Here is a 57,671-nt window from a genome sequence, read left to right as displayed (position 1 = left end):
CGTAAGATGACGGACAGGTAATGTAATTACCTGTACTCTTCATGACAGCGGACAATACAGGCGCATGTGGAGAACATAGACGGGTCTGTACCGTATATTCTTACCGTATGACGCTGCATATATCGATGTACCAGGCAGGCGCAACAAATGCCGGAAAAAGGACTGCACCATGATATCGGATAACAGGAACAGAAATAATTCCGATCCCCGGCCGCCTCACGGCGGAGAACCGGTTGAGGAGGCGGCGGTACGCCTGAAAGAAACGATCTTCCGGTGCTGGGAGACGGACAAAGACCGTGCACTCGGATATTATGAGGAGCTTTTACGGATGTATCCGGCTGATCATATCATTGAACGTAACGACAGCGTCGATAACGATCATGTTGTCAACCTGGCGGAAAAAATCGTGAATGAACCCGGTTTTTTTTCAAAAGAAATCGAGGACGCCGATACGGCCGCCGGTATTGTCGCTTACCTTAAGGAACGCGTCGATTCATTCAGATGGAAGGACATCGCTGCGTCGATCGACTACGCAAAGGCGATCATCAGGATCGGTGAAAAACGGCATGACAAGGACCAGGAAGCGCTCGGTCTCATGGCAATGGGCGATTCGATCGCGATAAGCGGAGACCGGCTTGAAGAAGCCTGGGACCTTCAGACACGGAGCGCGCGGCTTTTTCTCAAAAACGGCAATGTCCTGGGCTGGGCCCGTACCACAATCGGCAGGACGGGAATATGCATCGAACGGCATTGCGTGGATGAAACCCTCGACGAAGCCGAAACCGCCCTCGACATCTTCAAGCGCTACGATCAAACGGATTTTTACGTCCGTCTTTCGATTAATATGATGCGGCTGTTGAATGAAATCGGTAAATTCGACAGAGTCATAACCCTTTTTCAACAAGCCCTTCCAGCCGCAAAAAAGCTTGGGGAAAAAGGGAAGCAGCATATCCTGCTTCTCCACAACAATATCGGTATTACCCACTGGCAGCGGGGTGAGTTTCACCTCACCCTGGAAAACCTCTTCAAGGCGAAAGCGGTGGCCGAGGAACTTGGGAAAAAGGAAAGCGTCAACATCATCCTCGGCAATATCGCCTATCTGGAAAACTTTCGCGGTAATTACAAGGAGGCGTTGCGGCTTGCCGGCGAATGTCTTTCCGGTATGGACAATAAAAACACGCTTTACGGTTTGAGGACGAAACGAATAATGGCCGAATGTTATGTGAACCTCAACAGGGACAAGGAAGCCGCCCGGCTGGCGAAAGAGATTATTAACGATCTCGAAGATCCCGGAAAACGGAACAATATCGATCTGGCACACGCGCTTCTCACCAGGGGAACGGCTGAAACGAAGATAGGATTACTCAATGAAGCAATGACAAGCTTCACCGAGGCAAAGGATTGCTTTCTGGGGCTGCAGAGCGAGACATGGGCATTGTACACCGATCTGCTCAGGGGCAAGGTAATGATCATGCAGGGAGATTACCGCGGTGCCCACGGCATCGCAAAAGAATCGTCTTCCTTTTTCAGGAAGCACTCGCAACGGATCAACCTTGCCAGGTCCCTACTCCTTGAAGCGGAAAGCCTTCTGGGGATGAAGCGTTACGGGGAAAGCCTTTCTGTGGGGAAAGAACTTCTCGAATCGCTCCATCCTTCCGATATCTTCAGTATCTATTATAATACCAATCTTCTCATGGCCCGCGCGGAAGAGGGACTCGGTCATATCGCCAAAAGCGAACGTTATTACGAAAACGCGATAGAAACAATCGAGAACCTTCAACAGCACCTGACAATAACGATACGGCCCGAGTTTCTTGAAGACAAATGCGAAGGCATCCACGCCCTGCTGCGGCTGCTTCTCCAAAAAAACGATATAAAAAAGGCTTTTGAAACGGTCGAACGGCTAAAAACAATGACAATTCTGGGGTACCTTTCGAACCGGGAACGGTTGTACTGGTCCGATTCGGACCGGCAATCCAGGGAACTTGTCGCCGGACTCACCTCACTTCGACATGATTACCTCTGTCTTTACCGGCTTTATCACGAGCGTCCCTTTTCTGAAAAAGACGATCCGTCACCGGATATCGGGCTTCTTGAAACGAGAATACGCTCATGTGAACGGGACATGCATTCGATCATAGAAAAGCTTTACCTCCTTAACGCGGGAAAAAACAGGTATATCCCCGGTTCCCGGCCGGATCCGGAAATCATCGGAAACGCCCTGCCCGATAACGCCACACTGATCGAATATTACACCGACGGGGAGACCCTGTGGGCGTTTACGATTCGGCGCCGCGCCCGCCGGGTACATCGTCTGGACCGATCACTCTCCGGGGTTGCCGCATTACTCGAAAGCTATTATGACAATATCAATTTTGCCCTTCAGGAAGGTCCCCGCTCACCCTCGATACCCGGACTCACTCATCCGGCCGTTAAACTCGGGAAAGAGCTTTTTGAAGCACTGATCGCACCCATTGTCGGTTCAGGTGAAACCGGCAGCCGGCTCCTGATCGTTCCATTCGGATTGCTTCATTATGTTCCTTATAATACCCTGCATGACGGCGAACGTTTCCTGATCGAAACACATGAAATATCGCTTCTCCCTTCCGCGGGAATGCTCACACGGCCCGTTTTCTCCAAAAAACCGGGCGCCGTCATACTGGCGCACACGGATGCCGGAACCCTCCCCGGCACGCTTATCGAAGCCGAAGAAATTACGAAGATAATCCCCGGGAAGGTGTATTCCGAAAAAGATGCAACGAAAGACCGCCTCGAATCTGCATCGGTACAAATCCTGCACATAGCGGCACACGGTCGTCATCGCATCGATGAACCCGGACTTTCATATATACGGCTGGAAGACGGGCATCTCTATACGGAAGATATGCTCCAGAAAGATCTGGATTATGAACTTGTGACACTCAGCGCCTGTGAGACAGGGAAAGCGGTAGTAAAAAAAAGCGAAGAAATGATCGGCCTGATACGGGGTGTATTGTTTGCGGGCGCCCAATCGATTGTGGTAAGCATGTGGCGCATTAGCGATGAGATGACGATTCCGCTGATGAGGTCATTTTACCGTTCGCTTGCGGACGGCCATTCCAAGACTTCGGCATTAAGCCGCGCCCAGCGGGAGTTGATTGCATCCCGGCCCGGCCTTCATCCCGCATTCTGGGGCGCATTCCACCTCATCGGTCATACCGGCCCCCTTACCCGGTAAAAAGAAAGGCGTTCGGAAAGCGGTCTATCGATTGAAATCAAGCTTAAACGATAAAAGCGTCCCCCCCTGATGAGAAACACGGATCAGACCGGGCGCCAACTCCCTGAGAACGCATCTGAATGCACAGAGATTGTCTATCCGGACGACCGTCTTTATTTTCTTGTTTTGCCATACCTCGATCAAACCATCCGCGACGACCGGCATCAAGGATTCGGGTACGATAAATTGTCCGTTGATTATATAAAAGGAATTTTCTTTTCGGATCCGGTACAAGAGTTCCACTTTGACGGTATCGGTACAGGCAATAGAAACCTTTCTATACCGGGAAGGGTATTCCGTAGTTCCCCGTACAGCCGAGACCCCGTCTTCATCCATATACGTTACCGCGTTCCTTTCAAACGGAATAATGTTGCCCGCTTCTCCGTGTTTTTGTATATTTCCCTTTTCTTTCTGAAAATCCAGCTGAAAATCAATTTCACAAAACTCTTCCAGATATTGAAGCTCTTCACGGCAATGGGGGCACGAACGCAGGTGGGCATCAATCTCTTTTTTTCGTTCATCCGATACAAACCCCAGCCGGTAATCGCCGAGCTCAAACGAACCGGGACAATCAAAACGGTAAAGACTCGCAGTCAATTTCTTTTGAACGTCATTAATACCGTCCGAATCTGCCATTATACGTTTCCCTTTGCTTTTCCATTAATAATAAATGATACCATCATACTGTTTGTCACACCCTCCTCCTCAATTGTTAATCGCTTCAAGCAACTGCAGGAGTTGTTCATCTTTTTGTAGTTGCCGCTTTATTCGCTGTTGATTCACCCGCACATCGTCGGGGACTTTCCATTTTTCGGGATACTCCCTGGCGATGTGTCGCGGTTTCATATTATAGACGAAAATAAGCCGGGAAAGGAGTATATCGTCCGGATTGCATAAAACCGTCCTTACCCGCGCCCAGATATCCTTTGCGATGACCTGCCGTTCATAATCGGTTTCCCCACTCAACGAGGACACATCCTCGATGTTCATCGCCGAACGTTTGTTTTTCCTCCAATACGACATAATGACCGTGTGGATACACTTGCGCCAGTATGAGAGAAGCGCGCCGATTGACGTAAAATTGGTAAAGGGATACCGGCGCAGCGAGAAAATGAAATTACTCATACTGTCAAAAACAACTTCATCCTTATCCATGAAATTCTCATCGAAATACTTGTGTTTCTTTACCCAATGACTTATCAGGGGTCTGTAAATCGCGTAGACGGCCGCAATCGCTTCATCACAATTTTCCTCAAAAAAACGGCGGAATAATTCAAAACAAAAACGGGTCGTATGTTCCTCTCCCTTGTGGAATTTTCGCGTCTGTTCCCCACATTTTTTCTTTAGTTCTGTAATGCTTATTTCATTTTGAAGATTCATGTGTTGTCAATCTACCGGAAATTTATTCTTGATTATACGAACACCACACTTTCATGGTTTTGTCAAGCAGGCATTCACCTGTTTCATCTGTCTTGATCGCAAATAATTGTGATACATTTTCAAAATCATCGGATACACCGCCGTGAATAACGGCGGTGTATCCGCCTCACCGGTTTATATTCCCTGCTTTACCGGAACGACATAATATCCTGTCGATGTGTCGCAGGAAATCCTGACCGTATTCCTGGCGTCCGATATCGTCATACCGCCGGAGAGTAGCGATGCCATTACCCCGGAAACAATACCGGTGGCAAACGAACTTCCCGCCCACAGCGCCCATCCGGAATCATTTGAAACGGAAGACCCGGTATACGGATTAGTTATATAGATGCCGAGGGGGCCGTCTTTTGTTTTTCCCGTTGAAACGTCGACTTCACCGCCAAACGCCAGGAAGCCGTCCGGACCGGGATCGTTCGAGAAATCGGAAATAATGCCGCTTCCGGTCGCGGAACCGACACTCATGACGCCGGGAAACCTTGCCGGATATCCGGCCTCATAATGACACCATCCCTCACTGTCGTTTCCTGCGGCCGATATAATGACTCCGTTTACGCGTCCGATCAACGCGACAAAGCGGGAAAGCAGAACGAGATACAACTCCGGATCGGGACACGCACGGATCATATCCACGACCCTGTCGTCACCAGGTTCATACTTCTCACTCTTTCCACCGGGAAACCGCACCTTTGTCGTCAGACTCGTATTGACGATAAAGGGTTTGTCCCCTTTCCTGTTTCCGGCGACTTCCGAAAGGCCCCAGATAAGGGAATCGAGGGTTCCTGTTCCATACCCGTTCATGACCTCAATGATGTGGAGGTTTGCCCCGGAAGAAAGAAGGCCGACGAGACCCGCGATAAAAATGCCATGATCCGAGAGGTTTTTGTTTCCGTACTTCTCATTCCGGTAGGAACCAAAATCCGGATCACCGTTATTGTAGTACCGGATCGAGTGCTTTGTTCCCATCGCATCCATCATATTCGTGAAAACGGGATTCGTTGATTCGTACCGTCCGTACGCCTTGTTGAGTTGACGTGAGGAGGGAACAGTGTCGAGGATATAGACATCGACAGATTGCCCGATCTCCGGTTTTTCCACCGCGATACGTTCCGTAACGACACCCGGAAAGGCTTCCCGCTGATAATACGTTTCTTTACCGTATGACGAATACATCGAATAATCATGTTCCTCCACTGACGTGCCGGGCTCGACGGGAAGCCCTCCCGGTCCGCCGGTGATCATGCCCATCATGTTCTGAGTCACCATTATCCAGTTGACCGACAACGCATCGAGTTTATACACACGACGGGATTCCGTCACCACTTCATACGGACCGCCGCATGTCATCCCCGCGGCCAAGACCATCAAACCCGTATCGAGTAAAACACCGCCGATATCGGTCTGTGATGAATCGACAGAGATGGCGGCGAATGATGTATAGCCGTCCCCGTTTCCGATTGTATAAAACTGCTCGGCGGTGACGGTCAACCGGCAGAATAATTCTTTCCTGTATCGATCGAGCAATTCGATCGATTTTGCTATATCATTTCCGAGTCCCGGGTTGTCGTCTTTTCGAATTATCCTGTCAAGGTAGCGGTATAATGTCCTGTAATCATAGGCGAGAAAAAATGTTCTCAAAGCCCCGGAAAGCTCTGCCAGATCTTCACCGTTTTTAACATCCACATCATCATCGTGGGTCAATTCGACGAGAATATCCTCCGTAAAACAGCGGACACCGACATCGGATTGTCCGATATCGATAACGTCCGGTTTCACGTTCGGTACGGATTGGCCGAAGGCCGCCGTCATGCCGAGTATGAAAAGCAGAATGATTCCCGGGAACAATATTCCGTTTTTAAATGGTCTGCGTTTCATGGTTACCTCCTCTTTACGTTAAATAATGATAATTAATACGCACGGATTAATTATTTTCATCTTGTTACAATGAATGTCACGACAGCAGGTATTGTCACATTGCCGTTTATCGCCGGACACACCATTCGCCCCCTTCCCGCCGGTACGGGTTTCGTGAGGTGAAAGGCGTTCTCGATGCGCCGAGAAACGGATAATATTACATTTGATTTTTAATACATCACGATATTCTTTTTTATTATACCATCATACCCGATATATATCGAACTGCCATGCTTGTTGTATTATATATCCCACACCGACTTATTAATCCATTTTTTTCATTATTTTTTTTACGACAGGCGGGTTTCGAATGCCGAGTGTTCGAGGAAAACAAATTGTTACACGCCCCGATATCCGGCTTATCCGGAAAGATAGAAAAGTATGTCTATGCCGTATCGAAGCGGCCGTATTATTACCGGTATCGATCGATAAAAAACTTCATCACTTCGACATGAACCGCGATCCTGTGCCTGAACTGCTTGTATAACGATGTCTCCATCGTAAAACTGTGTGCCGTTCCGTTCATGTTGAAATAACGGGCGATCGTCGAGCGGTTTCTCCATCTCGTGGGCGTCATACTCGTGAATCCGGATGGAATACTGACCACGCCGCCGGGTATGTACCGCGTACCGCTTCTTATTTGTTCAGCGACCGCATAACCGTCTTCTTTCAGGTACCTCATCAGTTCCCGTGATGTCTCCGAATCCTCATATCCGTAGGCGTAGATAAATGCCCCGCCTGCATGCGCTTCATGGTGATCGATAACAAGTTCATATTCGTGCCGTGCGCCGAATTCACTCACAATACGCGCCTCTTTGGTGAGAAAATTGACAAAATCTCTGTTGATATCATATCCGTTGGCGTTCTGACGGATATTATGCACCCAGCCCCAGGGGTTGACCATGGGAATGGCATATATGGCGATATCCTCAAAGAGTTCGGGATGAGTTCCAATATAGCCAAAAAATGAAATGATCGCCTCCGGGCCGGCCGTTTCGTTTCCATGGGCCCCGCTGATAAAAAGTACGTATTTTTCAGGTGTTCTTTCTGGCGTATGGATGAGTGCCATTACCCGATACTCGACGCCGTCATAGGTAACACTCCCTATCTGTTCCTTCGAGATACTGCTGCCCTTGATCGAGTGTACCCTCTTTAAAAAATCCTGATAATTTCTCTGTTGCTTGAACGCGGCGCTGCCCTTCCATCCGTCCACACGGTAGGATGCATCGCTTTGCCCCCACAACGGGGCAACGACTATCATAAGGGAAAGAAGAAGTATCGTTTTTTTCATATCTGTTTACTCCTTCCTCATCATTGACGATGAATGCAGCCGAAATGTTCACTTCACCGGAAATCAAGTGTTTTCGGCAATGCTCTCTATAACTAATATAATAAAGGAAGTAAAACTGGACAACCTGCCGTCTCCATGCCTGTCCGGCATCCGTCTTGTCGATCGCCCGGAACCACCGGGAAGGCCCGGCATCCATAACAGCGAGATCGGGAATACCGGCGGCCGCCACGTTTCCCGGATTGCTTTTCAAAGAGACCGCTATGGTGTATATTGTATCAATGCATGGAGACCGGAATCCGGGCCTGCCGAAATAACAGGAAGCCGGCGGTTATCGGAGAAGTAAGTGGAACGGAAAGAGGATAACATCTTTTACCGATGCGGCCGTCACTACTTGTTATAGGAGAAGAAATTGGAACAAAAAGCCCTGGAAGATTGTGTGACGGAAACAATAACCTTCACGTTTTCCCGTTCGGGCGGCCCTGGTGGACAGAATGTCAATAAACTGAATACCCGGGTAACCTCCCGTCTTAAAATAGGAGAACTTTCGATACTATCGGAAACCGAAAAGGAACGAATCCGCCGCCGTCTGAAAAACCGTATCACACGGGACGATTGCCTCGTCATTCATGTGCAGGAGCAGAGAAGTCAGGCGCAGAACAGGGAACGGGCAATACAAAGGATGATCGTCCTTATTACGAATGCATTGAAAAAGAAAAGAAACAGGATTGCCACACAGCCGACCGCGGAATCGAGAAAAAAAAGGCTGTACGGTAAAAAGAAGAGAGGGATGATAAAAAAACAGCGAAAAATCGTGCTCAACGAGGAGAGGGAGATATGACATCGGTTTTGTTATTAATAATTTACTTGGATTTTCTTGATGACTATGATATAATGGATTCATCAAGGGAAACAGAAGAAACGTAATACAAGGGAATTAAAAATGAAAACGCCAAGTCAACCGGTGATGAAAATATGTGAAAAAGATCCGTCAATTACCATTATAGAGACTGTCGAAGATCTTGATCTCTATTCTGCCGTAAAATTGAAAGAATACTTCACTAATTTATGTTCTTCCGGATGGTCAAGGTTTATCATCGATCTTTCAAATACAAAATATGTCGATTCGAGCGGTCTCGGCGCCCTGATCCATATGTATACGAGTACGAAAAACGACAATAAATTCGTCATTCAGTTTACGAATATTTCAGAATCAATCTACAAAGTTATCAAACTGACACGGCTTGAAGGCATGTTTCACATTTCATCCGATGTGGAAACCGCCGTCAAGGAAATTCATAAATTACAGCCCGGTAAACATCTCATGCCGCCGCATTCAGGCGCCCAGACGCCAGCCGGCAAAGTCAGTGATGTCGAAGAGGTCGGCGATATAAAGATAGTGCCGAGTGAAAAAGAAAAAGAACAAATAAAGGATGAAGAGAGGAAAAGTGACACAAAAAAGGAAGATGGCCGGACAAAAGAAATAAAAAGAAAAGATCAGCTTATTATCAATGAACACCACAGCCTCTTCAATAAGGAAGGACTCAAATACATGTTCATCCAGCTTCTCAACCTGGAAAAAATACGAAAAGCGAGTGCGACCATCGTTCTTGAAGCGCGTGGAGAGATACCTGAAATAAATATGCTGGAATACCAGATATACCAGATTCTTTATAACGCATATAAACATGGAAATAAAGGGAAAATGTGGAAATCAATAAAGGTCTGGCATTATATTTCTCCGGTGTACGCCCATCTGATCGTTCAGGATGAAGGAAAAGGGTTTAAAAAACTCGAAGAATGGAATGAATATTACCGGCAAAGGATGTCGTGTATAAAAAACAAGGATTTTTCCAAATTAAAGAAATACCTCTCGTTTAAAACCGATAAAAGCACGATCGGCGATAAAGGCGTTTCCCTGTTGTCCGCCATTGAATACTGGAACGGCGGTATCGTCTTCAATAACAAAAGAAACACGGTTGCCGTGAAACGTATTTTCCCGTCATTATAAAATAAAAAGACGGTTTTCCCCTCCGTGCGGTCTTCCCACAGACAATCACTTTAATCAACCTCGGGTGTTATAAATAAATACAATTGTCGTACATCGCCAATGGAGTGAATCGGAAGGAGGCAACGTTCACTCCCGGATGGTGTACCCGGAAGTACTCAAAAAAAAGCCGCCCGAAAAATCCGGGCGGCCAATCATACTCGTTATAAACGTAAGGCATTCATGCCTTAGCGTACTTCAAAGTGAGCCCAGCTGTAACTTGCTCTGTAATAGATATAGTAATTGCCGTTTATTTTTGCAGGAAGATTGGAAGCACCGGCATATTTATTGGTGAACGCGACACCATTGACTTCAAGAAGATCGAGGTTCCATGAGTTGATGTAATTGCCGACTGAACTCGTTATCCAGCAGAATTCGCCTGCCCCGTTTTGAGTAAAAGGAACCGATATAGTCGTTCCATTGCTGCATGTTGCGCCGCTTCCGCCGCCGCTGCTCGGAGGATTCGTTGCCGTACTGCCGCCGGTTGAGGTGGTCGATGTCGAACTTCCGCCACCGCCGCCGGATACCGTCTGTCCTGCGCTCCGGCATGTGCTTTCCGCGATACAGCTCATATTGCTTTCCCAGCCCCAGCCGCTCGACGTATTACAGCAGATCGGGTATTCCCTGCCGTACCAGTTACAGGTTCCGCAGCCGAGCGCACCGCCGCTTCCGCCGGATGAAGGCGGATTCGTCTGGGCCGGAGGCGATGTCGGATTCGGGGTCGGTGCCGCCGTCGCGACGGAAGATGTCGTGCCGCCGCCGCCGGATACCGTCTGTCCCGCTCCTTCACACGCGGCTCTGGAAATACAACTCATATTGCTTTCCCAGCCCCAGCCGCTCGATGTATTGCAGCAAAGCGGATATTCGGTGCCGTACCAGATACAGGTACCGCAGCCGAGTGCGCCTCCGCTTCCGCCGGATGAAGGCGGATTCGTCTGGGCCGGAGGATTCGTCTGTGCCGGCGGGTTCGTCGCTGCCGTTGAGGTCGTACTCGAGCTGCTGCCGCCGCCGCTGCCGACGGTGACATCGGCGCTTCCGCTGCTGCCGCCCCACCCTTCGACCGCTACCACCTGGTAGTTCTGGCTGCCGATCGTCTGACCCAGACTTCTCCAGCCTTCAAGATGCTGGCCGAAATTGACGCTGTTTCCGCCGCCGCCCGAGCAAAAGTACTGTGTAAAGGTCGCGGTACCCTCGATTGAAGGCTGGTTTACCCGTTGTGCCGTATTCAGGGTGTATGTGGTTCCGTCCGCCGAATATGTGCCGACTCTGGAACCCCCGCTTCTGGGGATGTAATATTCGACGAGCGGGTTCTGCATCCACCCGTAGACGCCGAAATACTGTGAACCGCTTGCGCTGCCCGACCACGTTATCGTTCTCGTGGATCCGGTACTCCAGCCTTTACCGACGACGAAATTCCCGCAATTACTCCAGGTTACCTTGAAATGGCCTCCTCCCAGCAATTGCATGGATACCGACCCGCCGCCATCGGTCCAGAAGGTATACCACATACCGTCGGTGCCGGTTTGATTCGAGGTAATCGTCGTCTGGGCGGTCGCCGTAAATACGGTCAAGCACAGCAACGTTACCATAACAAAAAACGTATTTAGTTTCATATAATACTCCTTTCAGTTTTTTTTTTACCTTAAAAATGTTAAAATACTTTTTGTAATAATGCTTTTTTTTTATTCACCTCCTCTTTCTTGATATTGACTAAAATTGAGTAAAACCTTTCTCTGCCGTTAACAACAACTCAAAAAAAGGTTCGCGATATCTTATAACATTGTTTCGAAGTACCTTCTATTGCCGGTATCCCGGGCAACAATCCTATCACTTTTTCTATTTACTCGTCTTTTTATGTATCCCAATCATAATTGCTAACGGAAAAGAATAAAATAATTATATCTCCTTAATCTGATATAGGCCATATGTCCTAGGTTATTTTAATTCCGCACTATGGACCGTCCCCCAAATATGCCATTAACACCAGCATACGATACCGTGGAAAACCTGTCTGAAAAAGAGATGAGTTTCTATATGGAATGAAATGTACGGCTGTTTAATGTATAACGGCGGCCGGTCCGGTGATGTTTTTTTTAAGCTAAAACAAAAAGGCTGCCCGGAATCGATCCGGACAGCCATCAATGACTTCACAAAGATACGTGCTGTTACTTTGCCTCAAAATGGCTCCAGGAATAATCACCCTTGTAGACAATGTAGTAATTACCATCAATCTTTGCCGGCAAACTGGAACCGCTGGCCCATTTGTTCTTGAAATCAACACCGTTGACCGTAAGCGTGGTCATGTTCCATGAACTGATGTAGTTGATGTTCGATGACGTCGAGAAGCAGAAATTACCCGCGCCGTCCTGAGTAAAAGGAACCGATTTCGAAGTAGCCGGACTGCATGAGCTGCCGCTGCTCGAAGAAGTCGAGGTCGTCGTTGTCGTATTCGGGGGGTTCGTTACCGTCGGAGGATTCGTCACTGTCGGGGGATTTGTCGGGTCGGGAGTTGTTGAACTATTGTTGTTGAATTCGATATACCCGTTACAGTGGAGCCACTCGCTGTTCGAACCGCCGCATGAACCGTTCTGGTAAACACCGGTATTGGTGCTCTGATTTTCCGCCTGATACGTCGTGCCGTTAACCGTGATATAGTCGACCTGGATATCGAGATCGCCGCTGTCATTGGTAAAAGCGACCTGTACCGTTCCCGTGCCGTTCGCACCGTAATTCTGGTAACTCGTTGAGACGGTATACGTGGCGACAGTGCTGCCGTTCACCCTGATTTCCATTCTCTCGGATCCGACCACACCCCTGGCGCGAACGATGATGTTCCCGCTGGCGGTTGATGTCGTCGTGTTCGGGGCCGGAGTTGTAGAGGTCGACGTCGTGGTGGTGGAAGAGCTCCCGCTTCCGACCGTAACATCGGCGCTACCGCTGCTGCCGCCCCATCCTTCGACCGCCACTACCTGGTAGTTTTGGCTGCCGACTCCCATTCCGAGGCTTCTCCATCCGGCACAGTGCTGGCCGAAATTGACGCTTCGTCCGCCGCCGCCTGAGCAAAAGTACTGTTCAAAGGTTCTGTCACCTTCAATTGAAGGACAGTTTGTACGCGTATTGGTATACAAGGTGTATGTGGTCCCGTCAGCGGAATATGTGCCCCTGTTGGTGCCGCCGCTTCTCGGGATATAATATTCAACGAGTGGGTTCTGCATCCAGCCGTAGACGCCAAAATACTGGGCGCCGCTTGCGCTGCCCGACCAGGTGATCGTTCTGCTTTCCGAGCCGGTACTCCAGCCTTTACCGACGACGAAATTTCCACAATTGCTCCAGTTCACCTTGAAATGGCCTCCGCCGAGTAACTGCATGGATACCGACCCGCCGCCATCGGTCCAGAATGTATACCACATTCCGTCGGTGCCGGTTGAATTAGAGGTAATCGTCGTTTGGGCCGTTGCCGTAAACACTCCGGTGAAACACAAAATCATTCCCAAAACCAACATCGTATTTAATTTCTTTGAAAATAAATTAATCATATTATTCTCCTTCATTTGGTTTATCTTTTACTTTATTGGTTTAACTGGCTTTTTATAATAATGATTAATTCGTCCGCCACCTCCTTTTTTCTCAAAAATAAAAAGACACTCTATGGCCTTTCCCTGCCATTGACAACGGCTCCGGAAAGGTTCCTTAGATTTCTCAAAGAAATCGTTTTCACCCACCTTCGTTCACCATTACCCGTCGCAATTAAATTTTTACTTTATTTATTACTTTATGGCGTGTTTCTATATATAAGATACTAGCTCATGATTAAAAATGGTATAAATTTTTTCATAAATTTATGCCTTTTGTCAAATAAACGCCGCCGCAGAACGCGGCGGCGCATTTTGTTCGGTGTCAATTCGTCAACCGTGATGCAGCGGATTACTCCGCGGGACGGCCGGCCCATTGCCGTATTACAGGCCGAGCGCCTGGATCATCGCCTGTGCGTAGCGTTTACCGAATTCGACCTGCGAATCATGTCCGAAGTGGAGCTGCCACTGCGTATCCGAGGGGTCCACGACGAGACCGCTCGCCGAAATCACCTTGCAGTTCGTAATAATGTTGGGAAGCTGATTGATGAGGGTATTATGCCCGGAACAGCTTCCGCTGTAGAGAAGCTCGCCCGCCAGGAACGGAATATTTCCCAACCCCAGGTCCGCTTTGAGGTCATCAACGAGTTGTTTCACCTTGTTTGGCCAATCACTCTGGCCGTTATTCGACTCGCCCTGGTGGAAGAGGATACCGTCGATGGTCGCTCCCGCCTGCTGTGCCGCCTTCGCGCGATTGATGATCCAGCTGTATTTGGAGCCGCCGTTCTTCATAAAGGTCTCGATCTTCTCTCCGCTGATGGCGCACGGGACGAGTCTGATGGTATCGTTCGACGGATACCTGCTTATAATGGTCTTCGAGAACCAGTCACCAGGGCCTATCGCTCCCTGATAGCACTCGTGGAGGGGCGGAACGGCTACCCGCCAGACGCCTTCCTGGCTGCCGGTCGCCGAGCAGCTGTCGTATCCAAGCACAAGAATACGTGAATTCTGCTGTTTATCCGACGCCTGAGCCGTTGGATATCCCGCCATATTGGATTGACCGAGCAGGAGGAATGCATGGGAATTCCCGCCGCCGCTCGAGGAGGTCGTCGTCGTGCTTCCCGGCGGATTCGTCGGAACCGGCGTCCCTCCGCTGGTATTGAATTCGATATATCCGTCACAGTGAAGCCATTCGCTGTATGATCCGCCGCAGGCGCCATCCACATAAACGGCGGTATTGGTCGCCTGGTCTTCAGCCTGATATGTCGTCCCATTGATAACGACATAGTCGACCTGAATATCCATCCCGTTTTCAAGCTGATCGTCATTCGTAAACGCGACCCTGACCGTTCCCGTGCCATTTGCGCTGTAGTCAGCGTAACTCGTCGACATGGTGTATGAGGCGACGGTCGTTCCGTTTACCAGGATTTCAAGGTTTTCACCGCCCATCGTCCCTCGCGCCCGGACCGTGATAGTGCCTCCTGTGACGCTTGTCGTTGTCGTTGTTCCCGGGACCGGCGTACTCGAGCACGGAAAGCTCGATATAAGGCCCACATAATACTGCGCGATTAAGAGCGCGTCCACGACATTTACGCCATCGGTACAGTTCACGTCCGCCTCACCCGCGTAATAATTCGAAGGGTTCAATCCAACATACGCCTGAGCGACGAGGAGGGCGTCGACAATGTCGATACCGCCGCTATGGTTCGTGTCGCCCAGCGAATAAGACTGGCCGAACACCGCGCACGGTGCGAGGATCACCATCAAAACCAATAAACTTTTTTCCATAATTGCATCCTTTCTCCTTAGATTATATTTTTTATATATTTCCATTCCCGCCCGAGACAAAAAGCAATAAAAACAACCGGTAAAAGCCGTTCTCCGAATACGGCGGTATGTATTTTATACGGTATATATTACCATCATCTACTTCCTGTTCCTATAAATACATAGTAAAACAATCATAATATGTATTACTTGCAAAATTGAGCATAAAAAATTATAATTCCGGAACAAGTGAAAACCGTTTTCTTTATGCAAGCATCCCGTGCCCGTCATTACGCATGAGAAAGCCGGTCAAATATTATACATTCGCTCATTTTTCTTACATTTATGATAAGCCATTTATCTTAAGGGAAAATGACGGCCGTCACTTTTATATGTTTCCGTATGGATATACAAAAAAAGCCGCCCGGATGTCCTCCGGACGGCTTTTTTTCGTTACTGGAAACCTGTCGTCACTATCTAAGGTTTATAGTGAAAACGGTTCATGGTGTTTACCACCACGACCATCCGCCCCAGCCGCCCCAGCTCCAGTTGCTTGTGGTGGTGCTGTTATAGTTACTCGTGGTTGTGTTGGATGAACCGCCGCCGCCGGGAGTGTCGCCGAAGCCGATGACGCCGTTACAATGCATCCATTCGCTGTTGGAACCGCCGCAGCTGCCGTTCTGGTAGACCGCCGTGTTGTAGCTCTGGTTTTCCGCCTGGCGGTAATCGCCATTAACGGAGAGATAATCGATCTGGACGTCTCTGTTGTCCGCGTCATTAAAGAATTCGACATTGATGCCGCCCGTATTGTAGCTCGATGCCGTATAATCACCCATACTGGTACCTAACGTGAATGTGGCAATGGTGTTGTTGCCGATTCTCAGGTTGACCCTTCCCTGGCCGTCCGTACTGCGGGCCCGTAATCTGTAGTTGATATTTCCGCCGCCGCTTGAAGAGGATGTCGATGTCGTCGTCGAGCCCGGTGCCGGAGTCGAAGAACTGGTCGACGTTGTCGTCGATGAGCCGCCGCCGCTGCTGCTGCCGACCGTGCAGCTTGCGCTTCCGCTGCTTCCGCCCCATCCTTCTATCGCCACTACCTGGTAGTTCTGGCTTCCGACGCCCTGTCCCAGGCTTCTCCATCCGGAACAATGCTGGCCGAAGTTTATTGGGCTTCCGCCGCCTGAGCAAAAGTACTGGGTAAATGTTTTGGTTCCTTCAATGGAAGGCTGGTTGACGCGCTGCGCCGTATTCAGGGTCCATGTGCGTCCGTCAGCCTGATAGGTCCCTACTCTGGAACCTCCGCTTCTCGGGATGTAATATTCGACGAGGGGATTCTGCATCCACCCATAGAGGCCCATATATTGAGAGTTGCCGGCGTTGCCCGACCAGGATATCGTTCTGCTTTCGGAACCGGTGCTCCAGCCTTTTCCGCAGACAAAATTGCCGCAGTTGCTCCACTGAACGCTGAATTGGCCTCCGGACCCCAACGTCATTGATACCGAGCCTCCGCCGTCGGTCCAGAAGGTGTACCAGTAACCACCCTGGCTACCGGTCGAATTCGAGGTAATCGTCTGTGCGGTTGCTGTAAACACGGTAAGACACAAGACAATTACTAAAACCAAGATCCTATTTAATTTCATTTTGTACTCCTTTCGGTTTTTCTTTAATTTCCCAATTTTACTGATCTTTTAATAATTAGCTGTATGTTTTTTCACCTCCTTTTTTCTATTAAATAAAATGATATCGCAAAACCTTCCCAACCATTAACAACAGCTCCGGAAAGGTTTCCGGGATTTCAAAAAGAAATTGTTACGTATCGCTTTCTTTTGCCAATACCCGGAGCATCTCCCTTTTTCTTCTTTAGCCTTTCTTTTCCTCTCTTTGGATATTACAATCATACGGCAAAAAATGTAATAATTTACTTGCCTTATTTTGGTATAGGACATACGTATTAAGGGATATCAACAGGTATTAATATGAACTATTCTCCATTATAGTTGCCAATTTCAGTATCCCGGCGCGTCTGTATATATTATCAGTGTCTCTTCGGGTCAATCAAGCAATTTTTTCCTGAAAAACCTTGCGTCAAACTCCAACTTTGGTTATCTTTTCATCATTAAAACCAAAAAAGGAGCGGAAACCATGAAAGGCAAAATAAAATATATTGTCGGATTGCTGGTGTTTATACTCGCAGGTATCGGTATCTATATCATTGTTCAACAAATGGGAAAGGGCCGCATAGTGAGTGACAAGGACAACCTTCTTGCCACGTTACCCCCGGAGGTTAGAGAAGAAGATATCAACGATCATGTCTTCAGTCCCGACGGGAGAAGTGTCGCATATATTCTCAAAAAAGGCGAAAAAGCGGCAATAGTCGTAAACCATTCGGCGGGTCCGGAGTATGATGACGTCGGCGCTCCCCACTTCAGCTCCGACGGTAAGATCCTGGCATACAAAGCCAAAGAAGGTGACAAATGGTTTATCGTTACGGGAAACAAAAAAATGGAGAAGTTCGATGAAATAGGGTACCCTCTTCTGAGCCCCGACGGTCAAAGGCTCGCTTATGGGGCAAAGGAAGAAGATAAATGGCTGGTTGTCGTCGACGGAAAAAAGGGCGATCGATACGACAAAGTCGAGGCACTTTGCTTCAGTCCCGACGGTAAAAGGGTCGCGTATCGCGGTAATCTCGAGGCGGAAAAAAAATCACTCGTCGTTGTCGACGACAAAAAAGATGGAAAATTCGACTGGGTCACCGATCCGATTTTCAGTCCCGACAGTGAAAGCGTCGCTTATTCCGCGAAGGAAGGCGATACATGGTTTATGGTTGTCGACGGTAAAAAGAGTGAAGGATATATCGCGATCGGGGTACCGGTTTTCAGTCCGGACGGCAAACGGTTCGCTTACGGCGCGAGAAAAGGCGATGCGTCGTTTATCGTGGTCGACGGTGAAAAAGGTGAAGAATATGAAGGGTTGAGGGATCCTTCCTTCAGTCCCGACGGTAAAAGAATCGCTCACGCAGTAAAGGAAGGCGATACATGGTTTATGGTTGTCGACGGTAAAAAAAGTGAAACATATGACGAAGTCGGTGAGCCCCGCTTCAGTCACGACGGGAAACGGTTCGGGTATTGGGCAAAGGAAGGCGATAAAATGTTTACGGTCATCGATAATGTAAAAAGTGAAAAATATGATGACGTCAGTATTCCCTACTTCAGTCCCGACGGTACGATGGCCGCTTACGGCGTAAAGGAAGGCGATAAATGGTTTATGGTTATCGATGAAAAAAAATACGACGCCCTTAACGGTATTATTCCTGAAAAGATTCCGATATATCAATTTCAGACAAGATACGGCCAACCGGGTTTTTACGTTACCAGAGAAAATGTTATCGTTTTCAGTACGGGTCTGGGAAAGACAGCGTATATCTGCCTGAAAGATAAAGGATATTATGTTGCGGTAAACGGCAACATCGGTGAGAAATTCGATTTTATCGGAGGTGCGGTCGTGAGTAACGGACTCGGGATGGCCCTGCCGATCCAGGCGGCGGAAGGGAATCTGACGGTCGCTGAAAAATTCTTTGGCGCCAGCACCTTCACTCTCGGAATCGAATACTCCGGCACACCGTATCTCCACCTCAGTCCCGACGGGAAAAAGGTTTCGTTTGGGGCAAGGAAGGGAAGAGAGTTGTGGTGGAAGGAGATACATCTGGAATAGATAAGAAAAATAATTGCCCGGGACTGGATTTGAACCAGCACAGCCGTGAAGCCACCAGACCCTGAACCTGGCGTGTCTACCAATTTCACCACCCGGGCTCAATGGAGAAAGAGTAAATTATTCGGGATTTTTTGTCAACTAGCCCGGACTTTGTGCGCAGGGTATTAATTATCCAGGCGAACCCGATATGCATACATCAAGCGGTAATATACAATTCATAACACGGGGTATGGCGTTTTCCTTTCCCCCGCGTTCCTTTTCCCCTTGCCTATTGTGGCCAAATAATTGTATTGTTGTTACATCGGTTTTATAACCGCATCAAGCAACTGTACCTTAATAAAGACAAGGAGTAAGCGGTCTGAAAATTCTTTTCATCGGAGAAATTGTCGGAAAAACAGGAGTCTTTACCGTAAAACGGCTTCTTCCGCAAATTAGAAAAGATAGCGGCATCGATTTCGTAATAGCAAACGGAGAAGGGGCGACCGCCGGGTTTGGTATCGGCAGAAATCACGCAGTCTATCTGCATAAACTCGGGATCGATATCATTACAACCGGCGAGCGGGCATATTATAAAAAGGATATGGTGGATCATTTCAAAAAGGTCTCCTACATGCTGCGTCCCGCGAATTACCCCTATTCCAATCCCGGGCGGGGCTGGACAATAGCGAACAGGGACGGTTTTTCACTGGGCGTCATTATCGTGATGGGCCAGGCGGGATTTCCCCGTGTTCATCTGAGGAATCCATTTGTTCTGCTCCCCGAACTGATCAAAAAGATCTCGGAAACGACTCCCAACATCATCATCGAATATCACGCGGAAACCACCGCAGAGAAAAACAGCCTGTTTCAGTATCTGGACGGCCAGGTCTCGGCGATCATCGGCACCCACACAAGGGCGTTGAGTGCCGATGAACGACTCATGCCCGCCGGGACCGCCGTCATTACCGACGCGGGGAGGACCGGGAGTATTAATTCCGTCGGGGGAATGGATTCTGAAATAGAAATCAGAAAATATATTTCCCAGATTCCCGAATATTCAAAAGCGGCGTTCGACTCACTCGAACTGCAGGGAGTCCTCATCGACATCGATCAAACATGCGGCAAAGCCCGGTCGATTGCCAGGTTGAGGATCCCGTGCAAGGACACCATCAATGCTTGAGCATGCGGTTGTCTGTTCCCTCGAGGGCAATACAATTGAAGTTGTCATCGACAGAGATTGCGGGGAGCATTGTCTTCATTGCAGCCGGGATAAACGGAAACACAGGATACGTGTGTCGAACTCGAAGAATCTGGACGTCACGACTGGCGACCGCGTGGAAATCTATCTCGCTCCATCAAAGGCCATATTGGCCGGTTTTTTTGTGTTCATTTTACCTCTTCTGCTTTTTGTTCTCTTTTATTGGACCGCCCGGACAGGGTTCAGGTCCGACAATGAAGCTATTCCCGCCGCCGCCGGTTTGTGCGGGATAGTCGCGGGATTCATCATCAACGTTCTCATTAAAAAACTGCGGAAAAAGGAAGTGCTTCCGGACATCGTCTCTGTGGTATCGGAAAAACATCGCGATGAAGGAAACGACACCTGTAACGGTATAAGTTGAAGAAAGGCTCGTTGCTTTAAAACCGTCACATGATTTTATGTGGCACGTAAGGACACACTATGAAAAGAAATACCATTATTGTTTCTCTTATGAATCTGCGGTCCATATTGATTCTCGCATGGCTGGTTTTGAGTACCCTTGTCTATGGAATCGTCTGTCTCATTGTGAGGATTTTATCCGAGAGGATTTCGAGATATATTGCGGTTTTATGGTGCAGACATCTCGGGTGGTTAAGCGGCGTCAAAGTAGTCTCCCGGGGGCTTGAAAGACTCGACAGGAAAAAGAATTACGTATTTATCGCCAATCATCAAAGCTACTTCGATATTGTCGTCCTCTATTATGCCCTTCCTTACGCCTTGAGTTTCATCGCGAGGAAAAACCTCTTTTATATACCTGTCTGGGGCTGGAGTATCTGGGCGATCGGTCATATACCGGTGGATAGAAGCAACCCTCGAAAAGCGAAAAAAACCTTCGAAAAAGCGGTTAAAACGATAAAAAGAAAACACCGGTCGATTTTTGGCTTTCCCGAAGGGACGAGAAGCAGAACGGGAGAGGTCGGCGAGTTCAAACTCGGTCTTTTCAGTCTGGCGTTGAAAGCGGGTATCGATATTGTTCCCATCGCGATACATGGCGCACGCGATATCCTGCCAAGGGGGTCCTTCATGATCCGTCCGGGAACCGTTTATTTTACCGTTGACGATCCCATCGAAATTTCGGCATACGATCATTCCATGAAATTCACCCTTGCAGAAGATGTAAGAAAAAGGATCATTCGGCTTGTCGAAGAAGAAAAGAAAAGACCGATACAGGCCGGGTAACCCGTCGGTTTCGACCGGACAACCGCCCATCCTGCCCTTTTCCCGTCATTTACGCGTCTGAAAATAACGGGGCTTTCGTCATCGTGTTGATTGTTTCCGCCATCCTGTCAAGGGTGACGACATAGCGGATATATCCCTTTTCAATTGCCGCCCTCGGCATTCCCGGAACGATACAACTCGCTTCATCCTGAGAAACGGTAATTCCCCCCTGCCTGAAGATGTCTCCTATTTTTGCGACCCCGTCCTTGCCCATGCCGGTCATAATAATCGCCATACAATTATGATGATAGACATCCAGCACCGAAGAAAAAAGCACATCGACGGAAGGCCGGTGTCCGTTTACCGGTTCGTCTTCCGAAAGTCTGACAATAGTGGCGAATTGTCTTTTCTCCACTTCGAGGTGCCTGTCCCCGGGGGCGATCAGTATCCTTCCCTTTTTTATGATATCACCGTCAGCGGCTTCTTTCACCTCGAGCGGGCATATCTTGTCCAGACTTTTCGCGAACTCGAAGGTAAACCCCTTTGGCATATGCTGAACGACAAGGAGCGGAACCGGGATATCTTTGTCGATATCAGGCAATATTTTTCTGAGGGCGTTCGGCCCTCCGGTTGAAATACCGATCGCGATGACTTCGATGTTTCCGGGTATTCGCGGAAAGACCGGCGGTTCCTTCACGGTAACTTTCGGAGCCTCTGTCTCTGTCACGGGCTTTTCAATCGGAACATCGGGCGGTTGTTTGAAACAATACCGTTTCCCGTAGATTTTCACGAGCTGGACGAGTTCCATCTCCACTTCATGGATATCGTGCGACACCGCGCCGGAAGGTTTGAGTATAAAATCCGCTGCCCCAAGTGAAAGCGCTTCCATGGTAATCCTGGCCCCCCGCTTTGCGACAGAGGAGAGGATAATCACTGGAATGCCGATGTGCCGTTTTCTTTTTTCGATTAAAAACTCAATGCCGTTCATGACCGGCATTTCAAGATCCAGAACAATGACATCGGGCCGGTATCGTTCGATTTTCTCGAGTCCGAACATCCCGTTCATTGCCGTCGCGACGACAGTGATTTCCGGATCGCCGTTCAGGATTTTACTGATGATGTTTCTCATGAGCGCGGAATCGTCGATAATCAGAACTTTCAACGGCTGCATCATGCCTTACTTACTCCGGACCAACGGTGTTCTTTTTATAAAACGTGGCCCACTGGGTTTTGACGAACTCAAACCGTGTGTTCATTCCAAAAAGGGATTCGGAATGGCCGATAAAGAGATACGAGTAATCGTTCATGGCATTCCAGATCCGTTCAATCGAGGCTTTTTGCGCATCGGCATCGAAATAAATGATCACGTTCCTGCAAAACACGATATCCATATTGCTCAATCCGCTGTCGAATTTGAGGTTATGATAATCGAAACGGATGAGTTCCATGATCTCGTTTTTAATCTGAAAACCGTCATGCTTTTTTTCAAAATATTTATCGAGGTAACGTCCGGGGATTTCCTGCACCTTGTTTGAAGGATAAAACCCTGTTTTTGCAATCATCAATGAACGAAGACTCAGGTCGGAACCGATTATTTCCACCCGAAAACCGGAAGGAAGCAATTCTTTCAATACCATGGCGATCGAGAACGGCTCTTCTCCCGTTGCGCATCCCGCACTCCAGATTCGAAGGCACTTGTCTCTCTGTTTTTCCTTTCGTGCCGCAAGATCTTTCAGGACAAAGTTTTCGAACGCTGAAAAATGGCCGGCGTTCCTGAAAAACCTGGTGAGGTTTGTCGTTACCGAATCGAGAAGGATTTTTAGCTCTTCCTGGTTTTTGATGATGGTTGAATGATATTCTTTGGCGGATGAAAGCTTTGACGCCTTTATCCTTTCTTTTAACCTGCTTTCCAGAATACTTCTGTTGATATCAGAAAAATGAATCCCGCTTTCGTTATAAATAAGAGTTCTAAAAAGCTCGAATTCAGACTCGGTTAAAAAATGTTCCATTAATATTCTTTACATAGAGTTGCATTAAATCTAATGATATTGCGTGTTTTTGTCAAGTGCGGGACGCTTCATTCAACGTTTCCCGGACATTTTCCGAATCCCCTTGACCTTGGCCGGGCCTTATGATAATGATAGAACAATCGTATATAATGAGTAAATTTATTTTCGTTACAGGCGGTGTCTGCTCGAGTCTCGGTAAAGGGGTCGCCGCGGCATCGATCGGTGTCATTCTGGAAAACCGCGGTCTCAATATTCGTATGATCAAAATCGATCCGTATATCAATGTCGATGCGGGCACCATGAGTCCCTATCAGCACGGTGAAGTCTATGTCACGGATGACGGAGCGGAAACGGATCTCGATCTCGGCAACTATGCCCGGTTCACGTCTGCTCCGCTGAGCGCGGCGAACTCGATAACCACCGGACAGGTGTACAGGACGGTGATTCGCAAGGAACGCGAGGGCAAGTTTCTCGGTAAAACGGTCCAGGTGATTCCTCATATCACCGATGAAATAAAGCAGCGGATTTTCGAGGTCGGAAGGGAGCGCGGCGTCGATGTTACCATCATCGAAATAGGGGGGACCGTCGGCGACATTGAATCCATCCCGTTTCTTGAAGCCGCACGGCAGTTTATCCACGACCTGGGAAAAGTCAATGTGCTTTTCATTCATCTCACACTCGTGCCATTGGTCTCCGGCGGGGAGTTCAAAACCAAACCGACACAACATTCGGCCAAGGCATTGCTCGAAATCGGTATACAACCGGATATTCTCCTTTGCAGGGCGTCGGAACCGCTGAAAGACAGTCTACGGCATAAAATAAGCCTGTTTACCAATGTCGAGAAGGAAGCGGTGATTTCGGCCTCCGATGTCGCCAATACCATTTACGAAATTCCTTTGCTGTTGTCCAAACAGGGGCTCGGCGAAATTGTCGTCAAAAAACTCGGATTAAAATGCGCCAGAAGCGATCTTCGAAACTGGAAGAAGGTCGTCGACACCTACATCAATGCGAAAACGGTATGCCGCGTTGGAATCGTCGGCAAATATATCGAACTTCATGACTCCTATAAATCGATATTCGAAGCACTCGTCCACGGCGCGATTGCCAATAATGCGCGCGTGGAGTTTATCAAGATCGATTCCGAGGAATTGGAAAGTAAAAAGGAAATCGCGTCCGCGTTCAAGGCGGTCGACGGGATAATCATTCCCGGCGGATTCGGGCAGCGCGGTATCAACGGGATGGTACATGCCGCCCGGTTTGCACGCACAAACGACATCCCCTGCTTCGGTATTTGTCTCGGCATGCAGGTCATGGTTGTCGAGTTCGCGCGGGGAGTCCTGCACTTCGAGGACGCGAACAGCACCGAGTTCGATCCCCATTCAAGGCACCCGGTGGTAAGCCTGCTTGAAGAACAGATCGATATAAAAACCTACGGGGGTACGATGCGATTGGGAAAAAATGATACAACCCTTGCACAGGGAACGAAAATATATAGAATTTACGGTAAAGCCCTGATCGGCGAGCGTCACCGTCACCGTTACGAGGTATCGAACATGTTTCGCCGCGACCTCGAAGACGGCGGACTCATCATCAGCGGGACAACCCCGGATGGGACACTGGTTGAATCCATCGAATGGAATGCTCATCCCTGGGGGATCGGGGTACAGTTTCATCCGGAGTTTATCTCACGCCCGATCGCGTCCCACCCACTGTTCAGAAGCTTTATTGCGGCCTGTATCGCGTATGCAAAAAAATAGATCCTTTTTACTACATCTATCATGTATCGTTCTCATCCTCTACGGGTGCAGTCTCGATTACCGATCCGCGAATATCCCCGAAGAAATGGCGGAAAATCTACCGGAAACGGTTTTTGTGCAGTTTTCCCGAATTATTGTAAGGGACGGGAAAATAAAAACCAAGCTCGAGGCGGAGCGCGCGGAAAATTTCACGAAGAAAAAACAGATGGTTCTCTCAAATATACGATTTTTCGAATATGACGAAAACGAAAAACTTTTAACCGAAGGAACGGCGGACAAGGCCGTCCTGTACACGGAAACCGACGATGTCGATATTTTCGGTAATATCTATCTCTATTCCGTTCCCGAAAAGACGGCGATATATGCGGAAACCCTGTACTGGAAGGACAAGGAAGAGAAGCTGTCGGCGGCCCCGGACGACAGGGTTCGTGTAAAAGAGGATGAAGGATCTTCGATTGAGGGCAGGGGATTCAATTCCGATTTCAAGCTTCGTGAAATCGTATTTGCAAACGGTGTTTCGGGAGTATTTATTCAATCCAAAGAAGAATGAGGTGCGCGATTTCCGCTTTTCCAAACGGCAAATCTGTTTTATAATGAAAAGAGAGTGTAACCAAAGACTTCCTCGACTGGTTATTGTCTTTATAATGGGCGACTGAAATGAACGTATGTAAACGCACCGGCATTATCATATTCCTCACACTGTCGATATCACTCGATCTCTTTCCGGACGATCCCATTTCTTTTTCCGGAAATCACATGGAGGCGATTCTCGCGCAGGGCAAGGAAAAGACACTCCTTACCGGAAACGCGAGACTGACATCGAAAAACAACCGTATAAGCGCGGATTCGATCGAATTGTACGGAAAAGATTTTATCTACGTTTACTGTACGGGGAACATCCATGTGCTGAACGATGAAAAAAAAATCGAAATCTGGTCGGAGAAACTCTTTTACAATCGAAAAGAAAATATGATCCGTATCCAGGAAAACGCGATTATGGAAGACAAGGAGAATGAAATTGTCGTGAAAGGGGGGCTCATCGAAAACTGGGAAGATGAGGAAATCACTATTATACAGATCGGTGTCAGAATACTGAAAAAGGACATGATATGCAGATCGGAGTTTGCCCGGTATCTTCGAAAGGAAGATAAACTCGAGTTGTCCGGAATGCCGCGGGTGATATGGAAAGGGGATGAATATGCGGCAATGAAAATATATATCGACCTTGCCAATGACGAAATAAAACTCGAAGGGAATGTTCAGGGAGAGGTTTTATGGGAAGAAGAAGAATAACATGTAGAAAAAGAAGGGAATATCATCGTCTTGAACAATAACGGTACGCTTTCTGTCGAATCCCTGGAAAAATGGTTCAGAAAAAAATGCGCGGTTGCCGGTGTGAGCTTTTCGATGCATATCGGCGAGGTGGTCGGGCTTCTGGGTCCGAATGGTGCGGGGAAAACCACGATTTTTTATATGATCGTCGGCTTTATTACACCCACAAGGGGAATGATTTTTCTCAACAACAAGAATATATCCAACTACCCCATGTACAAAAGGGCACAGGAGGGGATTTCATACCTGCCACAGGAACCCTCAATATTCAGAAAACTTTCCGTCGAAAAGAATATCTGGGCGATCCTTGAAACGAGAAAGGATCTGACCTTGAAAGAGAAGAAAAACAAACTGGAAGAGCTTCTCGATGAACTCGGAATCAATCAGGTGAGAAAGCAAAAAGCCCATACGCTGTCCGGCGGGGAGCGAAGAAGAACTGAAATAGCCCGGTCCCTGGCGATCGAACCGAAATTCCTGCTTCTTGACGAGCCTTTTGCCGGCATCGATCCCATCGCCGTTTATGAAATAAAGAAAATCGTTCGAAGCCTTTCGGAAAAAGGGATCGGGGTACTTATTACCGATCATAATGTCCGCGATACCCTTGAAATTACCAACCGTTCATACATCATCAACCTCGGAGAAATTGTCGTCAGCGGGACACGGGAAGAATTATTGAACAGCCAGCAGGCCCGTGAAATATATCTGGGCAATGATTTTCAGATGTAAAACGGCAAAAAGGACATGTTGTACGATATAACCAAATTTCTATTGACAATCGGGGCATGATGGTTCACAATTAAGTAAGAGGAAAAAGGGATTTGATTGATGAATTTGCAATCAAAAGCTGTCATGAGGCAGGAACAAAAACTAAAAATGACTCCCCAATTGTATCAGGCCATAAAACTTATGTCCCTTCCTCTGCTGGATCTCCGTACAACGATACAGGAAGAAATCGAGAAAAATCCGGCCCTGGAAATAATCGAAGACAAAACAGTTGTCTCAATCAACGATATCACAAAGAAAAACAACGAAGAATACAGCCTTTTTGAAGACACCTCGGATCCCGGTTATCCCCGGTACAATAAACCGGATGGAAACGAGGATACAAAAAGAAAATTCATTGAAGGGACACTCTCGCGTCCGGAATCATTGCAGGATCACCTGCTTTGGCAACTCAGACTTCAACCGATCCCAAAATCATGGGCCCAACTCGGAGAAATGCTGATAAGCAATCTCGATGAAAACGGATTTCATATCGAATCGCCGGAGAAACTCATCAGGGAAGGAGAGGTGAAATTACTCGAACAGGTGATAAAAATAATTCAGACGTTTGACCCGATCGGGGTTTGTACCGGGGATTACAAGGAAGCCCTGTTGGTACAGATACGGTATCATTCGGAGGCGCCCCCCAATGCACTCTCTGTCGTTGAAAACTATATGGATCTTCTGGAAAAAGGGAAATACAAGATAATCGCTTCAAAAATGAAGATATCGGAAAAAGAGGTGCTTGCCATTGTCGATTTTCTGAGCGAACTCGAACCCCTTCCGGGCAGAAACTACGCCACAGATCCGCCCACCTATGTGATTCCGGACGTCATGGTGAGATTGAAAGACGGTGAGTTTGTCCTCATCCTTAATGACGAGGAAATACCCGTTCTCGGCATCAACCCCTTTTTTACCGATATTATGGGCGATGAACGCCATAAAAATGAAAAAGATTTGAATAATTTTGTCAACAGCAGTATAAAAAACGCAAAATGGTTTATTCAAAGTATCAAACGCCGCAATGAGACGCTTGTGCGGGTGTGCAGGGCTATCGTGGAATTTCAGCGGGATTTCTTCAGAAAAGGGCCGAAATATCTTGTTCCGCTTACCCTCAGGGATATCGCGGAAGAAGTGGGTGTTCATGATTCGACCATTTCGCGGATTTCCAACGGCAAGTATATTCAAACAGAATGGGGTATCTTCGAGCTGAAATTCTTTTTTTCGAGTTCCGTTCCCGGCAACGGTCTCAATCACAATCAGGTGGCGAAACAAAGTGTCAAAATCATTATAAAAGAAATTATAGAGAAGGAGGGAGCGGAGAAACATTTATCAGACAAGAAGATAGCAGACATGCTGGAAGAACGCGGTATTAAACTGGCAAGGCGAACCGTTGCGAAATACAGAAAAGAACTCGATATAATGTCGTCGTATGACAGATAAAACCCTTTTGCCGTCCATCAATCCGCCGCGACATGGGTATTGTATCGCGGAGAGGGAAACGAACCGCCGACGGATGAGAAAACAAATCTTTCAAAGACCGGTTGTAAAACGAAGCGTCTGCTGTCTTGCTGATAGTGAGGACGTATCACCCCGAAATACCCGGTATTAAACGGGAGAGGTGATGCATCAGTACATGATGATCATGTGTGTACTTTTTAAATTCATACAAAGGAGTGATGCCGTGTTTGACAAGAGTACAAATCAGAATAACGAGAATCTTCCAAAACAGTTTATGAATCTCGAACTGACGGGGATTCATATGGATGTTACCGACGAATTAAGAGAATATTTTAATAAAAAACTCCAAAGACTTGATTTTGCAGCACATTACATCATTGATCTGCTTTTCAAGCTCATCAAGGAAAAACATGGATTCAAACTTGAAGCGAATGTCAACTTCAAGTGGGGGGGGACGGCGTATGTAAGGGTAAATTGTTTCGAAATATTCGAGGGAATCGATAAACTCTTTGACAAGATTGAATTGAAAGTTAAGAAGGAAAAAAGCAAGGTTCAGAAACATTATTGACGGGACAAAGATCGATAGTGTGTATAGGTTTTCGCAAGATATTACCCCGGCTCCTCTTTTATCCGGAACGGAGAGATGATAAGGAAGGTGAACGATGATCGTATACCCGTATTATCTCATCCGTTGCCATGATAGTATGTCATAAGCGTTACCTTCGAAACGATGGAGCGGATTGTCGGGATTCCCTGTCGTACGCTGTCCGGGTGATGATAGGGGAGAATATTGTTTCTTCCGGAAACAGACAGCGGGAAACACATGCTCCGGAAGGGGATACCGCCAATTAATGGATGAAACACCGTTTACTGCAAACGGTATCTCCTCATAAAATAAATGATAGGAAATTGCTATGGAAAAATTTACCGTACTGGATCTTCTCCAGCTTGATTTTAAGGAGCATGACGCCCTCAACCTTTCATGCATCGCAGGACGTCCGGGGCTTGTACGGGAAATCAGTCTTCCGGAGATTGACAGACCCGGACTTGCGCTGAGCGGCTTTTTTGAGAATTTCGCATTTAAAAGAATACAGATTTTCGGCCGCGGCGAGAACGCGTATCTGAAAAAACTCGAAGATGAAGGAAAACACGACACCATCGAGAAAATACTTTCCTTTGAAGTTCCATGCTGTATTTTTACCTACAATATTCAACCGACCGATGTTTTTTTCAAGATGGCGGAAGACGCAAAGTGTCCGATCCTCAAAACCGATTTGCCCTCATCCGAGTTCTCGACACGTATCATGCGGGTACTCAGTAATATTTTCGCCCCCAATCAGACAATCCACGGTGTATTCGTCGAGGTCTTTGGTGTCGGGATACTGATCAAGGGTGAAAGCGGCGTCGGGAAAAGCGAAATAGCACTGGAATTAATCGAACGGGGCCACCGCCTTGTCGCGGATGACGCTATTAATGTGAGAAATGTCAATGGAAATTACCTGCTCGGAAAAGGGGCGAGCGTCGTTATCAGCCATCATATGGAAATTCGCGGTCTCGGTATTATCAACATTACCCATCTCTTCGGCGTCGGGGCGATCAGAGATGAGAAAAGAGTGGAACTTGTCGTCGAACTGGAAGAATGGGAAGCAAAAAAGGTATATGACAGAATCGGTTCGGAGGAAACCATCGATCTCCTCGGGATCAAGGTCCCGTACCTCATTATTCCGGTCAAACCGGGAAGAAATATCCCGATTATCATAGAAACGGCGGCAATGAATGAACGTCTTAAAAGAATGGGCTACGACTCCGCAAAGGAGTTCAGCAGTAATGTCATGAACTGGCTGGAATCAAAAAGCGCCCGGGCATATTTTCTTGAAGAAAAACATTTATATAGATAAATCATGATAGAGAAACTCGTTATCATAACAAACCGAGCGGGAATGCACGCACGTCCTGCAGCACTTCTCGTACAAACGGCATCGAAATACAACTCGAAAATATTGATAGAAAAAGGAACGGAACGAATCAACGGGAAATCGATTATGGGAGTTATCAGTCTGGGCGCGACATACCAGACCCAATTGAAGATCATAGCCGACGGTGAGGATGAAAAAGATGCGATCGAGGCGTTGATAAAACTTTTTGACAACAAGTTTGAGGAAGAATGAGGAGGTGCACGTTCAAACAGCCCCCTTCCGGAAATGCAATGATAAAGCCGAATCAGTATGCCATAAAAAGGATTTTCCCCGCCATTTTCATATGTATAGGCATCCTCACCGCGACAAAAGCCGCGGCCATCGAAACGGAACTCTCGATACGTATTGAAAACAACCTGGTTCTTGCTTCCGTCGGCCTTAAGGGAATAGACCGGGAAGAATTACTTGCGTCGCTCAAAGAAGGCCTCACGGCGGAAATCTTTTTTCAGATCAGGTTGTACAGAAAAAACAAGGGACTTTTTTCATTACTGGGTGACTGGCTGCTTCTTGAAAAAAAACCGTCATACACAGCGTATAAAAAATTCTTTCCGGATGAATATGTTATCGAAACGAGTGAAGGCGATACCTACTCGTATCATGAGGAGGAATCCTTTATCAGGAATTTCTGCCTGCTCCGAGATTACCGGTTTACGACGACGGAGGATATCAACCTGACGGACTGCTATATCCTTGCGAGAATCAGCATCAACCCGGTCAAACTGGAGCCGCCGCTTCATCTGATTGTCATTATCAGTTCAATCGGCAGGACGACATCATGGATTGAATGGCATCCGGAAAAGGAGGAACAAAAACAATGAAACTCCAGCAGGGTGCCAGCAGTACACCGACGGGACTTTTCGTTCTCATCATATTTTACATTTTTCTTATCTCACTTATTCTGATTTTCTCGCAACAGATTATCGGCAATATCCAGAATATCAACCCTTTCGCCAATCTGCTTATCATTATCATCATCATCATCCTCCCCCTGCTTCTTCTCGGTGCGATTATCGTCAACATGGTCACCCTCTTCCGTGAAAGGGCGAAAAAAAAGCCCGGATCGCGATTCAAGCTGCGGTTGATCATCTTTTTTGTATTTGTCGCCCTCCTGTCACTCATCCCTCAGGCGTTGCTTTCGATAAGCTTCATCAATTCCAGCATCAATTTCTGGTTCAGCGTAAAAATAATCGACGTTCTGGACGGCGGTCTTCAGGTCGCCCTCAATTATTATTCGGATAAATACGAAAATCTGAAAGTCTTTCACAAAAGCCCCATGCTTCCATCATTATTGAGTGACATTGAAACAAAACCGGCCCAGGTTTGTGAACGGTTGCAAAGCGTGAATCCTGAAATCGACTTCATTCAATGTTTCGACCAAAACGGAAATGAAATCGTTTTCTGGGGAGAGCAGGAGAACGGAAAATTCAATGATTTCGCTGAAATACAGGGTAAAAACGGCATGCTTCCAAAAAAAGAGACCGGCGATCTGAGTATCTTAAGAAGCGTGAGCGAGGTGAAACTGTCGAATAAAACATTTTACCTTGTCCTCGGTATTATCCTCACCGAAGAGTTCAATGCATACGCAAGCAGAATCACCTCCTCGCGAAGTACATTCAAACAGCTGGAATACTACAAGGACCTCTTCCGGATCGCGGTCATAATTTTCTATTTCGTATTCTCCTTTCCCATCCTCCTGCTGGCGATTCTCATAAGTTTTCTCCTGACGGACGAAATCATCAGACCGATCGTCAATCTCGAAGAAGCGACAAGAAGGGTTTCGGAGGGCGACTTTTCATTCAGAATTCTGGCCCGTTCGAATGACGAACTCTCAATTCTGGTCGAATCATTCAACAGAATGATTACGGAACTCGATGCATCCCGTAAAAAATTGCTGCATTCGGAGAAAATCACCGCCTGGCAGGAAATCGCGCAGCGACTCGCGCATGAAATCAAGAATCCCCTCACCCCGATCAAGCTTTCCGCACAGCGAATTCAAAAAAAATATAAATCCGGCATGGATAACTTCGAACAGGTTCTTGAACCCGCCATATCCTCGATAATACGGGAAGTCGACAATCTGAACAACCTGCTGACGGAGTTCAAAGAGTTTACCCGGCTGCCGGACCTGAGGTTCGAGGAAGTATCGATCAGAGACATTCTTTCGGAAGTGGCGGATGTCTACAAAGGATTTTCCAATAATATCCGCATCGCAATCGATATCTCGAAAGAGGCGGACGATCGCCTGAAGTTCATGCTCGACCGAACACAGATGAAGCAGGTATTTGCCAATCTTTTTAAAAACGCGATACAGGCTATGCCTGACGGGGGAGAAATACGAGTAAACGGCGATATGGTAAAAAAGGGTTACAATACCTATTTCAGGATTCAGATAAAAGACACGGGCGACGGAATCGACGATGAAATAAAGGAAAAAATATTCGATCCCTATTTCACCACCAAAAAAGACGGAACCGGGCTGGGGCTTTCGATTGTTGAGAGAATTATTTTCGATCATAAAGGAAATATATGGTTTGAGAGTAGAAAAGGAATCGGAACGACCTTTTTTATCGATCTGCCGACAGGAGCACCATCATGAACACAATATTGATTATCGATGACGAACCGGGTATCAGATCCGTTCTTAAGGATGTTCTTGAAGACGAGAACTATACCGTACTTTGCGCGGAAGACGGCGTGCAGGGGCTGTCACTCATCGAGACAAAACCCGTCGACCTTGTCATCCTCGACGTATGGCTTCCCAATATGGGCGGCATCGATGTGCTGAAAAAAATCCGCGAGGATTTCCCCGATGTCGAAGTGATCATGATCTCGGGGCATGCGAATATCAACCTCGCGGTGAAGGCGGTAAAAATGGGTGCATTCGATTTTCTCGAAAAGCCGCTTTCCCTGGAAAAAACGATCACCGTTGTCAGAAATGCCCTGAAAATGGAAGATCTTATCATGGAAAACAGAGATCTGAAAAACTCCCTTTTCATGGAGGATGAAATAATCGGTTCGAGTCCGACTATCGAAAAAGTCCGTGAAATCATCTCACAAAGTGCGGCAACCGACTCCAGGATTCTGATCCTCGGTGAGAACGGGACGGGTAAGGAGCTTGTCGCAAGAGAGATTCACAGAAAGAGTAAAAGGGCCGCGGGGCCCTTTATCGAAATCAACTGCGCGGCGATACCCGAGACCCTCATCGAGTCCGAATTGTTCGGTCATGAAAAAGGGGCGTTTACAAACGCGATTTCACGAAGAAAAGGAAAATTCGAACTGGCCCATAAAGGGACGATTTTTCTCGATGAAATAGCCGACATGTCGGCAAGCGCACAGGCCAAAGTCCTGCGCGTCATCCAGGAGTTGACCTTTGAGCGTATCGGCGGCGAAAAGCCGATTTCCGTCGATGTACGGATCATCGCCGCTACAAACAAACATATCGAACAGGAAATAAAGGCGGGCCGATTCAGGGAAGACCTCTATTTTCGCCTGAATGTCATTCCTGTCTTTATGCCGCCGCTGCGGGAGCGAAAAGAGGATATCGAGTCGCTTCTTTCGTACTTTATGGAAAAATTCAGGAGGACACAGGCGGATATCCTAAAAACATTCACTCCCAAAGCCACCGAAATTCTTGTCAATTATGAGTGGCCGGGAAACATAAGGGAGTTGAAAAATTTTGTCGAACGTATTAATATTATCACTGATAAAGTATTAATTACCGAAGAAATTGTGGAACAGTATCTGGGTAAAAGAAGTGAAGGGACAAATGATACTGTACTTGCCGATTTTGAGAACCTTAAACTCACGGCCGCCAAAGACCGGTTTGAAAAAAGACTCATTATCAAAAAATTGCAGGAAAACGATTATAATATATCTAAAACCGCGGAGGAACTCGGAATATATCCGAGTAATCTGCATGGGAAAATCAAGAAGTTTGGAATAAAAACTAATAAGTAGGTGAGTATGAAAGGATTGACGCATCGTCAAAAAGAGGTCTTCGATTATATCAACGAATATATCAAGACACGAAAATACCCCCCTACGGTCAGGGAGGTTGCCAACCATTTTGACATTTCAGTCAAAGGCAGTCACGACCATATCAAAGCCCTCGAGAAAAAAAATTATATCCGGTGTAATTTCAATCGATCAAGAGCGATTGAAGTGCTGAAAATGAACGATAACGCAAAGAAATCCCCGACGGCCAAGGTTCCGCTTCTCGGTAACGTGGCGGCGGGAAAACCGCTTTTCGCCGAAGAAAATCTGGAAGGCACCGTCGAGGTCCCGAACGCGTTCGTCGGAAACGGAACCTTTTTCGCCCTCAATATCAAAGGCGACAGCATGAAAGACGCGGGAATACTGGACGGTGATATCGCGATCATCCGGCATCAGAATACGGCTGAAAACGGTGAAATCATTGTCGCCATGCTCGATGATTCGGTGACCCTCAAACGGGTTTATCAGGAACGCTACAGGGTGAAACTCCAGTCGGAAAATCCGGCTTATCCGCCCATATACGCGAACAACGCGAATATATTGGGAAAACTTGCCTGTATCATAAGGAAATATGACTGATAACGATAATATTTATCTTCTTCTGGGTCCTGAAGAGGGTGAAAAATTCAACTATATCCGGCAGAAAATCAGGGATATTTCTCAAAAAAACGGAGAAAAACCGGAAATATTGCGTCTTTTTGCTTTTGAAACGAATATCGTGGATATCGTCGCACTTATGCAAAGCCAGTCTCTTTTTGCGCAGCACACAGTTATCGTCCTTAATAACACCGAGGCGATCCGGAACGCGAATGATATTAAGGTATTGGGCGAATACATAAAAAATCCCTCGACCGTCTCGACGCTTTTTCTTCTTTCACGAAATATCGGAGATATTTCCAAGGGAATTGAATCCGGTATTCCCCGGAAAAACAGGATTATTTTCTGGGAACTGTATGAAAATAAAAAAAGAGAATGGCTCAACAATTTTTTTCGGAACAGACAGATACGAATGAGTGATGACGCGATTCAGTTGCTGCTGGAAATGGTACAGAACAATACCTATGATTTCAAAAGCGAATGTAACAAACTCGCCCTTTTCTTTGGTCCCGGAGCAGTCGTTCATGGAGACGACCTCGAGAAATACCTCTTTCACAGCAAGGAAGAAAATGTCTTTACCCTTTTCGAACGGATTGCGGGACGGGATTTCGTCAGCGCGATTGAAATCCTCGAGAAAATACTCGCTTCCGGAGAATCAGACAGTATCGCCCTCATAAACGGTCTTCTCTGGCAGATGAGAAAACTCCTCTCGATAAAAATACTCCTCAACGACAATTTCCACAAAGACGAAATATTTCAGCGACTCGCCATCCGGAATAAAAAAAGCCAGCGGATATACGCCGAAGCCCATTCACGGTACGGTCTCAATGAAGTCAAACAGATTATCATTCTGGTCTCCGATTTCGACAAGCTGCTCCGTTCGATCAGGTCCGATCTTCACCGTTTACTTCTTCAGCTGTTTCTCTACTACTGTATTAAAAAAGGCGGAATGAAGCCGCAGATAAAGGATATGTTTTTTTCATAATCGACTTTGTATGACCGGAGAAAAAACGTTACGGGATATATCAATGGTATTACTGGACTTACACCTTACCGATCCGGAACTCCATCAAAACACGATCGACGGCGATGAAGCATTTTTATGCCTGATGTGCAAGACAAAAATAACGGAGAAAAAATATCTGATCACGGCAGGAGGCGGTACGCCCTTCCTGGCTTTTACGAATCCGTATGGTATTGCATTCAACGTCATGACCGTCAGCTACTGCGAAATGGTAATGGAAGCATCCGAACGCATCAGCGAACACACCTGGTTTCCGGGTTATGCGTGGACTATTTTAGTTTGCGCGGAATGCCGGGAGCATCTTGGCTGGGCCTATCATTCCTCCGATCGCAATCCCTCACATTTTTACGCCCTGATAAGGGACAAGCTTATTCTATCCGTATAATCCGATAACCCGGATTTCTTGTGAATGGTATCAATCGCGAGATATCCGGGTTACTTTACCCCAAACAGATCGTGGCACTCCTGAAAAAGCGGGTCACTTTTCAGTAATTCAAGATAGTTTTCCCCGTAATAAAGGATATCGTCTTCCGTAAGACACGTATGGGGAATGAGTCGCGCAAGAAGCTTCTCCTTGAAAGCCGTAAAAATACCGTATCCGAATTTTTCGGTAAGCAGACTGGCGACGGTCACGTAAATAATGATTGTCTTGAACGGAGAAGTGATATTGTGGCTGTTGTGTTCAAGGGAGATATCTATGAAGAGGTCGGGGAAATTCCACCGTTTGAATAATTCGGCGCCGATAACCCGGTGGTTCACCCCGAAAAGTTTTTCTTCATACACCTCTATCGGGTCGTTTCCTTCTTTTTCCATACGAAGCAGTTGTTCATATTTTCCGGCATCGGCATTGAACAAGACGGTTTTCCCTATGTTATGGAGAAGACCGCTCAAAAACACATTTTCCGTCATATCGGTTTTTTGACAGTGAAGGGATAACATTTTTCCGAGAAAGGCGGTCGTAATCGAGTGCCGCCAGAAGTCGTTATAGAATTTCGTTTTTTTTGCGTGGTGAAAGAAACTCGAGGCCGTGACCAGAAGAACAAGACTTTTGATATTCTTGAATCCGAGCATTGAAATGGCTATCTGAAGGCTTTTTACCTCGTTCCGGCGGGCATACAGGGCGGAATTAGCGATTTTGAGTATCTTTGCCGTCAGGCCGGGATCGACCCTGATTATATTCTCGAGTTCTCGGAAAGAAATATTCAAACCATCCTCGGCCAGGTTCATCACCTTGATCGCGATTTCCGGAATGACCGGGAGATTTTTTAAATATTTCAGATAATCATTTGACAAACAGCATACCCCGTCTGCGTTCGCTTTCCTCTCATTAATTAACCGATATTTTTTCCGCTAAAAATAATATACTATTTTCACCGCCATGTAAACAATGCGTGTACAAATATTACTCTTTTGGGTATCTTATACTAAATGGGTGATGCCGGGGCATTTATTGCCCTGTTTCAAGGAAGAAAAAAGCGTAAAAGACCGATATTATTTGTAAAAGGAAACGGTAAGGACGCCGTGTTAGTTCGGTTATTTTGCTTTATAAGTGATCGATCATGCCGAAATTAAAGATAAACCGGTGACGAACGAATGAAAAAGAGATCCCCATTGAGAAAAACAGGTGAATTGCTCGTCTTCTCCGCCATTGTGGTTATCGCCAACCTTTTTTTCAAAAACGATCCCGGTTTTTTTCGGGAATTTTTTTTACCTTATCTCGCACTTTCACTTCTTTCCGCCTCGTATTACGGTAAATTCTACGGTTTTTTAAGTCTCTGTATTTCATCGTTATTCGTCGCATTACCCCTTCCGTTTTTATTGAAACTCGTCTATCAGGAGTCATTCCCCCTCTCCATCGATCTATGGATCGATCTGGGAGAAAGGGCGATGTTTCCCGTTTCCATTACCTTTTGCGGGGCATTTTTCCTCGGGATGCTGCGTGATTCAATGACGGCGAAACAGGATAAGCTGAAAAACACCATACAAAAAATAAGCAGGGACAAAGGCCTGCTTCTCAGGGAAACGAAAGCACTCAAGGCGGTAAACCATGAACTCGAAAAACGGCTTTCCACACAAAAAGATTCCATAATATCGCTGTATTTGAGAATACAGGGGCTTTACACCCTGAGTTTAAAAAATTCCCTTGGCGTCATCATCAATACAATTCAACGGTTCACCGGTGCGACAAGCTGTTCGATCTGGGAATACATGCAGGAATACAAAAAGCTAATCCTCAGGTTAAGCGCGGGTTGGGACGTGACAAAAAACAGCCTTACCGTGATTCCCGTCGAAAATACTATCGAAGGATGGGTGGTACGGAACAACATGCTGTTCAGTGCGAAAATCCTCCTGCAATACGAAAACCTGAAGCATATGGACACGGGAAGAAATGTCTATACCGCCCCCATATTCGCCGGCCATAAAATCTGGGGTGTTCTTAATGTCGAAGAAATTCCTTTTGAGAAATTCAACCTCTATACGGAAAAAATACTTCTGATGATTCTGGCACTCGTAGCGCCCGCACTCGAACGGGCAATCGAATATGAATCATTCACCGTCGAAGAGGCTTTGAATCCCATCACCAAGCTACCGCCCTTTTCGCAATTCTATGTTTTTCTCGAAAAGGAACTCGGAAGGATGATCATGGAAAAGGGAACGCTGAGTGTCGTTATCATCGAGATGATAAAATATACCGAGCTTTTTGGTGAGTTCGACCGGGAGGAAGTCCTCCACCTTATCGCCATGCTTATCGAAGATATAAAACGGCTTTCTGAAAACAAGGCTTTGTTTTTCCATTATAAAAGCAACAACCAGCTTTGTTTCATCTATCCGAATCTCGACTATGACGGATGTTCTTTGTTCTGCCTCGATATCCTTGAATTACTGAATGAGAAGGAATACGAGATCAATGACAAAAAGGCCCGGATCGAGGCGATTTTAGGCTATGCGTCGCTGGGTGAAAAGGAGCAGAATGCGAATGATCTTCTCAATGTGGCGGAAAACCTGCTCGAGATGCAAAAAATATAGAAGGCGGGCCGTGTATGAAAGAAATTGATTTCTTTCGAACAGAAAGAAAGGGATACGATCCTAAAACCCCATCTGCGGCAATAAAGGCATACGAGGAAGGCATCCTTCCCATCGAACATTTTATCTATATGAGTACTTCCCTCCATCCGATCGACGAATGGACATATGACGTCGATTCGATAGACCGGATTATCGCGCGGGAAGATCTCACCATTCAGGAGAATTTACTCCTCATGAAAATTCTTGAAACAATGGTAAAGAGCAAGGATATGGAGCTCGCCGTATTTGCGGCGGAAAGCATCAATTTGATCGAGGCCAGGTATACCGAAAAGATAGAAAAACTGAAAAATGAGAGAATGACGGCGAAAGAATCCGGTGCAGTAAGCGGGCTTGCACGCCTTTATTATGAACTCGCGTTACTCAACGAACAAAGGGCATCCATTAAGACCTTTTATCTCAAGGAAGCCTTTTTTTATGCGAAAGAGCTGGTAACGACGCGAAAAATCAAAAAACGAGATGTCGAACTTATCATCGATATTCTCCTTGCCCTGAAACTGTATGACCATGCCCTGTATGTTCTCGATACCATCAATGGAAAGGATGAACCCTTTTTTATTCTTTTAAAGGCGCGTGTCGAGTTTGCCCGAAAGAATTACGGGGGCACCCATTCCCTTCTCATGAAGCTTTCGCCGGTTGAGGACCAGCTCGATGAGGACGATAAAAATCTCTTTTTATACTGGAACATCGAGGATGAAAAATAAAATCAGGGTTTGTCTGTTACTCGAGGGAACATACCCGTATATTACCGGGGGTGTTTCCGGCTGGATTCACGAACTCATACGCGGACTGCCGGATATCGAGTTTGTTCTTTTTACCATTTCCCCGAAATATAACCAGGAGGTCCGCTACCGTCTTCCGGAAAATATCGTCGAACATAGAGACATCGTCATTTCAAAGCCGGGTCAATCCGGAAAAAGAATAGTGAACAAAAAAAAGATATTCAGGGAAATCGTCAGGGTTCATCAGGATTTTTTCAAAGCCCGCATACCCGAACTGGAAGGGCTGTTTTCGATCTACCCTGAAGGATATTTTCCATATAATGACGCCGTATTGCGCAGGGAAGGATGGGAGATGATGGTAAAACAAAACAATCTCCTCAATCCCGTTTACGCTTTCTCGGATTATTTCTGGGCCTGGAAATCTTCTCATGACCTTATGTTTACCATCACGGGTTCGGAAATTCCGGTTGCCGATCTCTATCATGCGGTATCCACGGGGTACGCCGGACTGGCCGCATTGATCGCGAAAATAAGAACCGGAAAACCCTTTCTCCTTACCGAACACGGCCTTTACCACAAAGAAAGGGAAATGGAAATAAAGCGGGCGCTCTATGTGACCGGATATCAACGGGACATGTGGATAAAGATCTTCAATAACCTGAGCAGAATGAGTTATAAATATGCCGATTGCATTGTGTCTCTTTTCGAAATAAACAGAAGAAAACAGCTTGAAATGGGGGCCCCGGAAAAAAAGACGATCGTCATTCCGAACGGAATCGACGTCGGCAGGTTTACCGGGATCAAACGTGAAAAAAGGAAGGGTTTTCACATCGGTCTTATCGGAAGGGTCGTTCCGATCAAGGATATCAAAAACTTCATACTCGCTTCCAGAATTATATCGGAAATGATACCGGATGCCTTCTTTTATTGCATCGGTCCGATCGATGAAGATCCGGGTTATTTTGAAGAATGCAGGAAAATGGTCGAAAGCTTCCGATTAACGGAACAATTCGTATTTACCGGACGGCAGGATGTAACGGCCTATTACTCGTTTCTCAATGTCATCTGTCTCACAAGCGTCCGTGAAGCCCAGCCGCTTGTCATCCTCGAAGCCTTTTGCGCTGGCGTTCCCATCGTTTCGACAAAAGTCGGTAATATCCCCGAACTCCTGGATTACGACGATCGTTTTCTCGCCTCTTCAAAAGATCCGGGAATGATTGCACATTGCGTCAAATTTATTTATGATAATCCCCATGATGTCGAGGAGCTTGTTTCGCGCAACCGTGAAAAAATACTCAAATTCTACAACAGGGATGAAGTACATAAACGATACGGCACCCTCTATGCCCGGCTGACGGGGAAACTGTAATGGCCGGTATCGGATTCGTGCTTCAAAAGGTACTGAAAGAAGGGGGAATGACCTCACTCATCAAGGTCGCGCTTTCAGGTGCGATCGTTGTCGCGGGTCCATGGATTCTTTCCATTATCGGTATTTTTTTTATCGGTGAGTTCGCTCCCTATGCAATCGCGGAATCGCACAACCTTTTTATCGCGATCATTATTTATTCATATGCCTTCTCGCTTTTTCTTTTCGGCGGCATCCACTATATTTTCACCCGGCACATCTCGGATCTCATCTATGAAAAAAAAGACAGGGAGGCGGGGGCCGCCCTCATCATCTATTCGACAATCGTCATCATCTGTTCGGCCTGTATCGCTACAATCACACTCTCGCTCCTCAACCTCGGCCATATCAGGCTGCATATGCTGTTCAAGGCGGCCTCCGTACTGCTGTTCGTATCCGTCAACCTTATCTGGCTTCTGATGATATTTATTTCGCTGGTAAACCGGTACCTCCATATTTTTTTCACCTATCTCGCCGGTACGATCGTTTCCTTTGTCGGTGTTTTTATCCTCGGGAGACATTTCTCGGCCGGCGGCGCGATGGCGGGATTCGCCTTCGGCCAGTTTCTCATTGTCGTTTTTCTTTACATAATCTCTTTTTTACAGTTCAAACCGGGTAATTTCCGAAACATACATATCGGACGGTACTTCAGACAATACGTTTTTCTCTTCCTGTCCGGAATGTTTTATTATTGGGGAATGTGGATCGATAAAATGGTCTTCTGGGTATTCAAGGGATTTCGCGTCGGCAACACCTTTTTCAGGCTTTTCGATAGCTATGACATTCCCGTATATTTCGCCAATCTCACGATGATACCGGGGTTGATCTATTTCGTCGTCATCAGCGAAACGGATTTCTTCGTACATCTCACTTCTTTCCTCAGGACGCTGCATTATAGTATATACAACAAGATTCAGGAAAAAAAGAAACGCATGATACGAAGCATGAAAAACGGCCTGATCGAACAAACGCTGTTTCAGGCTATTTTCACCTTCGTCATCATCCTTCTGGCCGGCGACATTGCCCGCTACCTGACCGACGGAATGGACACATCGATTTTTCGCATTACCCTGGGGGCGGTATTCTTTCATCTTCTGCTGCTTACCATATCGATCTTTCTCTACTATATTCAACTTTACCGCCAGGCCTTTATCGCCTCCCTTGTTTTTTTTACGGTCAATTTCTTCGGGAGTCTTGTCATCGTCGCATCGGGGACATCCGGCTTTTTCGGCCTAAGCTATCTGGCGGCCGGTATTATCGCCTCCGCGGTCGGCGGATCATTCCTGGTGCCGTCCATATACCGTTTCGACAGACGCATCTTTTTGCGGGCGGCGAGCGGAAAGGACATATGAGAACACATCTGCTTTACATTACGGATGCCGCTTTGTCTTTTACCGTTCTGCGGCGCCGGCGGGCGGCCGCCTCATCACGGGCAATGGGGATTATCGGCTTATGAGTATTATCAATTCTGTACTTCTCCATAACGCCCATTATCTCATTATCAACAGGGAAAACACCGATGTCTTTCGTTATCATAAATCCTCGAACGGCACCTCACATCGCGGCCGTTACTCATTACTCGGCGGTAACGGCGACGACTCCGATACGCACGGTACCTCCCTTACCGGTATCATGAGAAAGATTACCGGCAGGAAACTCAGTATCGCGGGTTCGTCGTCGATCGTCACGTGTTTTTTTTCTACAGTTTTCCTCTTTGCCTCTATCGCCGTCCCCGCCGTGTTTTCCTGGTATTTCTTTTTTTTCCATGTCGTCTTCTCCTTTGTTCTCACCTTCGGCCTGTTGAACAGATTCGCCTGCCGCGTCATGCTTCGTTACACGTTAAACGGCAAAAAAGGCGAATTCTATCAGGACCTGCTTCACCACCTCACCCACCTTTCGTATTCGGACAGGCTGTGGCATGTCGATGAGATTGCCGCGAATAAAAACCCCAAAAAATACGGGGGATCGAAACACATCTACCACCGCTGCCGGGCAAGGGTGATAAAATCGCGGCCGCACTTTATCACATCGAATATAACGATATACGCCGTCGCCTACAGCCACCACACCCTCTATTTTCTTCCCGACTGCGTTCTGGTAAAAAGAAAAAACAGATACGCTCATTACGGTTACTCCGATATTTTCCTCTATTACGCGGAAAAGCCTTCGCTTGAAAGAAAGTCCCCCCCCACCGACGCGCAAATCATCGGTCAAAGGTGGCTGCACCCCAACAGGGACGGAACACCGGACAGACGCTACAGACACAACCCGCGTATCCCCCTCATGTTACTCAGCGAACTGCTCGTCTATTTCAAAGGCGGTTTTCAGAGTTACCTTCAGATTTCCGCGGTCAGAATAGCCTTTTCATTTTATTCGTTCTTGAGCCGCTACGCCGAAGTCGCCATAACGAAACGATACAAAAGCGGCAAACCCAAAAAATCAGCTTCCTCAGGTCCGGCCGGCGGAGAAGGGAAAGAAGACCGGAAAACGGAAGCCCGTCGGGATACCGGCCATAAAACGGAGAAAGACCGCGCGGACGAACGGAAAAATCGGAACAATAACGACACGCATACAACGCAACAGAAACAGGTGAATAAAACAATCCTGACCGCGTTCAGGACACTCGGGCTTTTACCCGGCGCGTCTGCGGAAGACATCAAACACAATTACCGCCTGCTCGTCAAACAATACCACCCGGACCTTTACATAAAAAGCACGGCACTCTCGCAAAAATACGCCGAACAGAAAATCATCGAGATAAACAGGGCTTACGAACACATATTGAAGTGGTCACGGACCTCGTAAGATATCGGACGGCCCGTCCGGCCGCCGCCGCAGACTTGACAAACGCCGCGAACTATGATTTAATACAGATGGTGTCATATTGACGTCTTCCGGGATTTTGTTTTCTTACAAAAAAAAGATAATGAAAAAAGCAAAATCGTCCAGAAGATAATTATACAACAGCGGCTCTCTCCGGTATTGCAGTCGAAAAACGCCATATCAGGAGGAGAATGAAAATCAAAAAAGGAGAATCATTATGAAAGTTAAAAACCTGAAGATAGCCTCGTACCTGATTGAAAAGGGACTTCTGACCGTCAAACAGGCGAAAATCGTTATGGAAATCCAGAATAATATGCACAACGTCAGTAAACAGCGGTTCGGCCGTATCGCGGTGAACCAGGGTTTTATCAAGGAGAATGTCCTCAACAAGGTAATGCTGGAAAAGGAAAAAAAAGAGTTCGGGATAAAATAAGGGCACCTCTAAAAACATAACAATCCGCCGCAGCAAGGGGCGTTCTTCAACAATTAAAAAAGTAAATATGAACAGCCTTCGTTTCTACGGAAAGAAACCTTATACAATCATCGTCATTCACGGGGGACCCGGTGCTGCCGGTGAAATGAAGCCGGTAGCCGAATCACTCGCCCCTTATTGCGGCGTTATCGAACCGTTTCAGACAAAGCGGACCGTCTCCGGTCAAATCCGCGAAATCAAAAGCCACATCGAAGATCATTGCAGCCCTCCGGTTATCGTCATCGGTTATTCATGGGGTGCCTGGCTCGGCATTTTTACGGCAGCCGGATTTCCCGCACTCGTCCAAAAACTCATCCTAGTCGGTTGTCCGCCTCTCGAAGCCGGTTATACCGATGCGATAGAAACGGCAAGAATGGCCCGCCTCACAGACGAAGAACAAAACGGGATAAGGCGCCTTGCGGACACCCTTGCCGATGAAACGACCACGAAATCCGAAGTGAAGCGGCTTGAAAGGCTGTTGTTGAAGACAGACGCCTATGATCCGGTGCCCGATGCCGCGGAACCGGTCCGGTTCCGCGGTGATATCTTCCGCGGCGTTTGGGAAGAGGCGGCCGGAATGAGAGAAAATGGTGAGCTTTTGACGTATGCGCGGCAGGTCGTATGTCCGGTCGTTGCCATTCATGGGGATTATGATCCCCATCCGGCTTTAGGTGTGAAGCGGCCCCTTTCGGGGATCATCGGGAATTTCCGGTTTCATCTGCTTACGCGATGCGGCCATACACCATGGATCGAACGGCATGCCCGCGCCATGTTTTTTACACTGCTGAAAAAAGAGCTACAGACTGGTTGACGGGAACCGCGCCGCCGGATGGATAAAGCTGGAAAGCGATGCAATGTACGACTATTGAATCCCATTTATGCAATCTGCATATCAATATGCAAATTGCATAGCCGTTTTTGCCTCAAGCGAATCCTACGCAAAATATATTTCCTTGTATTATTAATAATTACGGGCAATTCATTCCTGGCATATTTCTTGCATTATATTTCGGGTATACCCTTACTGTTAGCCCTGTATATTTTTGGAGGATTGGCATGCATACGGAATCCACTTTTAACTCAGCCGTATTCGACAAAACAAAAACGATCGAACTCCTTAAAAAATACTGGATTCTGTTTACCGGATTTCTCCTTCTCTTTGCCGGAATCCTTTACATCTTCAGGGTCGGCTACGATGACGGCTGGATTTCTCCCGTAACGATTCTGGTCATGGGTATCGCGGGCAGCATGATCGGGTACGCTTCGAGTATCATACTATTCAGAAAGAATGCCCGTATTATTGCCGAAATAACCGCCGGATTCACCTGCGGCTTCACTTTTACCGTGATCGCGTACGCCCATTTTACGGATATGCTGACGCACACGATCGCATACGGCTGCATTATCGCGGCCGCCCTCTGTATATCGGTCATCGCCTTCAGGCACAATTTTCGCGTATTCGCGACCCTCGGTCTGGCTTCGGCCCTGAGCGCCCCCCTTATTGTATGGGCCCCCGCCTTCCATCTTTTCAATCTCTATCTCTATATTCTGGCACTCAATATCGTGATTATCGGCTTCGGCCTTATAAAAAAATGGCGGGAACTCCTCGCCGCAGGGATTATCATCGATACCCTCCTCTACTTCGGCTATGCCTCCGTGCTGCAATTCAAAAGCTGGAACGAGCCCTTTCTCTATATTTTCATTATCTTTCTCCTCTATGCAGCGGGAAGCATGATTATGGTGAAAAGAGAGGACGGTTCCCCCGAACGCTTTCCCGTTCTTCTTTTTGCCGTCAATCTCATCGTCTTTTTTTCCTGGTCCCTGTATATCTTCTCCTGCTTTCGGATAAACCTTTCGATTCCTTTCATCATTACCGGCGGTATCCTCCTTGTCTCCTTTTTACTTTTTCTCTTCCTCTTCGGCCGGGCATCGAGAATACCCCTGACAAGCTACCTTGTGGGGTTCCTCATCACAGCCGTTAGCGGCGTCCCTTTCAGTGTGTACCTCCCGGGAGATATCTCTCCCTTCATCCAGCAGGCGGCCGTCTGGCTTATACTCGCATCGAGCCTTTTTATTTACGGATATAAAATCCGCAACGGACTCATGATAACCGGAAGTTTCATTCTCTGGATGATCATCCTCGTCTATACAACGATCACCCAGTTTTCGCGTTTTATTTCCTATTTCCCGTTTTTGAATCCGCCCGCCGTTTTGTGGTCGGCAATCATTCTTTCCGGATTGCTGATGTCGGTTTATATCGAAAAATTCTCTCCCAAAAAATCGGACAAAGGTCGGTCCGTCTCCGGGAAGGTCATGTCGTATACCCTGGCCTCTCTGAGCCATCTCATCGTGTTTTGTTTTTTATCGGTCCAGATCATATACGCCGGGACTCGTCTGGATATGTCCCTTTTTGAATTGTCCTGTTTTGTTTCCTCCGGCTGGGCGGTCTTCACGATCATCCTTTATTTTTGGGGATGGAAATACGGCCGGCGTTTTTTTATCATTACCGCATATTTTGTTCTTGTCATGACGGCAATAAAAATGATATTCTTGGATATTCTCGGTGAAACCACAATTCTAAAATCCGTTTTCATGTTCATAACCAGTACATTTTTCGTATTTGCCGGTTTCCTGAACTACCGTAGACAAACAATCATCTCTTTTATCGCGCAAAAAGAAGGAGAGATCCGATGAAAACGTCAATACTCGACGGCAACACACATGGTGCCCTGAAAAAAATTCCCGTGGAAACATTATCTCCCGGCATGATATTCGACAGCCCCGTATATTTTGAGGGGAGCAATCTTTTAGTCGGTGCGGGGATACCCTTGAAAGAAACGGATATAAGGAGGCTCAACCAGTGGGGGATATCCATAGTGGAAACCAAGGGAGGCATCGCAGGCGAAGACCCGGTGCAAAGAGAGGCTTTGGATTTCAGGCGCGAGTACGGACCCGGAAATAAAGATTCAAGCTATATCCTCTATATATCCTCCATAAAAAGACTCGATACCGTATTCAAGGATGTCATGGAAGACAAAGAAGTCATTCAACAGCGGCTGACATCGATTACAAGCGACCTTATGCAATGCGTCCGGGAGAACAGAAACCAGATGCTTCAGTATGTCCTTTTCGGAGAACCGGCCGCGAATAAACTCGTCGTCAATGCGGTTCACACCGCCGTCATTTCGATCGTGATCGGAGAGAAGATCGAATTGCTGAACCACTACCTTTTCAAACTCTGCATCGCCGCCCTCCTTCATGATATCGGGATGCTTCGGATTTCGGAAGATATCGCCTCAAAAACCGATAAACTCACCGACGAGGAATTCCAGGCCATGAAACTTCACAGTATTCTGACCTACAATATCATCGTCAATGAACTGCACTACGGACAGGAGATCGGTGAATACGCACTTCTCCACCATGAAAACTGGGACGGAAGCGGCTATCCGAAACGCCTCACCGGAGAAAAAATCCCGCTCCCGTCACGAATAATCGCCTGCGCGGACGCGTATTCGGCAATGGTGAACGAACGCCCGTACCGGGAACGGTTGAGCGGCTACCTCTCGCTAAAGACAATAATCGGCGATAACGGGAAACGATTCGATCCCGGAATCACGAAGGCGCTGCTCTCGAGCATCGGTATATATCCGATCGGCAGCATTGTCCGGCTCAACAACGAGGATATCGGGCGGGTCGTCGATATAAATCCGCAGGCGGTTCTCAGACCAAAGATAAAAATCGTGAAACGGTACCGTAATCAGGGGAAAAAGGACGAAGAGATAATCGATCTGATAAAACGGTCCGATATCTATATTACGGAAACGATCGAACCGGTACATGAACCGTTTGCCGGTTCGTGAATCGCTTCCGAAGATGCCGGTTACCTCAACACATGCTGGAGCAGTAAAAACAGCAGAAAGCAATTCAAAAGCAGATCGACAAGGATAAAAAAGCCGGAAAAAAAGGTATAAAGCCGGGCTTTTCCGTCGCACCGCGCAGCGAGTTCCTCGGGATTTCCCGGAATCTGGATCAACTCAGCCATCGGGTCTTGGGGTTCGGTGATATATTCCGTGTCGTCCGGTCCATGTGCCGCGTGATACTCGCCAAAAAGAAAATATTCCTGATTCCCGAGAGATGTTTCGGAAGAAAGGCTGGATTTGCGGATTTTGACATTGCCCTGAACCGGGAGAAAACTCGCGCTGTTCATGGCGTTGTTCCGTATCATGATATAGCAATGTTTGTCCGGAAGCATCGTTATCTCTTTTCCTTTACACGGGACCGTATTTCCGGGGGCGCCGTTATCCGGAGGAAAGCGGTGATCGCGAAAATACCTCAGTGGCAACTGCAGCAGATCCCGTTCCGCCCGGAGGTAACGGGCTTTTTTCCAGAGAAATCTGTAGGCGAAAAAAAGGGGAAGACCCGGAGGAAGAAAGATCGCGAGCGGAAGGAGGCTCAGGTTGAGTGAAAGAAAGGCGGGAATACGCATTCCCGGTGACTGCAACAGGATATAGGCAAAGACAAGAAGGGAAAAAAAGCCCGTGACAAGCGAAACAAGCGTAAACTGGTTCCAGTACTCGTTTTTCTGTCTCCCGCACCATATCGCCCGTTTGAGAATCTCCTTTTTTTCGCCTTCGTAGATGGCGACGAGAAGGGGTTCCTTCTGTGTGGAGGTGAACACGCCCCGTCCGTTTTCAACGACAAGTGCCCCGCCGACGAACAATTGCGTTCCCTCCGGCAGAGAGAATATCCGTTTCCATTTGATACTCGATGTTTCCTGATACGGAAGCACATCCTCGAATTGTGAAATAGGTTTTTGCTGCAATGAATTGAGCGGCGCATATGATGGAATGAGATAAATCGAGACATCCTGAAGATCCACCGCGATCGTCATCGTTCCGTTGGAAAGCCAGATTCTGTCCTCTCCCTGAATCGCTTCGAGATTGCCGAAAAACCGGAAATTCCCGCACAGGCCGTCGCCTTTCGTGTTCAGATCGGCATAATCCAGGACGGGATAAAGAGAGACCTGAATGAGTTTTTCCCTGAATCTGCGCCACCGTTCACGGGCGAAATATGCCCCGACGGCGGGAATAACGAAGTAGAAGAGGAAACAGATCGAAAGTATCGATAAAATAACAAAAACAACATTCATAAACCATATTGAAAAAAAACACGAAATAGTATAGTGTTAGTATACTATGATTAATCAAATTGTTGTAGGTATTTGCAGCACTAATTGCTATATTTTTTCACACAAAACGAACGAGTGCGTCATCATCGACCCGGGCGGGGACGAAGTGGATATCATCTCGTGCATCAAGGCCCTCGACGTCCAGCCTGTCGGGATCATCCTCACCCACGGCCACTTCGATCATACGGCCGCAATAAAAAAGCTCAGGGATTATTTTCAGAAAAAAGGAAAAAAAATACCGATCGCGATTCATACCGAGGACAGGAAATATCTCGGCGAGTCGGGTGAAAAGATAAACAAAAATTTTCTTTCCTATTTCGGGCTTGATTCGAACAATCAGTTTCACAACAACTTCATGTCCATGCCGGATGCGGATATCCTCCTGCACGATGAGGAGAATGTCTTTAACACGGAGATGACGGTCATCGAAACCCCCGGACACACCCGCGGAAGCGTCTGCCTTTATTCGGAAGAAAAAAATGTCCTTTTTTCCGGCGATACCCTTTTCTGTCAGGGAATAGGGAGGACGGATTTTCCGGACGGCGACCATGAATCGATCGTTAAAAGTATCAGGGACAGGCTTTTTTCCCTTCCCGCAGACACCATTGTCTATCCCGGACACGGTCCGAGTTCGACAATCCGAATGGAAAAAGAAAGTTTTTATCCTTCCTGAAAATTAACGGACAAATAAAGCGGCCGTCACTCGGCTGTCCCGAAGAGGATGCGTATCTCCTCTTCATCCTGCAGGTGATTCAGCTTCACATAGAGTGTTTCCGATTGTTCATCGTAAAACCAGCCGTACATCCGTCTCTCATAATCACCGTCCGCTTCATGTTCACGTTCGTGCAGCACACATGAGCCGACATTGCCGAGACCCTGAATGAAAAAAAAGTGGTGTTCGCCTGAGGGAAAGGAGAGAACGAGTCGCACTTCGGCATCCGTTTTCACGTACCGTTCGACCCGCGCGACGGTCCATATCCAGGTACCCGGTCTGATTTCCGGATCGAGCGGTATCTGGCGGGGGATGAACGGCGCATCCGCGATATACTCATAGACCGATTCCGGCGTGCAGACACCCGAAACCTCAGCGCCGTTGTCCGGATGCAGGCGTATTTCAGCGGGGAGAAAACCATACTCGCCGCCAAAGGACAGGGCGGAGAGAATGAGTTTACGCCCGAGCGAAACGAGTCGTTGATCGTTTTCATAGACGCCCGCGGCAATACAGGAAAAACCGCAGCGAACGGACCGGAGAAGATCGATTCGCGGCGTATCGCCGGTTCGTTCGCGCTCTTCGAGGAAGACCCCCCGTTCCAACGGCACCAGCCGGGGGAAAATACCGGCGTCCGGTATCCGGCGAAACGGTGAAAAGTAATCTTTACTGCCCGGCAGGAACCGCGCGACATCGTAGAACGCCTCCATCATACCGAGACAGACGGCGGTATCGAGTGAATCGAAATCGGCATTTTCCCCGACATACTGCACGAGCCGGATGAGGTTGTTGAACTGATACATATTCGTACGGTTCAGGAGAAACAGTACAAGATCCGGCATCGTGAACACCGACGGATCTTTTTCCTGCATCGATCGTTCCACCTCATCGAGTTTTACGGCATCGAGCCGTTTGAAGGCCTCGGCGGCTTCCCCGAGTCCCCCCAGGTACGGGACCGTCATCAGGGAAAAAACCTCTTCGGGAGACCGTTCCGACTCCTTTTCGACGGCATCCGAAACCACCGACCGCGCCCTTCGCACCCCGTCGCCTCGAACCAGCGCTTCGGAAAGGATGGCGCAGGCGATACGCTCGTCGAAAACTTCATCCCCGCCGCCGGTCCGCCAGCGCCCTTGTTCACGATCGTACCGGCCGGACCTGAAGCCCTCGTAGGAGGTATCGATCCAGGCATCCCTTATCGCTTCGTATTCTCTCCTGTCCGGCAGCCCGGCATATTCGTCAAACCAGTAAAGATAAGGATTCGCCCGTGTGTCATCGCTTTTTTCGATGATCACAGCCGGCGTCGTCCTTTCCGCAGGGGGCCGTACAATAAGATTTTTTTTCGCCGTATCGATGGAAGAGCCCGAGGGGAGTGAAAGATAAAAGAGATTGGCGGCTTTCATGCACGAAAGAACCGGGACGGAAACTGATGTTTCCGGCCGGCTGCCGGTGATCTCGTAGGGTATCACAAGTTCCCTTATTTCTCCGGACTGAAACAACGATCCCGGATAAACGGATACACGTTCCCCTATATCCCCGCCGACCCGTAAGATCAGCGACAATCCTTCTTCGAACTTGACTTCCACACTTTTCTCGAAGACGGTGCAGGATTCCGCGTGAAAGGAACGTTTTCTCCCGTCGTTTTGTATCAGCACAAGGGGCTTCGCGTCGCTTATCGAGAGACGGAATCCGCCGACATCGGCATTGAGCCTGGAAATACCCCGCTTTCTGAAAAGGTTTCCCTCGACCCGCGAACCGGAAATAACGAGATACCCGACCGGTTCGTTTTCAAACGCCTTTTCATTCAGGATGTGGAAGAGAAGGAAAAGGAGGATAAAGCAAACGTATACCAGCGGGATGGCGATATATAACCGGTTTATTTTTATTTTCATGAAGCAACTATATTATCAATACCTTTCTATTAGTTCAAGCTTGTACAAAAGAAATAAAAAAGATATTATGATAACAATCCGTTTTTAAAGGATGCATGGTAATCCTGACGAACGACAACTGAAAAAACACATAACATCCGGCCTCGAGCACCCGGATACGGCTGCCGTTTTTTATACGACATCACGTTTACAGGAATGACGCACCGTTTCGGTGCGCAGCCGGAATACCATGCCGTCAGACAGAGGAGGAACGATGGTCAGAGCGTTGCTTGTATCGGTTTTTTGTTTTTGTGCAATAATTTTAAGCTCCTGCGTTTCTTCGCCCGAAAAAACATCAGACGGGGAGCTTGCCCCCTATGAAAGCATCACCCAGTATGTGGTCATGGGGGAACCGGAAAAGGCGATTGAAATATACGAAAAAGCCGTTTCATCGAAAGACGCCGATACACCGGACATGAAAATACTCCTTGCCCAGCTTCTCATGCTTGCCGGCAAGAATGAAGACGCCGAAAAGGAATTGAACGAGGTACTGGAAAAGGACAGGAGTAATTGCGACGCACTCTTCCGGTTATCCGTGAATTACGGTATCGAAGGAAACAGGAAAAAACAACGGGAGACGCTCGAAGAAATTCTCCGGATCGATCCCGGTTATTCCCCGGCACTCGCCTATCTCGGCGAGAGTTATCTGGAGGAAAACAAACTCGAGAAGGCCCGGCAGTATTTCGAAAAAGCCCTGAAAGCGGACCCGAACGATTTTGTCGCGCTTATGGGGCTGGGAAATCTGCTGATGCGGAAAAAGGAATACGATGAGGCGATAGCGATGTTCGACAGGGCGCAGAAGGTGGACCCCGAATATCTCTTCGCTTATGTGGACAGGGCGCAGGCAAAGCGATTGAAGAAGGATTACGGGGGGGCGATCGAGGATTTGTCCGGGGCGATTGCGATCGACCCCGGCTATTACTGGAATTACATCGACAGGGGCAATCTCTACCTTAAAACGGGAAAACGGGAATCCGCGATCGCGGATTTTACCGAAGCGGCGAACATCGATCCGGATTATTTTATCTCCTATGTCTATCTCGGCGGGATCTATTACAGGACAAAGGAATGGGAAAAGGCCGGAGAATACTACGGGAAAGTCTACGAACGGAAAGCCGATTATTATCACATTTATGAACCGCTGGGGGTTATCTCGTATACCCGGAAGAAATGGGACGATGCCCGGAAAATGTTCGAAAAGGCCTATGAATACAATAAAACGGAATATTCATATCCCCTCCTCGCTTCATTGTGTCTCAAGAAGGCGGGAAGGGAAAAAGAGGCGCGAACATATCTGGAAACCGAACTTCCCTCCTTCCCGAAAGACACATGGTACTATGAAATCGCTCGGTTCTATATCAATCCTTCGAACGATTATTACGTGCAGCACCGGTATAAAAACGAACAAAATAAAATACGCAAGAAGCGTATGCTTTTTTATATGGGCGCACAATATGCCCTCACCGAACAATTTATCGTGACGGCGCGAATTTCTTTTGAACAGGTCCTCTCGATCGAACGGAAGGATCTTCTTGAATACGATCTGGCTGAATGGGAACTGGAACAGCTGGATAACAAATAGAGAAGCATACCATTGGTTTTCACTGTGTAAGAAAAAACGTCTATCCTGCAATGATGTGATGACATGATATCGTCACCGTGACAACCAGGGTGTTCTATCAGAACCTACGGAGGTATAAGTGACAATGAACGAAACAGCCACCCGGGTACAACTCGGAAAAAGAGAGATTATTCTGCTGGGAACGGCGCACGTATCGAAAGAAAGTGTCGTCGAAGTCGAGACGACCATACGGGAGGAAAAACCCGATATGGTATGTATCGAGATCGACGAATCCAGATACAATTCCCTCACAAAAGGCTCCTCATGGAAGGACCTCAGCATTCCCCAGGTGTTGAGAAAAAGAAAGGGGTTCCTCCTGCTGGCGAACCTCGTCCTTTCTTCCTTTCAGAAGCGGCTTGGGCTCGATCTGGGCGTCAAGCCGGGCGAGGAAATGCTCAAAGCGATAACGATCGCAAAGGAACTCGGCATCCCCTACGAATTCTGCGACAGGGAAATTCAGGTGACGCTCAAACGCGCCTGGTCGAAGACGGGTTTCTGGGGAAAAAACAAGATGCTCGCCGCCATGATCAGTTCCGTTTTCTTCAACGAAAAGCTATCCGCCGATGAAATAGAAAAACTCAAGGAAAAAAGCGCCCTGCAGAACATGCTGGAGGAACTGGCGCATTTCATGCCGTCCGTCAAAACGGTCCTTATCGACGAACGGGACAGGTACCTGGCAACCAGGATATTTCTGTCAAAAGGAGATAAAATCGTCGCCGTCGTCGGGGCGGGCCATGTCGAGGGGATCATGCAATGGCTTGAATCCCTGCATGAAGGAAAGGTGACGGAGGACCTCGCCGAAATAGAGGAGGTTCCGCCGAAATCGATCGTCGCCTCCGCCCTGCCCTTTGTCATCGCGTTCGCCATCATCGGCCTCATGGTCGCGGGTTTTTTCGTGGGGGGGATCACGAAGGTGCTCAACATGCTTCTCATGTGGTTTCTCATTAACGGCTCGCTTTCGGCTGTCGGGACAATTGTCGCACTCGGCCATCCCCTCGCGGTAATCGCCGCCTTTCTCACCGCGCCCTTCACCTCGATCAATCCGCTGGTCCCGGTCGGACTCGTCACCGGCCTCATCGAGTACAAGTTCAAGAAACCCCACGTCGAAGACTTCGAACAGATAAGCACGGACATTACGAGTTTCAGGGGCTTTTACCGGAACAGGTTCATCCATATCCTCCTGGTCTTTTTCTTTTCGAGCCTGGGAAGCGGCATCGGCACCTTTGTCGCCGGTATTCCGATGATCGCGAACCTCTTTCATTAAAGGAAAGACCCGGATTCCGTTTTTGGGAGACAGACTGATGCAAAGCACGGAACAACGGCTGCTTTTTACCGTTTTCACGATCGCAATCCTCTCGGCGGGCTGCGGGGGCGGAGAGTACCGTGAAGAAAAGCGGCTTATCGAAAGCCACAACGCGATCGTCGACCGGTTCAGCGAAAAAATGGAAAAGGCCGGCTCCTCGCCCGAGATGCTCGCCGCAATCGGCGAGTTCATCGAGAGAATCGGACCGCTCGTTCCCAAAGTGAGGGCTTTGAAAAAGTCCCATCCCGAATGGGAGCATGAGCCGCCCAAAGAACTCGAAAAGACGATCGCCGAATACCGGGCGTCAATGACCGGGCTTGCTGAAGCGGCGAACAGGTACTATGAGTGGTACATGAGGTACCCCCACGACTACCAGCTCGAACGGGCGTACAACCTGCTTCGGAAACTGATAAGCGACATGTAGGAAGAAGAAAATCGACGGCGGACGGGGGGAATCAGGAAGGGATGTGACGGCGGATGGCGCGGATTTAGCGTATTAAGGGTGAGGGGTGGCTAAAGAGGTATACCGGGGGCGGGGTTTTTGGAAATTTTATCATATTTATTTTTTATTTTTTCTTTTTCTCTCTTTTATCTTTTTTTCTATAAATCTTAATAATGTTGATATCGTATAGCCGGATATCATAAGAATTATCCCATCCAATCCAAACCGGAATAAATTCCAACCTAATGGAAGCATAGTGCCATTCGACAATTCACCTGTCTTGGAATTACTAAAATGAAGGCCGGAATTGAACGCTTCAATCCCATAGACCAATATAATTACCAGATCGTCAACATATTCAAATGCAAAAGCAATAATTATAAAGGAAAATAACAATATTATTAAAATCTCATAGCATTTAAAAGATTTTTCTTTGTTTATTTTTTCATTTTCTATCATAGATATCTATCCTGTTATAATATTATAATTAATCAAAAAGCCAGTGATTTATTTAATCTGGCATTAAGAAATTTCCAAACATGTCATGTAAAAAAGGTATATCTGGAAAGTAACCTTCTCTTGTATCATATACTCTAAAATAATATTCAATAAGTACTCCATAAGTTTTCTTTCCGATAGAATATCCTGCCTTGAATCCAAATACATCTGGATCAATAGGATTCCACCAACATGCTGATACACTTGAATTTCCAGTCAATGAAATTTGTACATCAATGAATCCACCAGTGTATTTCGTTGGATCACCATTTAATCCCCATACCAACCCTGCTCCAAAAGTCATGGATACTCCTTTTCCTAATCCTGCCCCAGCTTGACCATAAATAGTGACACCATGTCCTCTTGTTAATATTACTTCACAGCCTAATCCAGCTCCGATTATTCTTGAACTGAATGCTGTTATATTTGCACTAAATAATACAAGACCATCCGGTGTATCAACACCAATTATGTCATCAAAAAAATAATCCAGTGCTTCAAATATAGTATCTGTATCAAGTCTATTTCGAAACTCTTCATCTGTCACTACTTTTTTGGCGATTTCATTTAGCTGTCTTTGAATACTTTCTGCCTTTGACCTAATAGAACTTGCATTTAAGTAATTTGGCTTATTTCGTTCTTCATAATTATCATAATATTTCTCACAATCTTTTTGCGTTGTGTGTGAACCAAACATACCTAATGGATCTATATAGACTACCGGATCATTTTTACAGTAAGCATATCTATTCAATCCATCCAGTACCATATCCGGCTGGACAAAACGCCCCAGCATCGGGTCATAGTAGCGGGCGTCGTAGTAGTAGAGTCCAGTACCGCCGTCGAACTCCTGGTCCGTGAAGCGGTAGTTCACACCCTTGATACCCGCCATGTAAACGGTCTTTCCGTACGGGTCGTAGGCAATGCTCTGTATGGGCTGGCCCGTTTCGTTCGTGAGGCGGACCGCTGAACCCAGATGGTCCGTGTGGACGTAGAGGAGTTCGTTTTCCGTAGCTGTAACCATTCGCTGGGCAATCCGTTGATCGTTTGCAAAATAAGAGCCCAGCATCCGACATGAATAATTCCGGGTTGGCCGCCGGCCTTGTTATAAGCCGCAAGCCCGTCGGTTTGTATATACCCTTTCCACCCTTCGAGTATTTTCCTCGGCACCTCGC

The 57,671-nt window shown here is 47.4% G+C and carries 51 protein-coding genes and 1 tRNA gene; 35 read left to right on the top strand and 17 right to left on the bottom strand.

The annotated features are described in order from the left end of the window. Positions 1-169: 169 nt before the first annotated feature. Complete coding sequence (locus tag JW881_17205; GenBank protein MBN1699261.1) at positions 170-3,217, top strand: CHAT domain-containing protein; 3,048 nt, start codon at positions 170-172, stop codon at positions 3,215-3,217. Between the two features lie 24 nt (positions 3,218-3,241). Here the strand turns inward: JW881_17205 and JW881_17200 are convergent, their stop codons facing one another. The 4 genes from JW881_17200 to JW881_17185 all read right to left on the bottom strand — a co-directional run bounded on the left by JW881_17200 (position 3,242) and on the right by JW881_17185 (position 7,898). Continuing rightward, a complete protein-coding gene (locus JW881_17200) occupies positions 3,242-3,892 on the bottom strand; it encodes a zf-HC2 domain-containing protein (GenBank protein ID MBN1699260.1) in 651 nt (216 codons plus the stop codon). A 69-nt stretch (positions 3,893-3,961) separates the two neighbouring features. Continuing rightward, positions 3,962-4,636: a hypothetical protein gene (locus JW881_17195; GenBank protein MBN1699259.1), complete on the bottom strand. Its 675-nt coding sequence runs from the start codon at positions 4,634-4,636 to the stop codon at positions 3,962-3,964. A 174-nt stretch (positions 4,637-4,810) separates the two neighbouring features. Continuing rightward, a complete protein-coding gene (locus JW881_17190) occupies positions 4,811-6,568 on the bottom strand; it encodes a S8/S53 family peptidase (protein MBN1699258.1) in 1,758 nt (585 codons plus the stop codon). Between the two features lie 451 nt (positions 6,569-7,019). Then, positions 7,020-7,898, bottom strand: coding sequence for a DUF2817 domain-containing protein (locus tag JW881_17185; protein ID MBN1699257.1), 879 nt, complete (start codon positions 7,896-7,898; stop codon positions 7,020-7,022). A gap of 79 nt (positions 7,899-7,977) precedes the next feature. Between JW881_17185 and JW881_17180 the strand changes: the two genes are divergently transcribed. From JW881_17180 to JW881_17170, 3 genes are all read left to right on the top strand, one after another. Further along, positions 7,978-8,241, top strand: coding sequence for a hypothetical protein (locus tag JW881_17180; protein ID MBN1699256.1), 264 nt, complete (start codon positions 7,978-7,980; stop codon positions 8,239-8,241). Between the two features lie 66 nt (positions 8,242-8,307). Next, a complete protein-coding gene (gene arfB / locus JW881_17175) occupies positions 8,308-8,736 on the top strand; it encodes an aminoacyl-tRNA hydrolase (GenBank protein ID MBN1699255.1) in 429 nt (142 codons plus the stop codon). 102 nt (positions 8,737-8,838) lie between these two features. After that, complete coding sequence (locus JW881_17170) at positions 8,839-9,906, top strand: STAS domain-containing protein (GenBank protein MBN1699254.1); 1,068 nt, start codon at positions 8,839-8,841, stop codon at positions 9,904-9,906. 224 nt (positions 9,907-10,130) lie between these two features. Here JW881_17170 and JW881_17165 read toward each other — a convergent pair whose 3' ends face one another. From JW881_17165 to JW881_17150, 4 genes are all read right to left on the bottom strand, one after another. Next, positions 10,131-11,555, bottom strand: coding sequence for a glycoside hydrolase family 11 protein (locus JW881_17165; GenBank protein ID MBN1699253.1), 1,425 nt, complete (start codon positions 11,553-11,555; stop codon positions 10,131-10,133). 552 nt (positions 11,556-12,107) lie between these two features. Next, positions 12,108-13,478, bottom strand: coding sequence for a glycoside hydrolase family 11 protein (locus JW881_17160; GenBank protein ID MBN1699252.1), 1,371 nt, complete (start codon positions 13,476-13,478; stop codon positions 12,108-12,110). Between the two features lie 420 nt (positions 13,479-13,898). Next, a complete protein-coding gene (locus JW881_17155) occupies positions 13,899-15,302 on the bottom strand; it encodes a hypothetical protein (protein MBN1699251.1) in 1,404 nt (467 codons plus the stop codon). Between the two features lie 488 nt (positions 15,303-15,790). Further along, positions 15,791-16,921 (bottom strand): glycoside hydrolase family 11 protein, encoded by a 1,131-nt coding sequence (locus JW881_17150; protein MBN1699250.1) that lies wholly within the window; start codon positions 16,919-16,921, stop codon positions 15,791-15,793. 502 nt (positions 16,922-17,423) lie between these two features. Between JW881_17150 and JW881_17145 the strand changes: the two genes are divergently transcribed. Further along, positions 17,424-18,992 carry a PD40 domain-containing protein gene (locus JW881_17145; GenBank protein ID MBN1699249.1) on the top strand — a complete coding sequence of 523 codons (1,569 nt, stop codon included), beginning with the start codon at positions 17,424-17,426 and terminating at the stop codon, positions 18,990-18,992. A gap of 14 nt (positions 18,993-19,006) precedes the next feature. On the opposite strand, the gene JW881_17140 is transcribed toward JW881_17145, so the two are convergent. Next, positions 19,007-19,090 (bottom strand) — tRNA-Leu (locus JW881_17140). A 260-nt stretch (positions 19,091-19,350) separates the two neighbouring features. On the opposite strand from JW881_17140, the gene JW881_17135 reads away from it, so the two are divergent. From JW881_17135 to JW881_17125, 3 genes are read left to right on the top strand one after another with little or no spacing between them, the layout of a single operon-like run. Next, positions 19,351-20,151 carry a YmdB family metallophosphoesterase gene (locus JW881_17135; protein MBN1699248.1) on the top strand — a complete coding sequence of 267 codons (801 nt, stop codon included), beginning with the start codon at positions 19,351-19,353 and terminating at the stop codon, positions 20,149-20,151. Then, complete coding sequence (locus tag JW881_17130) at positions 20,144-20,590, top strand: SoxR reducing system RseC family protein (protein ID MBN1699247.1); 447 nt, start codon at positions 20,144-20,146, stop codon at positions 20,588-20,590. The genes JW881_17135 and JW881_17130 overlap by 8 nt, the downstream gene beginning before the upstream one ends. Positions 20,591-20,649: 59 nt before the next feature. Next, the gene (locus JW881_17125) at positions 20,650-21,408 is read left to right on the top strand and encodes a 1-acyl-sn-glycerol-3-phosphate acyltransferase (protein ID MBN1699246.1); all 759 of its coding nucleotides are present in this window, start codon (positions 20,650-20,652) and stop codon (positions 21,406-21,408) included. Between the two features lie 49 nt (positions 21,409-21,457). On the opposite strand, the gene JW881_17120 is transcribed toward JW881_17125, so the two are convergent. Both JW881_17120 and JW881_17115 read right to left on the bottom strand, forming a co-directional pair. Continuing rightward, positions 21,458-22,558 (bottom strand): chemotaxis response regulator protein-glutamate methylesterase, encoded by a 1,101-nt coding sequence (locus tag JW881_17120; protein ID MBN1699245.1) that lies wholly within the window; start codon positions 22,556-22,558, stop codon positions 21,458-21,460. A gap of 10 nt (positions 22,559-22,568) precedes the next feature. Then, the gene (locus JW881_17115; protein MBN1699244.1) at positions 22,569-23,396 is read right to left on the bottom strand and encodes a protein-glutamate O-methyltransferase CheR; all 828 of its coding nucleotides are present in this window, start codon (positions 23,394-23,396) and stop codon (positions 22,569-22,571) included. A gap of 149 nt (positions 23,397-23,545) precedes the next feature. Here JW881_17115 and JW881_17110 point away from each other — a divergent pair, with 149 nt between their 5' ends. From JW881_17110 to JW881_17045, 14 genes are all read left to right on the top strand, one after another. Beyond that, positions 23,546-25,153 (top strand): CTP synthase, encoded by a 1,608-nt coding sequence (locus tag JW881_17110; GenBank protein ID MBN1699243.1) that lies wholly within the window; start codon positions 23,546-23,548, stop codon positions 25,151-25,153. Further along, entirely contained in the window at positions 25,140-25,703 is a 564-nt protein-coding gene (gene lptC / locus JW881_17105; GenBank protein ID MBN1699242.1) for an LPS export ABC transporter periplasmic protein LptC, read from the top strand. The genes JW881_17110 and lptC overlap by 14 nt, the downstream gene beginning before the upstream one ends. Before the next feature lie 107 nt (positions 25,704-25,810). After that, positions 25,811-26,446, top strand: coding sequence for an organic solvent tolerance protein OstA (locus JW881_17100; protein ID MBN1699241.1), 636 nt, complete (start codon positions 25,811-25,813; stop codon positions 26,444-26,446). 30 nt (positions 26,447-26,476) lie between these two features. Beyond that, the gene (gene lptB, locus JW881_17095; protein ID MBN1699240.1) at positions 26,477-27,211 is read left to right on the top strand and encodes an LPS export ABC transporter ATP-binding protein; all 735 of its coding nucleotides are present in this window, start codon (positions 26,477-26,479) and stop codon (positions 27,209-27,211) included. A 99-nt stretch (positions 27,212-27,310) separates the two neighbouring features. Continuing rightward, a complete protein-coding gene (gene rpoN / locus JW881_17090) occupies positions 27,311-28,690 on the top strand; it encodes an RNA polymerase factor sigma-54 (GenBank protein MBN1699239.1) in 1,380 nt (459 codons plus the stop codon). Between the two features lie 241 nt (positions 28,691-28,931). Continuing rightward, positions 28,932-29,276, top strand: a complete 345-nt coding sequence (raiA, locus tag JW881_17085; protein ID MBN1699238.1) for a ribosome-associated translation inhibitor RaiA — start codon at positions 28,932-28,934, stop codon at positions 29,274-29,276. 346 nt (positions 29,277-29,622) lie between these two features. Then, positions 29,623-30,606 carry an HPr kinase/phosphorylase gene (locus JW881_17080; GenBank protein MBN1699237.1) on the top strand — a complete coding sequence of 328 codons (984 nt, stop codon included), beginning with the start codon at positions 29,623-29,625 and terminating at the stop codon, positions 30,604-30,606. Between the two features lie 3 nt (positions 30,607-30,609). Further along, on the top strand, positions 30,610-30,876 hold the full coding sequence (locus tag JW881_17075) for an HPr family phosphocarrier protein (GenBank protein ID MBN1699236.1): 267 nt from the start codon (positions 30,610-30,612) through the stop codon (positions 30,874-30,876). Between the two features lie 38 nt (positions 30,877-30,914). After that, complete coding sequence (locus JW881_17070) at positions 30,915-31,502, top strand: hypothetical protein (GenBank protein ID MBN1699235.1); 588 nt, start codon at positions 30,915-30,917, stop codon at positions 31,500-31,502. Further along, on the top strand, positions 31,499-33,280 hold the full coding sequence (locus JW881_17065; GenBank protein ID MBN1699234.1) for a HAMP domain-containing protein: 1,782 nt from the start codon (positions 31,499-31,501) through the stop codon (positions 33,278-33,280). The genes JW881_17070 and JW881_17065 overlap by 4 nt, the downstream gene beginning before the upstream one ends. Further along, a complete protein-coding gene (locus JW881_17060) occupies positions 33,277-34,641 on the top strand; it encodes a sigma-54-dependent Fis family transcriptional regulator (GenBank protein MBN1699233.1) in 1,365 nt (454 codons plus the stop codon). The genes JW881_17065 and JW881_17060 overlap by 4 nt, the downstream gene beginning before the upstream one ends. A 6-nt stretch (positions 34,642-34,647) precedes the next feature. Next, positions 34,648-35,256, top strand: coding sequence for a transcriptional repressor LexA (gene lexA / locus JW881_17055; protein MBN1699232.1), 609 nt, complete (start codon positions 34,648-34,650; stop codon positions 35,254-35,256). After that, entirely contained in the window at positions 35,249-36,259 is a 1,011-nt protein-coding gene (gene holA, locus JW881_17050) for a DNA polymerase III subunit delta (protein ID MBN1699231.1), read from the top strand. Before lexA ends, holA begins: the two co-directional genes overlap by 8 nt. A gap of 43 nt (positions 36,260-36,302) precedes the next feature. Then, a complete protein-coding gene (locus JW881_17045; protein ID MBN1699230.1) occupies positions 36,303-36,683 on the top strand; it encodes a hypothetical protein in 381 nt (126 codons plus the stop codon). 50 nt (positions 36,684-36,733) lie between these two features. Here the strand turns inward: JW881_17045 and JW881_17040 are convergent, their stop codons facing one another. Then, entirely contained in the window at positions 36,734-37,591 is an 858-nt protein-coding gene (locus JW881_17040) for an HDOD domain-containing protein (protein MBN1699229.1), read from the bottom strand. 300 nt (positions 37,592-37,891) lie between these two features. On the opposite strand from JW881_17040, the gene JW881_17035 reads away from it, so the two are divergent. The 9 genes from JW881_17035 (at position 37,892) to JW881_16995 (ending at position 48,667) form a co-directional block, all read left to right on the top strand. Further along, positions 37,892-39,325, top strand: a complete 1,434-nt coding sequence (locus JW881_17035) for a hypothetical protein (GenBank protein MBN1699228.1) — start codon at positions 37,892-37,894, stop codon at positions 39,323-39,325. A gap of 14 nt (positions 39,326-39,339) precedes the next feature. After that, positions 39,340-40,086 (top strand): hypothetical protein, encoded by a 747-nt coding sequence (locus JW881_17030; GenBank protein ID MBN1699227.1) that lies wholly within the window; start codon positions 39,340-39,342, stop codon positions 40,084-40,086. After that, positions 40,076-41,473, top strand: coding sequence for a GT4 family glycosyltransferase PelF (pelF, locus tag JW881_17025; protein MBN1699226.1), 1,398 nt, complete (start codon positions 40,076-40,078; stop codon positions 41,471-41,473). Before JW881_17030 ends, pelF begins: the two co-directional genes overlap by 11 nt. Next, positions 41,473-42,861 (top strand): exopolysaccharide Pel transporter PelG, encoded by a 1,389-nt coding sequence (gene pelG / locus JW881_17020; protein ID MBN1699225.1) that lies wholly within the window; start codon positions 41,473-41,475, stop codon positions 42,859-42,861. The genes pelF and pelG overlap by 1 nt, the downstream gene beginning before the upstream one ends. A gap of 100 nt (positions 42,862-42,961) precedes the next feature. Further along, the gene (locus JW881_17015) at positions 42,962-44,314 is read left to right on the top strand and encodes a J domain-containing protein (GenBank protein MBN1699224.1); all 1,353 of its coding nucleotides are present in this window, start codon (positions 42,962-42,964) and stop codon (positions 44,312-44,314) included. A gap of 235 nt (positions 44,315-44,549) precedes the next feature. After that, positions 44,550-44,765, top strand: a complete 216-nt coding sequence (locus JW881_17010) for a hypothetical protein (GenBank protein ID MBN1699223.1) — start codon at positions 44,550-44,552, stop codon at positions 44,763-44,765. Between the two features lie 67 nt (positions 44,766-44,832). Continuing rightward, positions 44,833-45,615, top strand: coding sequence for an alpha/beta hydrolase (locus JW881_17005; GenBank protein ID MBN1699222.1), 783 nt, complete (start codon positions 44,833-44,835; stop codon positions 45,613-45,615). Positions 45,616-45,860: 245 nt separating this feature from the next. Continuing rightward, a complete protein-coding gene (locus JW881_17000; GenBank protein ID MBN1699221.1) occupies positions 45,861-47,498 on the top strand; it encodes a DUF2339 domain-containing protein in 1,638 nt (545 codons plus the stop codon). Continuing rightward, positions 47,495-48,667: an HD-GYP domain-containing protein gene (locus JW881_16995; protein ID MBN1699220.1), complete on the top strand. Its 1,173-nt coding sequence runs from the start codon at positions 47,495-47,497 to the stop codon at positions 48,665-48,667. Before JW881_17000 ends, JW881_16995 begins: the two co-directional genes overlap by 4 nt. Positions 48,668-48,687: 20 nt before the next feature. Here the strand turns inward: JW881_16995 and JW881_16990 are convergent, their stop codons facing one another. Continuing rightward, a complete protein-coding gene (locus JW881_16990) occupies positions 48,688-49,956 on the bottom strand; it encodes a hypothetical protein (protein MBN1699219.1) in 1,269 nt (422 codons plus the stop codon). A gap of 46 nt (positions 49,957-50,002) precedes the next feature. Between JW881_16990 and JW881_16985 the strand changes: the two genes are divergently transcribed. Continuing rightward, on the top strand, positions 50,003-50,668 hold the full coding sequence (locus JW881_16985; protein MBN1699218.1) for an MBL fold metallo-hydrolase: 666 nt from the start codon (positions 50,003-50,005) through the stop codon (positions 50,666-50,668). A 26-nt stretch (positions 50,669-50,694) separates the two neighbouring features. On the opposite strand, the gene JW881_16980 is transcribed toward JW881_16985, so the two are convergent. Continuing rightward, the gene (locus tag JW881_16980) at positions 50,695-52,593 is read right to left on the bottom strand and encodes a hypothetical protein (protein MBN1699217.1); all 1,899 of its coding nucleotides are present in this window, start codon (positions 52,591-52,593) and stop codon (positions 50,695-50,697) included. Positions 52,594-52,846: 253 nt separating this feature from the next. Here JW881_16980 and JW881_16975 point away from each other — a divergent pair, with 253 nt between their 5' ends. The 3 genes from JW881_16975 to JW881_16965 all read left to right on the top strand — a co-directional run bounded on the left by JW881_16975 (position 52,847) and on the right by JW881_16965 (position 55,980). Continuing rightward, positions 52,847-54,214, top strand: coding sequence for a tetratricopeptide repeat protein (locus tag JW881_16975; GenBank protein ID MBN1699216.1), 1,368 nt, complete (start codon positions 52,847-52,849; stop codon positions 54,212-54,214). 124 nt (positions 54,215-54,338) lie between these two features. Beyond that, positions 54,339-55,517 (top strand): TraB/GumN family protein, encoded by a 1,179-nt coding sequence (locus JW881_16970; protein ID MBN1699215.1) that lies wholly within the window; start codon positions 54,339-54,341, stop codon positions 55,515-55,517. A 22-nt stretch (positions 55,518-55,539) separates the two neighbouring features. Further along, entirely contained in the window at positions 55,540-55,980 is a 441-nt protein-coding gene (locus JW881_16965) for a hypothetical protein (protein ID MBN1699214.1), read from the top strand. A 135-nt stretch (positions 55,981-56,115) separates the two neighbouring features. On the opposite strand, the gene JW881_16960 is transcribed toward JW881_16965, so the two are convergent. The 3 genes from JW881_16960 to JW881_16950 form a co-directional block, all read right to left on the bottom strand. Further along, complete coding sequence (locus tag JW881_16960; protein ID MBN1699213.1) at positions 56,116-56,457, bottom strand: hypothetical protein; 342 nt, start codon at positions 56,455-56,457, stop codon at positions 56,116-56,118. Between the two features lie 52 nt (positions 56,458-56,509). Continuing rightward, positions 56,510-57,388, bottom strand: coding sequence for an RHS repeat-associated core domain-containing protein (locus tag JW881_16955; GenBank protein ID MBN1699212.1), 879 nt, complete (start codon positions 57,386-57,388; stop codon positions 56,510-56,512). Beyond that, positions 57,367-57,671, bottom strand: a 305-nt coding sequence (locus JW881_16950) for a transposase (protein MBN1699211.1), incomplete at its 5' end; no start/stop codon positions are given. The genes JW881_16955 and JW881_16950, both read right to left, overlap by 22 nt.

The organism is Spirochaetales bacterium (assembly GCA_016930085.1).
In the GTDB taxonomy this organism is placed as follows: domain Bacteria; phylum Spirochaetota; class Spirochaetia; order SZUA-6; family JAFGRV01; genus JAFGHO01.
Note: the sequence above shows the minus strand (reverse complement) of the source record. Positions and strands in the feature narration are given on the sequence as shown.

Excerpts from the sequence above, each read along its gene's own strand:
- JW881_16980 (MBN1699217.1), bottom strand. The coding sequence starts at position 52,593 with ATGAAAATAAAAATAAACCGGTTATATATCGCCATCCCGCTGGTATAC.
- JW881_16960 (MBN1699213.1), bottom strand. The coding sequence starts at position 56,457 with ATGATAGAAAATGAAAAAATAAACAAAGAAAAATCTTTTAAATGCTAT.
- lptC (MBN1699242.1), top strand. The coding sequence starts at position 25,140 with ATGCAAAAAAATAGATCCTTTTTACTACATCTATCATGTATCGTTCTC.
- JW881_17145 (MBN1699249.1), top strand. The coding sequence starts at position 17,424 with ATGAAAGGCAAAATAAAATATATTGTCGGATTGCTGGTGTTTATACTC.
- JW881_17180 (MBN1699256.1), top strand. The coding sequence starts at position 7,978 with ATGCTCTCTATAACTAATATAATAAAGGAAGTAAAACTGGACAACCTG.
- JW881_17080 (MBN1699237.1), top strand. The coding sequence starts at position 29,623 with ATGGAAAAATTTACCGTACTGGATCTTCTCCAGCTTGATTTTAAGGAG.
- JW881_17115 (MBN1699244.1), bottom strand. The coding sequence starts at position 23,396 with ATGGAACATTTTTTAACCGAGTCTGAATTCGAGCTTTTTAGAACTCTT.
- JW881_16975 (MBN1699216.1), top strand. The coding sequence starts at position 52,847 with ATGGTCAGAGCGTTGCTTGTATCGGTTTTTTGTTTTTGTGCAATAATT.
- JW881_17205 (MBN1699261.1), top strand. The coding sequence starts at position 170 with ATGATATCGGATAACAGGAACAGAAATAATTCCGATCCCCGGCCGCCT.
- JW881_17190 (MBN1699258.1), bottom strand. The coding sequence starts at position 6,568 with ATGAAACGCAGACCATTTAAAAACGGAATATTGTTCCCGGGAATCATT.
- JW881_17165 (MBN1699253.1), bottom strand. The coding sequence starts at position 11,555 with ATGAAACTAAATACGTTTTTTGTTATGGTAACGTTGCTGTGCTTGACC.
- JW881_17070 (MBN1699235.1), top strand. The coding sequence starts at position 30,915 with ATGATAAAGCCGAATCAGTATGCCATAAAAAGGATTTTCCCCGCCATT.
- JW881_16995 (MBN1699220.1), top strand. The coding sequence starts at position 47,495 with ATGAAAACGTCAATACTCGACGGCAACACACATGGTGCCCTGAAAAAA.
- JW881_17170 (MBN1699254.1), top strand. The coding sequence starts at position 8,839 with ATGAAAACGCCAAGTCAACCGGTGATGAAAATATGTGAAAAAGATCCG.
- JW881_16990 (MBN1699219.1), bottom strand. The coding sequence starts at position 49,956 with ATGAATGTTGTTTTTGTTATTTTATCGATACTTTCGATCTGTTTCCTC.
- JW881_17010 (MBN1699223.1), top strand. The coding sequence starts at position 44,550 with ATGAAAGTTAAAAACCTGAAGATAGCCTCGTACCTGATTGAAAAGGGA.
- JW881_16985 (MBN1699218.1), top strand. The coding sequence starts at position 50,003 with ATGATTAATCAAATTGTTGTAGGTATTTGCAGCACTAATTGCTATATT.
- JW881_17185 (MBN1699257.1), bottom strand. The coding sequence starts at position 7,898 with ATGAAAAAAACGATACTTCTTCTTTCCCTTATGATAGTCGTTGCCCCG.
- JW881_17030 (MBN1699227.1), top strand. The coding sequence starts at position 39,340 with ATGAAAGAAATTGATTTCTTTCGAACAGAAAGAAAGGGATACGATCCT.
- JW881_17130 (MBN1699247.1), top strand. The coding sequence starts at position 20,144 with ATGCTTGAGCATGCGGTTGTCTGTTCCCTCGAGGGCAATACAATTGAA.
- JW881_17060 (MBN1699233.1), top strand. The coding sequence starts at position 33,277 with ATGAACACAATATTGATTATCGATGACGAACCGGGTATCAGATCCGTT.
- JW881_17035 (MBN1699228.1), top strand. The coding sequence starts at position 37,892 with ATGAAAAAGAGATCCCCATTGAGAAAAACAGGTGAATTGCTCGTCTTC.
- holA (MBN1699231.1), top strand. The coding sequence starts at position 35,249 with ATGACTGATAACGATAATATTTATCTTCTTCTGGGTCCTGAAGAGGGT.
- JW881_17110 (MBN1699243.1), top strand. The coding sequence starts at position 23,546 with ATGAGTAAATTTATTTTCGTTACAGGCGGTGTCTGCTCGAGTCTCGGT.
- JW881_17195 (MBN1699259.1), bottom strand. The coding sequence starts at position 4,636 with ATGAATCTTCAAAATGAAATAAGCATTACAGAACTAAAGAAAAAATGT.
- rpoN (MBN1699239.1), top strand. The coding sequence starts at position 27,311 with ATGAATTTGCAATCAAAAGCTGTCATGAGGCAGGAACAAAAACTAAAA.
- JW881_17045 (MBN1699230.1), top strand. The coding sequence starts at position 36,303 with ATGGTATTACTGGACTTACACCTTACCGATCCGGAACTCCATCAAAAC.
- JW881_17000 (MBN1699221.1), top strand. The coding sequence starts at position 45,861 with ATGCATACGGAATCCACTTTTAACTCAGCCGTATTCGACAAAACAAAA.
- pelF (MBN1699226.1), top strand. The coding sequence starts at position 40,076 with ATGAAAAATAAAATCAGGGTTTGTCTGTTACTCGAGGGAACATACCCG.
- JW881_17100 (MBN1699241.1), top strand. The coding sequence starts at position 25,811 with ATGAACGTATGTAAACGCACCGGCATTATCATATTCCTCACACTGTCG.
- JW881_17005 (MBN1699222.1), top strand. The coding sequence starts at position 44,833 with ATGAACAGCCTTCGTTTCTACGGAAAGAAACCTTATACAATCATCGTC.
- JW881_17150 (MBN1699250.1), bottom strand. The coding sequence starts at position 16,921 with ATGAAATTAAATAGGATCTTGGTTTTAGTAATTGTCTTGTGTCTTACC.
- JW881_17125 (MBN1699246.1), top strand. The coding sequence starts at position 20,650 with ATGAAAAGAAATACCATTATTGTTTCTCTTATGAATCTGCGGTCCATA.
- JW881_17075 (MBN1699236.1), top strand. The coding sequence starts at position 30,610 with ATGATAGAGAAACTCGTTATCATAACAAACCGAGCGGGAATGCACGCA.
- pelG (MBN1699225.1), top strand. The coding sequence starts at position 41,473 with ATGGCCGGTATCGGATTCGTGCTTCAAAAGGTACTGAAAGAAGGGGGA.
- JW881_17065 (MBN1699234.1), top strand. The coding sequence starts at position 31,499 with ATGAAACTCCAGCAGGGTGCCAGCAGTACACCGACGGGACTTTTCGTT.
- JW881_17015 (MBN1699224.1), top strand. The coding sequence starts at position 42,962 with ATGAGTATTATCAATTCTGTACTTCTCCATAACGCCCATTATCTCATT.
- JW881_17200 (MBN1699260.1), bottom strand. The coding sequence starts at position 3,892 with ATGGCAGATTCGGACGGTATTAATGACGTTCAAAAGAAATTGACTGCG.
- JW881_17160 (MBN1699252.1), bottom strand. The coding sequence starts at position 13,478 with ATGATTAATTTATTTTCAAAGAAATTAAATACGATGTTGGTTTTGGGA.
- JW881_16970 (MBN1699215.1), top strand. The coding sequence starts at position 54,339 with ATGAACGAAACAGCCACCCGGGTACAACTCGGAAAAAGAGAGATTATT.
- JW881_17120 (MBN1699245.1), bottom strand. The coding sequence starts at position 22,558 with ATGCAGCCGTTGAAAGTTCTGATTATCGACGATTCCGCGCTCATGAGA.
- JW881_17155 (MBN1699251.1), bottom strand. The coding sequence starts at position 15,302 with ATGGAAAAAAGTTTATTGGTTTTGATGGTGATCCTCGCACCGTGCGCG.
- JW881_16955 (MBN1699212.1), bottom strand. The coding sequence starts at position 57,388 with ATGGCGGGTATCAAGGGTGTGAACTACCGCTTCACGGACCAGGAGTTC.
- lexA (MBN1699232.1), top strand. The coding sequence starts at position 34,648 with ATGAAAGGATTGACGCATCGTCAAAAAGAGGTCTTCGATTATATCAAC.